Annotated in this window: 56 protein-coding genes and 2 pseudogenes (2 of these 58 running past the window's edge); 24 read left to right on the top strand and 34 right to left on the bottom strand. The window is 64.7% G+C overall.

What is annotated here, in order from left to right; all coding sequences use genetic code 11:
- Positions 1 to 749: the 5' portion of a site-specific integrase gene (locus E5P3_RS34840; RefSeq protein ID WP_162590563.1), read on the bottom strand. It extends 349 nt beyond the left edge of the window; 749 of the gene's 1,098 nt are visible here — the first part of the coding sequence; its start codon is at positions 747 to 749; its stop codon lies off the left edge, out of view.
- Between the two features lie 222 nt (positions 750 to 971).
- Here E5P3_RS34840 and E5P3_RS34835 point away from each other — a divergent pair, with 222 nt between their 5' ends.
- Positions 972 to 1,343 (top strand): helicase SNF2, encoded by a 372-nt coding sequence (locus E5P3_RS34835; RefSeq protein WP_162590562.1) that lies wholly within the window; start codon positions 972 to 974, stop codon positions 1,341 to 1,343.
- Between the two features lie 66 nt (positions 1,344 to 1,409).
- On the opposite strand, the gene E5P3_RS34830 is transcribed toward E5P3_RS34835, so the two are convergent.
- The 10 genes from E5P3_RS34830 to E5P3_RS34785 all read right to left on the bottom strand — a co-directional run bounded on the left by E5P3_RS34830 (position 1,410) and on the right by E5P3_RS34785 (position 7,707).
- Positions 1,410 to 2,264 carry a hypothetical protein gene (locus tag E5P3_RS34830; protein ID WP_162590561.1) on the bottom strand — a complete coding sequence of 285 codons (855 nt, stop codon included), beginning with the start codon at positions 2,262 to 2,264 and terminating at the stop codon, positions 1,410 to 1,412.
- A 49-nt stretch (positions 2,265 to 2,313) separates the two neighbouring features.
- Positions 2,314 to 3,135: a 5' nucleotidase, NT5C type gene (locus E5P3_RS34825; RefSeq protein ID WP_162590560.1), complete on the bottom strand. Its 822-nt coding sequence runs from the start codon at positions 3,133 to 3,135 to the stop codon at positions 2,314 to 2,316.
- Between the two features lies 1 nt (position 3,136).
- The gene (locus tag E5P3_RS34820; protein WP_162590559.1) at positions 3,137 to 3,652 is read right to left on the bottom strand and encodes a hypothetical protein; all 516 of its coding nucleotides are present in this window, start codon (positions 3,650 to 3,652) and stop codon (positions 3,137 to 3,139) included.
- Positions 3,653 to 3,672: 20 nt separating this feature from the next.
- Entirely contained in the window at positions 3,673 to 3,954 is a 282-nt protein-coding gene (locus E5P3_RS34815) for a helix-turn-helix domain-containing protein (RefSeq protein ID WP_162590558.1), read from the bottom strand.
- A gap of 17 nt (positions 3,955 to 3,971) precedes the next feature.
- Positions 3,972 to 4,571, bottom strand: coding sequence for a hypothetical protein (locus E5P3_RS34810; protein ID WP_162590557.1), 600 nt, complete (start codon positions 4,569 to 4,571; stop codon positions 3,972 to 3,974).
- On the bottom strand, positions 4,568 to 4,828 hold the full coding sequence (locus E5P3_RS34805) for a hypothetical protein (RefSeq protein ID WP_162590556.1): 261 nt from the start codon (positions 4,826 to 4,828) through the stop codon (positions 4,568 to 4,570). The genes E5P3_RS34810 and E5P3_RS34805 overlap by 4 nt, the downstream gene beginning before the upstream one ends.
- On the bottom strand, positions 4,825 to 5,343 hold the full coding sequence (locus tag E5P3_RS34800) for a hypothetical protein (RefSeq protein ID WP_162590555.1): 519 nt from the start codon (positions 5,341 to 5,343) through the stop codon (positions 4,825 to 4,827). The genes E5P3_RS34805 and E5P3_RS34800 overlap by 4 nt, the downstream gene beginning before the upstream one ends.
- Positions 5,340 to 5,636: a hypothetical protein gene (locus E5P3_RS34795; RefSeq protein WP_162590554.1), complete on the bottom strand. Its 297-nt coding sequence runs from the start codon at positions 5,634 to 5,636 to the stop codon at positions 5,340 to 5,342. Before E5P3_RS34795 ends, E5P3_RS34800 begins: the two co-directional genes overlap by 4 nt.
- A gap of 601 nt (positions 5,637 to 6,237) precedes the next feature.
- On the bottom strand, positions 6,238 to 6,531 hold the full coding sequence (locus tag E5P3_RS34790) for a hypothetical protein (RefSeq protein ID WP_162590553.1): 294 nt from the start codon (positions 6,529 to 6,531) through the stop codon (positions 6,238 to 6,240).
- A gap of 222 nt (positions 6,532 to 6,753) precedes the next feature.
- The gene (locus E5P3_RS34785) at positions 6,754 to 7,707 is read right to left on the bottom strand and encodes an ATP-grasp domain-containing protein (RefSeq protein WP_162590552.1); all 954 of its coding nucleotides are present in this window, start codon (positions 7,705 to 7,707) and stop codon (positions 6,754 to 6,756) included.
- Positions 7,708 to 7,875: 168 nt separating this feature from the next.
- Here E5P3_RS34785 and E5P3_RS34780 point away from each other — a divergent pair, with 168 nt between their 5' ends.
- Genes E5P3_RS34780 through E5P3_RS34750 form a run of 7 tightly spaced genes read left to right on the top strand, consistent with a single transcriptional unit; the run spans position 7,876 to position 12,779 of the window.
- Positions 7,876 to 8,229, top strand: coding sequence for a hypothetical protein (locus E5P3_RS34780; RefSeq protein WP_162590551.1), 354 nt, complete (start codon positions 7,876 to 7,878; stop codon positions 8,227 to 8,229).
- Entirely contained in the window at positions 8,226 to 9,707 is a 1,482-nt protein-coding gene (tmk, locus tag E5P3_RS36395) for a dTMP kinase (protein ID WP_162590550.1), read from the top strand. Before E5P3_RS34780 ends, tmk begins: the two co-directional genes overlap by 4 nt.
- A 16-nt stretch (positions 9,708 to 9,723) precedes the next feature.
- On the top strand, positions 9,724 to 10,410 hold the full coding sequence (locus E5P3_RS34770; protein WP_162590549.1) for a DUF3850 domain-containing protein: 687 nt from the start codon (positions 9,724 to 9,726) through the stop codon (positions 10,408 to 10,410).
- Positions 10,407 to 10,949 carry a hypothetical protein gene (locus E5P3_RS36085; protein WP_232073656.1) on the top strand — a complete coding sequence of 181 codons (543 nt, stop codon included), beginning with the start codon at positions 10,407 to 10,409 and terminating at the stop codon, positions 10,947 to 10,949. The genes E5P3_RS34770 and E5P3_RS36085 overlap by 4 nt, the downstream gene beginning before the upstream one ends.
- Positions 10,946 to 11,674 carry a hypothetical protein gene (locus tag E5P3_RS34760; protein ID WP_162590548.1) on the top strand — a complete coding sequence of 243 codons (729 nt, stop codon included), beginning with the start codon at positions 10,946 to 10,948 and terminating at the stop codon, positions 11,672 to 11,674. The genes E5P3_RS36085 and E5P3_RS34760 overlap by 4 nt, the downstream gene beginning before the upstream one ends.
- Positions 11,671 to 11,973 (top strand): hypothetical protein, encoded by a 303-nt coding sequence (locus E5P3_RS34755; protein WP_162590547.1) that lies wholly within the window; start codon positions 11,671 to 11,673, stop codon positions 11,971 to 11,973. Before E5P3_RS34760 ends, E5P3_RS34755 begins: the two co-directional genes overlap by 4 nt.
- Complete coding sequence (locus E5P3_RS34750) at positions 11,970 to 12,779, top strand: radical SAM protein (protein ID WP_162590546.1); 810 nt, start codon at positions 11,970 to 11,972, stop codon at positions 12,777 to 12,779. The genes E5P3_RS34755 and E5P3_RS34750 overlap by 4 nt, the downstream gene beginning before the upstream one ends.
- Positions 12,780 to 12,809: 30 nt before the next feature.
- Here E5P3_RS34750 and E5P3_RS34745 read toward each other — a convergent pair whose 3' ends face one another.
- From E5P3_RS34745 to E5P3_RS34725, 5 genes are all read right to left on the bottom strand, one after another.
- Positions 12,810 to 12,995 (bottom strand): oxidoreductase-like domain-containing protein, encoded by a 186-nt coding sequence (locus E5P3_RS34745; protein ID WP_232073654.1) that lies wholly within the window; start codon positions 12,993 to 12,995, stop codon positions 12,810 to 12,812.
- A 347-nt stretch (positions 12,996 to 13,342) separates the two neighbouring features.
- Positions 13,343 to 13,960, bottom strand: coding sequence for an RES domain-containing protein (locus E5P3_RS34740; RefSeq protein ID WP_162590545.1), 618 nt, complete (start codon positions 13,958 to 13,960; stop codon positions 13,343 to 13,345).
- Positions 13,957 to 14,745: a hypothetical protein gene (locus tag E5P3_RS34735; protein WP_162590544.1), complete on the bottom strand. Its 789-nt coding sequence runs from the start codon at positions 14,743 to 14,745 to the stop codon at positions 13,957 to 13,959. Before E5P3_RS34735 ends, E5P3_RS34740 begins: the two co-directional genes overlap by 4 nt.
- Positions 14,746 to 15,167: 422 nt before the next feature.
- Complete coding sequence (locus tag E5P3_RS34730; protein ID WP_162590543.1) at positions 15,168 to 15,758, bottom strand: hypothetical protein; 591 nt, start codon at positions 15,756 to 15,758, stop codon at positions 15,168 to 15,170.
- Between the two features lie 71 nt (positions 15,759 to 15,829).
- Positions 15,830 to 16,276, bottom strand: coding sequence for a hypothetical protein (locus E5P3_RS34725; RefSeq protein ID WP_197894041.1), 447 nt, complete (start codon positions 16,274 to 16,276; stop codon positions 15,830 to 15,832).
- 336 nt (positions 16,277 to 16,612) lie between these two features.
- Here E5P3_RS34725 and E5P3_RS34720 point away from each other — a divergent pair, with 336 nt between their 5' ends.
- From E5P3_RS34720 to E5P3_RS34705, 4 genes are all read left to right on the top strand, one after another.
- Positions 16,613 to 18,598, top strand: a complete 1,986-nt coding sequence (locus tag E5P3_RS34720) for a DNA gyrase/topoisomerase IV subunit B (protein WP_162590542.1) — start codon at positions 16,613 to 16,615, stop codon at positions 18,596 to 18,598.
- Between the two features lie 62 nt (positions 18,599 to 18,660).
- Complete coding sequence (gene gyrA / locus E5P3_RS34715; RefSeq protein WP_162590541.1) at positions 18,661 to 21,132, top strand: DNA gyrase subunit A; 2,472 nt, start codon at positions 18,661 to 18,663, stop codon at positions 21,130 to 21,132.
- Positions 21,133 to 21,187: 55 nt separating this feature from the next.
- Positions 21,188 to 21,835 carry a hypothetical protein gene (locus E5P3_RS34710; protein ID WP_197894040.1) on the top strand — a complete coding sequence of 216 codons (648 nt, stop codon included), beginning with the start codon at positions 21,188 to 21,190 and terminating at the stop codon, positions 21,833 to 21,835.
- Positions 21,836 to 22,057: 222 nt separating this feature from the next.
- Positions 22,058 to 24,973: a Tn3-like element IS1071 family transposase gene (locus E5P3_RS34705; RefSeq protein ID WP_003158660.1), complete on the top strand. Its 2,916-nt coding sequence runs from the start codon at positions 22,058 to 22,060 to the stop codon at positions 24,971 to 24,973.
- Positions 24,974 to 25,184: 211 nt separating this feature from the next.
- Here E5P3_RS34705 and E5P3_RS34700 read toward each other — a convergent pair whose 3' ends face one another.
- Positions 25,185 to 25,613: an antirestriction protein gene (locus E5P3_RS34700; protein ID WP_011114069.1), complete on the bottom strand. Its 429-nt coding sequence runs from the start codon at positions 25,611 to 25,613 to the stop codon at positions 25,185 to 25,187.
- Positions 25,614 to 25,785: 172 nt separating this feature from the next.
- Between E5P3_RS34700 and E5P3_RS34695 the strand changes: the two genes are divergently transcribed.
- The 6 genes and pseudogenes from E5P3_RS34695 (at position 25,786) to E5P3_RS34670 (ending at position 31,771) form a co-directional block, all read left to right on the top strand.
- On the top strand, positions 25,786 to 26,049 hold the full coding sequence (locus tag E5P3_RS34695) for a type II toxin-antitoxin system RelB/DinJ family antitoxin (protein ID WP_011114070.1): 264 nt from the start codon (positions 25,786 to 25,788) through the stop codon (positions 26,047 to 26,049).
- Positions 26,036 to 26,317, top strand: a complete 282-nt coding sequence (locus E5P3_RS34690; protein WP_011114071.1) for a type II toxin-antitoxin system YafQ family toxin — start codon at positions 26,036 to 26,038, stop codon at positions 26,315 to 26,317. The genes E5P3_RS34695 and E5P3_RS34690 overlap by 14 nt, the downstream gene beginning before the upstream one ends.
- Positions 26,318 to 27,033: 716 nt before the next feature.
- Complete coding sequence (locus tag E5P3_RS34685; protein WP_003158660.1) at positions 27,034 to 29,949, top strand: Tn3-like element IS1071 family transposase; 2,916 nt, start codon at positions 27,034 to 27,036, stop codon at positions 29,947 to 29,949.
- A 130-nt stretch (positions 29,950 to 30,079) separates the two neighbouring features.
- Positions 30,080 to 30,328, top strand: a pseudogene (locus E5P3_RS34680) (GreA/GreB family elongation factor); the annotation flags it as partial.
- Between the two features lie 88 nt (positions 30,329 to 30,416).
- On the top strand, positions 30,417 to 31,337 hold the full coding sequence (locus E5P3_RS34675) for a universal stress protein (RefSeq protein ID WP_162590540.1): 921 nt from the start codon (positions 30,417 to 30,419) through the stop codon (positions 31,335 to 31,337).
- Positions 31,334 to 31,771, top strand: a complete 438-nt coding sequence (locus E5P3_RS34670) for a GreA/GreB family elongation factor (protein WP_162590539.1) — start codon at positions 31,334 to 31,336, stop codon at positions 31,769 to 31,771. Before E5P3_RS34675 ends, E5P3_RS34670 begins: the two co-directional genes overlap by 4 nt.
- Before the next feature lie 267 nt (positions 31,772 to 32,038).
- Here E5P3_RS34670 and E5P3_RS34665 read toward each other — a convergent pair whose 3' ends face one another.
- The 12 genes and pseudogenes from E5P3_RS34665 to E5P3_RS34610 form a co-directional block, all read right to left on the bottom strand.
- Positions 32,039 to 34,753 carry an HAD-IC family P-type ATPase gene (locus E5P3_RS34665; RefSeq protein WP_162590678.1) on the bottom strand — a complete coding sequence of 905 codons (2,715 nt, stop codon included), beginning with the start codon at positions 34,751 to 34,753 and terminating at the stop codon, positions 32,039 to 32,041.
- Positions 34,754 to 34,928: 175 nt separating this feature from the next.
- Entirely contained in the window at positions 34,929 to 35,834 is a 906-nt protein-coding gene (gene gnd / locus E5P3_RS34660; protein WP_162590538.1) for a phosphogluconate dehydrogenase (NAD(+)-dependent, decarboxylating), read from the bottom strand.
- Between the two features lie 40 nt (positions 35,835 to 35,874).
- A complete protein-coding gene (locus E5P3_RS34655; RefSeq protein ID WP_162590537.1) occupies positions 35,875 to 36,423 on the bottom strand; it encodes a DUF488 domain-containing protein in 549 nt (182 codons plus the stop codon).
- 31 nt (positions 36,424 to 36,454) lie between these two features.
- Positions 36,455 to 36,664 (bottom strand): DUF2945 domain-containing protein, encoded by a 210-nt coding sequence (locus E5P3_RS34650; RefSeq protein WP_162590536.1) that lies wholly within the window; start codon positions 36,662 to 36,664, stop codon positions 36,455 to 36,457.
- A 4-nt stretch (positions 36,665 to 36,668) separates the two neighbouring features.
- Complete coding sequence (tkt, locus tag E5P3_RS34645; RefSeq protein ID WP_162590535.1) at positions 36,669 to 38,753, bottom strand: transketolase; 2,085 nt, start codon at positions 38,751 to 38,753, stop codon at positions 36,669 to 36,671.
- A 60-nt stretch (positions 38,754 to 38,813) separates the two neighbouring features.
- Positions 38,814 to 40,466, bottom strand: coding sequence for a phosphoglucomutase (alpha-D-glucose-1,6-bisphosphate-dependent) (gene pgm / locus E5P3_RS34640; protein WP_162590534.1), 1,653 nt, complete (start codon positions 40,464 to 40,466; stop codon positions 38,814 to 38,816).
- A gap of 70 nt (positions 40,467 to 40,536) precedes the next feature.
- Positions 40,537 to 41,642: pseudogene (gene tal / locus E5P3_RS34635) on the bottom strand (transaldolase).
- A gap of 179 nt (positions 41,643 to 41,821) precedes the next feature.
- A complete protein-coding gene (locus E5P3_RS34630) occupies positions 41,822 to 42,445 on the bottom strand; it encodes a uracil-DNA glycosylase family protein (RefSeq protein ID WP_162590533.1) in 624 nt (207 codons plus the stop codon).
- A 127-nt stretch (positions 42,446 to 42,572) separates the two neighbouring features.
- Positions 42,573 to 42,968, bottom strand: a complete 396-nt coding sequence (locus tag E5P3_RS34625) for a c-type cytochrome (protein WP_162590677.1) — start codon at positions 42,966 to 42,968, stop codon at positions 42,573 to 42,575.
- A gap of 2 nt (positions 42,969 to 42,970) precedes the next feature.
- Positions 42,971 to 43,540, bottom strand: coding sequence for a ferritin-like domain-containing protein (locus tag E5P3_RS34620; protein ID WP_162590532.1), 570 nt, complete (start codon positions 43,538 to 43,540; stop codon positions 42,971 to 42,973).
- A 17-nt stretch (positions 43,541 to 43,557) separates the two neighbouring features.
- Positions 43,558 to 44,289: an RNA polymerase sigma factor gene (locus tag E5P3_RS34615; protein WP_162590531.1), complete on the bottom strand. Its 732-nt coding sequence runs from the start codon at positions 44,287 to 44,289 to the stop codon at positions 43,558 to 43,560.
- A gap of 50 nt (positions 44,290 to 44,339) precedes the next feature.
- Positions 44,340 to 45,062, bottom strand: a complete 723-nt coding sequence (locus tag E5P3_RS34610; RefSeq protein ID WP_162590676.1) for a ferredoxin--NADP reductase — start codon at positions 45,060 to 45,062, stop codon at positions 44,340 to 44,342.
- Between the two features lie 204 nt (positions 45,063 to 45,266).
- On the opposite strand from E5P3_RS34610, the gene E5P3_RS34605 reads away from it, so the two are divergent.
- From E5P3_RS34605 to E5P3_RS34590, 4 genes are read left to right on the top strand one after another with little or no spacing between them, the layout of a single operon-like run.
- Positions 45,267 to 45,683 carry a MarR family winged helix-turn-helix transcriptional regulator gene (locus E5P3_RS34605; RefSeq protein WP_174263173.1) on the top strand — a complete coding sequence of 139 codons (417 nt, stop codon included), beginning with the start codon at positions 45,267 to 45,269 and terminating at the stop codon, positions 45,681 to 45,683.
- 22 nt (positions 45,684 to 45,705) lie between these two features.
- Positions 45,706 to 46,149 (top strand): PAS domain S-box protein, encoded by a 444-nt coding sequence (locus E5P3_RS34600; protein WP_232073651.1) that lies wholly within the window; start codon positions 45,706 to 45,708, stop codon positions 46,147 to 46,149.
- Positions 46,146 to 46,697: a hemerythrin domain-containing protein gene (locus tag E5P3_RS34595; RefSeq protein WP_162590529.1), complete on the top strand. Its 552-nt coding sequence runs from the start codon at positions 46,146 to 46,148 to the stop codon at positions 46,695 to 46,697. The genes E5P3_RS34600 and E5P3_RS34595 overlap by 4 nt, the downstream gene beginning before the upstream one ends.
- Positions 46,698 to 46,715: 18 nt before the next feature.
- A complete protein-coding gene (locus E5P3_RS34590; RefSeq protein ID WP_162590528.1) occupies positions 46,716 to 47,051 on the top strand; it encodes a hypothetical protein in 336 nt (111 codons plus the stop codon).
- A gap of 31 nt (positions 47,052 to 47,082) precedes the next feature.
- Here the strand turns inward: E5P3_RS34590 and E5P3_RS34585 are convergent, their stop codons facing one another.
- Genes E5P3_RS34585 through E5P3_RS34565 form a run of 5 tightly spaced genes read right to left on the bottom strand, consistent with a single transcriptional unit; the run spans position 47,083 to position 52,347 of the window.
- Complete coding sequence (locus E5P3_RS34585; RefSeq protein WP_162590527.1) at positions 47,083 to 48,216, bottom strand: formate dehydrogenase subunit gamma; 1,134 nt, start codon at positions 48,214 to 48,216, stop codon at positions 47,083 to 47,085.
- 34 nt (positions 48,217 to 48,250) lie between these two features.
- Entirely contained in the window at positions 48,251 to 48,484 is a 234-nt protein-coding gene (locus tag E5P3_RS34580; RefSeq protein ID WP_162590526.1) for a hypothetical protein, read from the bottom strand.
- Positions 48,481 to 49,119: a formate dehydrogenase FDH3 subunit beta gene (fdh3B, locus tag E5P3_RS34575; protein ID WP_162590525.1), complete on the bottom strand. Its 639-nt coding sequence runs from the start codon at positions 49,117 to 49,119 to the stop codon at positions 48,481 to 48,483. Before fdh3B ends, E5P3_RS34580 begins: the two co-directional genes overlap by 4 nt.
- Before the next feature lie 12 nt (positions 49,120 to 49,131).
- Positions 49,132 to 52,107: a formate dehydrogenase subunit alpha gene (locus E5P3_RS34570; RefSeq protein WP_162590524.1), complete on the bottom strand. Its 2,976-nt coding sequence runs from the start codon at positions 52,105 to 52,107 to the stop codon at positions 49,132 to 49,134.
- Between the two features lie 21 nt (positions 52,108 to 52,128).
- Positions 52,129 to 52,347 carry a formate dehydrogenase gene (locus E5P3_RS34565; protein WP_232073650.1) on the bottom strand — a complete coding sequence of 73 codons (219 nt, stop codon included), beginning with the start codon at positions 52,345 to 52,347 and terminating at the stop codon, positions 52,129 to 52,131.
- Positions 52,348 to 52,505: 158 nt separating this feature from the next.
- Between E5P3_RS34565 and E5P3_RS34560 the strand changes: the two genes are divergently transcribed.
- Positions 52,506 to 53,888 carry a sigma-54-dependent transcriptional regulator gene (locus E5P3_RS34560; protein ID WP_162590523.1) on the top strand — a complete coding sequence of 461 codons (1,383 nt, stop codon included), beginning with the start codon at positions 52,506 to 52,508 and terminating at the stop codon, positions 53,886 to 53,888.
- Positions 53,889 to 53,901: 13 nt separating this feature from the next.
- Positions 53,902 to 53,980, top strand: partial view of a sensor histidine kinase gene (locus E5P3_RS34555; RefSeq protein ID WP_162590522.1) — the 5' portion only. Its footprint extends 1,913 nt past the window's final position; only the first 79 of its 1,992 coding nucleotides appear in the window; its start codon is at positions 53,902 to 53,904; the stop codon falls past the right edge of the window.

Genomic DNA, 53,980 nt, shown 5'->3' with positions numbered 1-53,980 from the left:
ACGACGCGCAGCTGGGATCGCATCTCCATCCAGCGCGCGAGGGAGGCGGCGAGCCGGCGCTTTCCGACCAGCGTGCGGGCGGCGACCTGGCGGTGCCCGGGTGAGCGGATCACCACCGTGCCGTCGTCCATGAAGGAGATGTTGCGCGGGATGAGCTTGCAGACCTCGGACAGCTTCAAGCCGCACTCGGCCACCAGCAGCCGCAGCGCCAGGTTGCGCGCGGGCGTCCATCCCTGGCGCAGTTCGTCGCTCTCCTCGATGAACATCCGGGCGGCCATCTTCTCGTAGGCAGCGAGGAACGTCGGGCCAGGAGGCAGCGGAGGGTCCGTCTCGAGGCGGCTCTCGGCCTTCCTGCGCTTGCCTTCGAGCACGACCGCGGCGGGGTTGGTGCGCAGGATCTCGGATGCCTCCAGGTGCGTGAACACGCGGTGGATCTCGGCCAGGTAGGTGCGCATGGTGCGCACGCTGGCCGGCGAATTCTTGCGGCCGCGCAGCGATGCGAGGAAGTCCTCTATGTGGGCCTGCTTGACCTGGTCGAGCTTGAGCGACCTGGCGGCGAGCCAGCGGCAGAACTTGCCCCAGAAGGACTGATAGAGGTTGTTGCTGTGCTCCGTGTAGAGTGCGTCGCCGTTGCTCTCGTCCCCGGCGTGGCTCCAGCTCAGCGTGGCGCGCCACTCCTTGTGTGCTTGGAGCGGGTTCTGCAACCACGGGAGGCTACGAGCGGAGGAATTCGTGATGGTGCGGGCCATTTGCTCCGAGGATACGGGCCACTCGCCGCAGTGATGCTCGAAGCAGGCGTTTCTGCGTTGCGATCAAGCATCAGCGTGGGTCGACGCCGCGAGGGTCGAGGGGCAGTGGTCCCCGGCATTGTTTCCGCGACATGAATGCGGAGGTGCGAAAACGCACATCCGAAAGGCCCTTGCCGGGCGCAAACTTCCTCCCACATCACCCAATCACCGAAGGAACCCATCATGAACACCGCTTCCAAGATCCTCTCCGGCTTTGCGCTCGCCATCGTCGCCGCCGCCGGCGTCCACGCCGAGACCTATCACGGCGTGCTCAAGTTCGAGTCGGTGAAGGCTCGCGCCGAGGTGCGCGCCGACGGCGCCGCTGCCGCCCGCGCCGACCAGTTCAGCGACGCGGCGGGCCAGGGAGTGACCCAGATCGCCAGCACCGTCGACCGCGCCTCGGTGCGCTCGCAAGGCGTCGTTGCCGCCCACAGCGCCAACCCGTATGCGGAAGGCTACGGGCAGGGCGTGACGCGCGTGCAGTCCTCGGCGGACCGCGCCAGTGTCCGCATGCAGGCACGCGCCGCGGCGCGCGGTGATCAGCCTGCTATCTGAAACACCCGCACCCCAAGCAAAGGCCGGGCTCCAGGTCCGGCTTTCTCGTGGCGCTTGCGCGTCCACTCACTGTTCCTGGCTGGCGGGTTGGGCGAAGGCTGCAGTCCTGGTCGCGAGCGTTTCCTTCAAGAGCTTCAGCAGCACGACCCGGGCCGCAGCCGCCTTGGCACGGTGAGACGGCGAGGACGGGTGGTGGATCCGATAGCACTGGATGCGTTCATCCAGCTTGAAGCCGTACAGGTGCCCGGCTTCGATCCCGTGTGTCGCCTTCCAGCTCACGCCGTTGGTGCAACGAACAACCTCCCCGCCCTTGCTCCGCTTCTTCGGCGTGTGGGGGAAGAAGAGCTTGCGTTGGGGGGCCGAGTCGATGCCATTGGCGAAGACGATAACGTCCGGCTTCAGAACGTCGATCTGGATGTCGAGCAGCGCCTTCGATAGGTCCCGGATGTGTGGCCATGCCTCGGTCTTGCGCGGATCGCCCCCTTTGAATGCGACTGCGAACAGGTTTGCGTACACGACGCCTGCACCAAGGGGCGATTCCTCGGTCTTGATGGCCTTGGCGACGCTCACCAGCAAACCGAGCAGGTCGGAGTCGTGCGCGTCTTTGACGAAGATCTCCGTGCGCACCTCTTCATGTCGCCGCATCCCGTGTTCGACATACTCGCGGATCGATAGAGCCGGTCGGGCGTTTGCGGCAGGGGCTTCTGCCCGGGGCGCCCTGTAGCGATAGTGGCGCTCCCGACCGATGACCATCACCTTGAGCGGCGCCTCGCCATAGCCGTCCGATACGCCGGGAAGGAAGATGTCGTCCAGTCCGATCACACCGTCGGCGCGGAACGTGTGCACTGCGCCCATGAGCTCCGGATTCGCTGCCTCGAGCAGCGCGGTATAGAAACGTTTCAGCAGTGCGTTGTAGTCCATGTACGGCGAAGGCGTCGTGTTGTCGGTTGAGCGCGAATTGTCGCGGCTGCTAAGCGCGGAGACGGTCCACCGGCTCCACCAGATCGTGCAGGAATGCGAATCTCGTCGCTGGAAGCGCGGGCTTCTCGATCTGCGCCCAGCCGTCCGGGTGGCAGTTCGGCTCGAAGCCGCGCGGGCCGCCCATTGGGGGAGTTACGCGCCCGATCTGGCGCCCGTCGGGCGCGAACAGCACGATGTCCAGGCTGCCGTCCGGGTGCACGTAGCGCACGCGCCCGAGCTGGTCCTCCCTCGCGATCCACATCCCTGAGCGGAAGGGCGAGGCGGGCACCGGCCCAGGCGGAGTTGTTGCAGCTGGCGCTGGTACCGAGGCGGTAGGCGAGGGCGAGGCGCTGAGCGCGCTGGCCATGGACTGGGGGATGCGCAGCCCGATGCGGATCTGCTCGACCACCGAGGGCCAGTCGCCCGTGAATGTGATGATCGTGCCGGGGAACTGGCGGGCGTTCGCCCACTCCGGGTGGTCGTCGATCAGGAAGTCGCGCTGCTTGCCCACGCATCCCTTGTCGGAGGTGATGATCACTCGGTCGTGCAGCTCGGGGAAGTGCGATTCGATCCAGAGTAGCTTCTCAGTGGCGGCGTAGGCGTTGCAGCTCGGAATCTTCGTGAGGACGAAGAGGTCGACGTCCATTCCCGCGAGGTCCTGCAGCGCCTCTTTGGCGCCCGCGATGACCTGCAGCGCCAGGTATGCGCCGCGCTGGAGCTTCAGTTGCGCCGGCGCGATCCCTTGCGCGCGCGCCGCGGCTTCGAAGTCCGCGATGACGCCGTCCATGTCGACGTAGACGCGGTGGAGGTCGGGGTAAGTGCGCTCTCCCATGTCAGGCCAGGGCGTTCGAGTGCGCCGTAGCGCGGGGTGGCGTGCTCGAGCTGGTGAGATCCCGCATCTCGAACCGGCGGCCCAGCGTCTCCCGGGCCGCGAGCATTGCCACCTGGCCCAAGTGGCCGCTGGCGGCCTGGCGCTCCTCCAGCTTGTAGGCCCAATCGCGATGGCCGCCCAGGCGAGCCTGCTGCTCGAACCTGATCGTGTCATGGAGCTTGGCGATCGCGCTGCGCGCAGCATGCGCCTCCGATGCGTAGCCGTCCGCATCCTTGGTGGCGCGCTCGACCGCCCAGGCGAGGCCGCGCTGCTCCTTGACCGACATCAGATCAGCCTCGGCGCGCGGGGCGCACATGTGCTGCTTGAGCTTTCTGATCGCGCTGAGCGCGTTCTCGGGCCTGGTGCCGTAGGCATCGCTGTCGCGACGAGCGCGGCTCACGGCCCATTCGAGCCCCCGGAACTCGCCCGTGGTGAGGGCTTCGGCGAGGGCGAGGGTACGCAGGGGATCTCGGACCATGGGGGTCTTTCTCTAAGGGTTCACTTCGCGGCGCGGGCCGCATCGGCGTGCTGCTCGGCTTCGAGCATCACGCGGGACAGGCGCACGCCGAGCGCTTGGCACACGCCGGCGGCTTTCGGAAAGGTGGGCTTCTGGCCGTTCTCCATCTCGGAGATCGAGGACACCGAGAAGCCGGTCAGGGCGGCCAGCTCCTGCAGCGTGAGCGACTTGTTCAGGCGGCGCTGCTTGAGGCATGCCCCGAACCAGGCGGCGTCGAAGCCGATGAAGCCGGTAAGGCCTGCGGCAGAGGATCTGCGCTTCATGAGATCTGCACCTCTGCTCAGATCTGGCTGCGCAAGGCCCGCGCGATCTCGGGCCAGGATGCGCCCATGAAATCGTGCACGTCCACGGCGAAAGAGCGCCACTGGCGGGTCAGCTTGGACTTGATGGCGATCTCGGGCCCCTGGCTCGCGAAGAGGTCCAGGCCTGCCCAGGCGAGCACAACGCGCGGCAGAAGTGCGCTCTCCCCGAGGTAGCTGGCGCCCTCGGTCTGCAGGCCGCGCATGTCCGGGTGCAGCGAGCGGTGCACCTCGCACAGGACGCCGACGGCAGAGTGGCGGCCGAGCCGGTCTTTCAGGCGGCGAGCCCCGCGCTTGTACTTGCCCGATTCGAGCGCGTCGGCCCAGAGGGCGGCGATCTCGGCCTTCATCTGGGTGCCGGGCTCGGGCACGCCCGCGCCGCGCACGCTCGGGCAGTTCAGAGACCGCATCGCCGGCGTGATGTCGGTGGCCGGATGGCGGTGCAGGCCGGGGCGCTGCCGGCGCAAGGGCGGCAGGCCGTCCATGCTGCGGATCGTGCAGGCGGCGTCTGCCGGCGTGGTCGGCGCTACGGGGATGCACCCGAAGAGGTGGCGCGAGAGGAGGTCGGCTGCGGAGGTCAATTCAGCTGTCCGAGTTGGGTCGTTTGGAATGCGGGGCGGTCGGGGTGGCTCTCGTCGTCGTAGCCTTTCGCGCGGCGCTCGCCCCGCTGGAGGCCTTCGCCGTAGGCGCGCAGGGCGGCGACCACGACCAGGATGGGGGTGCCGACCCACAGGCTGGAGCTGACGAACTGCCATGCGGCGTCCTCGCCGGCCAGCAAGCCCAGCAGGTGGTAGGCGATCCAGGGGCTCAGGGCGACGGTGGCGATGAATGTCTTCATGTGATTCCAGGGGCTTGGGGGCTTGGTTCCTCGCGGGCTATCCCCGAGGGTGGTGCGGCGCGAGTTCGGCCGGGTGCTGGCGCTGCTTGCGCGCTGGCGGGACTGGGGGCTTGGGCTCCTCGATGCTGGCGATGGGGGATCGAGTAGAGGCACTGGCCCGCGTGCGACCAGAGATCGAACGTGTACTGCAGCCACTTCGTGCGGTGCTCGAGCACGACGCCCGGCAGCTGCTCGCGGCAGGCCGCTTCCAGCTCCTCGAAGGTGACGGCCGAGGCCTTGCCGCTCACGCGGAAGTCCACCGAACCTTGGTTGATCTCGGCCTTGATCGAGAAGCCCAGGGCGCCCGGCGAGGCCGGGGACGGCTGCAGGGCATCCAGTTCCTGCTCGGGCCACAGCGGCATGGGCCTTGCGGGCTTGACGTCGTCCATCCGGTGGGTCAGGGAGACGGGCGCGTCGAGGATGGACGGCGCGGGCTTGCGCGCGGGGGCCTCCCTCATGCCTCTCATGGCACTCATGGCGCGGCCTTCCGGACTGTCGCCTGCCTGGCGGCCGCGGCCCGGGCGCCCCGGACGAGCGCGGCGCCCATGCGCACCGCCACCACCAGCGTGGCCACGGCGATCACGGGAGCGAGAAGGACGGCGCCCAGGACGAGCGCGGCGCAGCCGGCTAGGCACATGAAGAGGACGCACGCTGCGTCCCCCACTTGATCGACGCCCCGGCCGAGCAGCTCGGCCCAGCCGCACTCGGCGGCACGTGCGCGCAGCGAGGCGGCCGCGCGGCAGGCCACCCAGGGAAAGCCGTCCGGCAAGCATCTTTTCTCGGTCTCGTGTGTGAATTCTTTGGCGCAAGCGACGAACGCCTCTCAAGTTCGCAAGAATACTAGCGCACAAACAAAAGATTGCGCAAGGTTTGCGGAATCCGAGCGATACTCACCCCAACGAAAAACCGCCAGGTGCGCTCCGAAAGGCGCACGCACACAACCTCCGGGGCAGGAAAGATGCAGCCCCCAACCGAGCCCCAGAGCGAGGAGCGCGGTATATCATGAGTGTGCGCAACTGCCAGGCCCTCCCTCCTTCCTGGCCCAGCCCCGTGGGCTACGCCCCCACCGGTCCAGATCCCCGCACGAACAAGACTCCCGCGGGACCAACTCCACACGCACCACGTCCTGCTCGATTCCGGTTCGGAAAGGTTTCCTGCCTGGCCGAGCAGCCCCACGCGGGCAGCTCCCGCCAAGCCACACTTGCCTTTCCTATGGAGCGGGTACCGGACGTGAGCATTCCAGACCAAAGCCACACTTGGCGGACACCCCCAACGGTCCGGTACCGATGGAGCTGGTAATGACGGAGCCGGTACCGCTGGCTCAGCCCGCACCCACCAGGCGGATGAATCCCTGCCCTGATGGAACAGGTTCAGATGGAGCGTGGTTCCGATCGAGCATTTCCCGATGGAGCATTCCCCGAACGGACGAGGTTCTCCCAGGGCTCGGTCGCTTCGGTCGTGCTCCCGTTGCAGCTGCGGCAGCGCACCGCACCCGACCACGCGTAGATCGTGACGGGCGAAGTGCCCGCGCGGTACACGTTCGAGCACCTGGTGCACGTGTAGACGTGGCGCAGCCTGGGCGGCCGCTCGCGCTGAAACCGCCGCCGCTCCAGCTCGGCGACCAGGTCGGCTTCGCTCACGTCGGACAGATCGACAGGGGGCATGTTGCGCGAGGGATGTGTTCGAAGGGGATCGACCCCAAGCAGGATCGAGCCGGCGGGGATCAGGTGCCTTGGGGAACTTATGCCGGCGCGGAACCGAGGCCTTGCGGGATCGGGTTCCGGTGGGAGCGATGGTCGACGGGGGTGAGGCCGGGACGAGGGGGCGCGGGCACTGAGGGTCTTACTCATGATATACCGCAGAAAACCTGATCCCGGTGAGATTTTTCAGGTCCCTGCTGCTACTACTGCTGCCTGCGCGGTAGCCTGGAGGGAGACCTTCCGCGGGCGGCCGCGACGCGCAGGAACCTTCGGCGGCGGGGGCTCGACCTTCTCGGCCTTGGCCAGACGGTCGGCAGCCTCCCGGGCCGCACGAAGCTGCCCGTAAGCGACGATCGAGCGCCAGCGCTGCAGCAGAAAGTCGACGTAGTCATCGGCCTTCCAGTCCGTGCCGGCCGGCGTGCAGGAGTGGGCGTAGAGGCCAAGAGCCCAGGCGTCCGATAGCTCCACGACGGCGGTGCGCCTGTTCGTGAGCACGCCCACGTCGATCGCAAAGGGATGGGCGTTGCCCCGGGCTTCAAGGTAGGTCACCGTGCTGTCGATCGCGCTTTGCACGACCTCAGCGGTGGGCTCGGGCGCGTCATCGTCGCCGTCGGCGTCGTAGCGGGCCTTGGCCAGGATGCGGCCCGTGGCGTCCACGTAGTAGCGCCATTCGCAGGCGAACTCGACCACCTCGGACAGCCAAACGCGCGTGGCCGTCTTGAGCGAGGCGATCGCCTTGAGCTGCTCGAGCTGGTATTCGGTGTGCTTGGCGCCCGGGCGCGGGTCGTAGACGAAGCCGGAAAAGGTCTTGGTGGCTACGGGCTTCACGAAGACCGGCCCTTCGGCGGCCTTCAGCTCATAGAGCACGCCCTCGCGGATCTCCCGGCGCAGGAAGTCGCCGACCGGTCCGTAGCCCATGCCCTCCGGCTCGGGGACGCCCCGAATCCCCATCACGGTGCGCACGAACTCCACGGTGCCCACCGGGAGGATCTCGCCCAGGTACGCGGCCAGGCTTGCGCGCACATCGAGGTTGGACTGGAGTTCCTTCAGGGACACCCGGCGAACGGGCATTCCCCGCATGGTGGCCACCAGCAGGGCGGTGCGCACTTCGGCAGACGTTTCCGCCTGCAGCACCAGCATCGCGGGGGGCGCCTGCAGCGGCCGGGGCTGCTGCCTGGCGCACGCCTGAAACGAAGCGTTGGACAGTATTCACTTTATTGCCTTGCGCAATCCTTGGTTCGTAAGAGAAGATTGACGCGGATAATAAAACGCATTGCCGCGTATCGCCTCAAACTTTCGATCCTCCGCATGAACTCTGCCGCTCAGACGCCACACACCCGTGAATCCGCCCTCCAGGGGTCGCCAGCCCCCGCGCCCACGATTGCGGGCTCATATGAGGCCTTTCAGGTACTTTGCGCGGAGTTCCTTCGCGCCGCCGACACCGCCGACGGGGACGCGCTGGCTGCCGGCGTGAAGTGCGTGGGCCTGGCATTCCTGGGCATCCAGTGGGATGACAGCAGCCCCTTCCACAAGATCCACCGCGCAGCTGGCGCGCCCGCCTTGATGCGCCTGGTCACGAAGAAGACCATCGAGCGGGAGACGGCGCTGGCCATGGCGGAGGCGGAGGCGGCGGACGTCCCGGGCGAGAGGTGCGCGCCATGAGCGCGGAGCGGGGTCTCTTCCTGTCGCTGGAGGGCGTCGACGGGGCTGGCAAGAGCGGCCATATCGAGGCGATCGCGAAGATCTTCGAGGACGCAGGCCGCACCGTGGTGCTCACCCGCGAGCCGGGCGGCACGCCGCTGGCCGAGCAGCTGCGCGCCATGATCTTGAGCGAATCCATGGACCCGCTGACGGAGGCGCTGCTGTGCTTTGCGGCGCGGCGAGACCACATCCAGACGAAGATCGCGCCGGCGCTGGCCGCCGGGAAGGTCGTGATCTGCGACCGGTTCACCGACAGCACCTTCGCCTACCAGGGCGGTGGCCGGGGCTTTGATCTGGCAACCCTGGGCACCCTCGAAGCCATGGTCCAAAGCCGCGACATGCTCACTGCTTCCGGTCGCGCGCCCGGGCCGAACGCCGGCGGTGCGCTTCTGCAGCCCGATCTGACGCTGCTCTTCTACCTCGATCCCGCGATCGCGGCCCAACGCCTCGCCGGTGCGCGCGCGCCGGACAAGTTCGAAAGCCAGCCGGTCGACTTCTTCCATGCCGTCAACAACGGATATTTGGCCCGCGTGCACAGCGATTCGAAACGATTCGTCCTGATCAACGCCACTCTTTCAAGGGAACAAGTCTGGGCGGATGTTCGGGCGAACCTGGTGGCGCGCGGAGTGCTGGACGCCGCCGCTCCACCCGAGCAGGCACGGAGCGCGACCAACCCTGAGGAGGCCGCCACCGGCTCCAGAACGGAGAGCGCGGGGGGACTGGCACCACGGGGCAGCACGCAGCCGGCGCGAACCATCCAGGCCCGCCTGGCCGAGCTTCAGGCCGACAACGAGCGTTCGGCGAACGTGCTCGCGCCGCAAGGGTTCCAGATGCAGGCCGCAGCGGCCCGCGCCATGGCGCGCCTGTGCAAGCAGATCCTCGGCTGGGTCGACGCCGGCGTGCCGCTCACGCTCGCGGACAGCGCGAAGGACCCTGCATTCACCGAGGCCGAGAAGCACGCTGAGCCGCGCATCTACGCGCACCCGCAGGACTACGAGCGCCGAGAGGACGGCAGGGTGGTGCGCAAGGACCGCTGGGAATGGGGCTTGCGCAACATCGTCACCGTCCTGCACGGCCCGAGGCACTCATTCGAGATCGACGAGATCGTGGAGAGCGTCCGCGCCCTCGCCGAGCGCGCGAAGGACCCCGCGGAGGAAGCCGGCGCCGTCATCAGCGCCTACGCCCTCGACATATCGCCCACGACCAGCATCAAGATCGAGCGCGTGCTGAATCGAGAGGGGCCTGCGAAGTGGGCTGTGCGCCTGGACGGCGACTGCCTGAGCCGGCAGGGCGAGTGGGAGTGGGAGCCGATGCCCAGCGGGCGCGATGACGACTTCCTAGCTGCCGCTTTGATACCGCCCAGGAAGCGATCGTCGCGTCCGCGCAAGCGGTGGCCACCATGCTCGAGGAGGGCCTCGACACGCCTCGCCTTGCAATAGCACCGGAACAATCTAAATGAACTCGACCCCACCCGCAGCGGTTCCGGCTCAAGCCCCGCCCGCCAGACGCATCCACGAACTGAAGACCGACCCTGAAGTCTTCCAGGCCTCCTGGGATGGTCTCAAGACGTTCGAGATTCGCGTGAACGACCGCGACTTCCAGGTCGGCGACTCGCTCTACCTGCTGGAGACCGAGCACACCGGCGAGGAAATGCGCGCCGGCGCCCCGCTGGTCTACACGGGCCGCACGCTGAGGAAGGTGGTCAGCCACGTGCTGACCGGCTACGGCTTGGCGCCGGGCTGGTGCTGCCTGTCGCACACAACCCAGCAGGCACCCGCCCATCCGGTGGACACCACGCGCGACGCGCTGGGGCTCCTGATCGATGTCTACGACGCCATGGGGGCGCCGAGAGGCCCTGCCCGCATCCTGGCCGAGGAAGCGCTTCGAGCCGCACCCGCGGCGGGCGCACCTTCGACGGGGACCCTCAACGGCCCGCCCGTCGATGAATTCGAGGGGCCCGCGCGCGCCCTGCACGACGCGCTCTGCCGGGCCAGCATGATCCAGTGCAAGCACGGCTGGAGCTTCAGCGGCTGGACGGCCGACGGCCGCGCCGTGCGCCACCGCATCAGGATCGAGGGCTACGAGCGCACCGGCCCAGGTGTCGAGAAGGAGCGTGCCGCTCGGACGGGAGTGCAGGCATGACCGCCACCGCCCGCGAGGCCGCCCTCGAAAAGCAGGTCGCGGATCTTCGCCTCGCCCTCCAGCTGGCGCGCGAGGCCTCGAAGGATCTGCGCCGCGCCGGCCGCGCCGAGGCGCTCGCCATCCTGCTGCAGCACGGCGCCGAGAACATCGGCGACTTCATCGGATCGCACCCCATCGGCGACACGGGCGACTACGGAGAGCACTGGGACGAGCCGAAGCTGCGCGAGCTGCTCGATGTGACCGGCGACGACCCCACGCTCTCGCTGATCGATCGGCTGGAGGGCATTTACTGGGACCACGTCGCCGAGATCGACGCCCTGAGCGAGCGAGCGCCTGCTCCTGGCGTTCGGTGCCGGCACAGGAAGACCGGCGGAATCTACGAGCGCATCGGGGAAGCGCGGCTTCAAAGCTCTACCCCCATCACCGACATGGCCACCCTGGTGCTCTACCGCGGCCAGGACGGCGCGCTCTGGGTGCGTCCTCCGGCCGAATTCAACGAACGCTTCGAACCGCTCGCCAAGGACGAGCAAAAATCATGACGATCGCCACCGCCACACCAGCCACCCTCACGCCCACCCGCACACCCGCCGCAGCCCCTGCGCCCGAGCGGGCCCAGCTCATCGACGCTGCCGTCAAGCTCATCTTCGACCTGCTCGGGATGAAGCCGCCGCCGGCCGAGCTCATCACGCCGGACACCTTCGGCCCGATGCACGCTTTCGTTGATGAGGTCCAGGCGATCGTGAGCAGATCTCGCGGTCCGCTTCCTGAAGCTGCGCCTGCGGCGCCCGCAAGCTCTGCGTCCCTGCCGATCGAGCCGCTCTGGAACCGCAAAGGCAACGTCATCCACGCGGCGGTCGATCGCTTGGGGGCTGCTCAGCGCGCGGCTGCGGAGTTGGCGGACATTCCCGCGGTCATGCCACCCGGCATGGCCGAGCCCGGCACATGGGTCTGCGACGGCGCCCGAGTCGCAAAAGTGCGCGAGGTGCACGCGCCCACGAAGCACGAGCCCGAGGGCGCCTATGACCTTGTCATCTACGCCCGTGACGGCACGAGGATCGGCCGCGAGTCGCCCGCCATGGGCGGTCCGCGCGGGTTCGAGCCATTCTGCTCCGCCGAAAACTGGCAAAAGATCGAGGAGCCGAGGTTTCCGCTGGACCGCTACGATTACCTCAAGAACCTCGTGAAGTTCAAGCCCCCGGCAGGCAGCTCGCTGGAGGAGACCGGAGCAGTGGAGGGGGCGCTCCACGAGGCCCCGCGCCCGTGAGCGATCGCGCCGTGGACGAGCAGCTCCTGCTGGAGTTGACCCGGCGCTACGAGCCCACCGTGGTCCCGGCCTGCCGCCGGTGCGGTGCACCCTTGGAGATCGTGGCTTGCGGTGGCGGTAGCCCCACGCGCTACGCCTGCTCGACGCAGACGAACACCTTGCTCCCGGCCGATTGGAAGCACTACGAGGCCAGCCGATGGGAGGACAGGCGCCAGGGCGGGGATGAGGGCGTGATGCTGCTGATCGCGGCGTATCGCGCGCTCCGGACGCCTCCTGCGGCGCCAGCGGCAAGCGAATGACACCGGCCAGCCCCGCGCCGGCGCCGAGTGTCCACTGGCGGGCGGCCGAGTTCTCCGGGTACCGGACCGGCGCGCTCGACATTAGCCTGACCGCGCGCCGGATCATCAGCGTCCCGACGCAGCTGGGCTGCCGGATCGGCTGCACCTTCTGCGTGTCCGGCGAGGGCCCGCTCGTACGCAACCTGACCTCCGCCGAGATCCTCCACCTGGCGGAAGAGGCGCTGCGCGCCGCGCCGCCCGACGGCCGGCCGCTTGAGCTGTCGTTCACCGGCGAGGGCGAGCCCGCGATGAACTGGCGCCAGGCGGCCGCGGTGTGCGAGGCGCTCCTCTGCATCAGCCCGGACTTCGACTCGGTGCGCTACTGCTTTTCCGGCCTCGGCGCGGATCGCCTCCTGGCCAAGCTCGACGGCGGGCCGTTCCCGACCAGGCTGCAGCTGTCCCTGCATGCGGCGCGCCAGCACGTGCGCGATGGCCTGGTCGGGAACAGCGCGCCGCTGCCCTCGATCTTTGCTGCGCTCGAGCTCCACGAGGATCGGTTCACGAGCATCGAGCTCAACGTGGTGCTGCAGGACGGCGTGAACGACTCCGATGAGGATCTCGCTGCGCTCGCGCGCTGGGGCTCGCCGGCCTGGCCGATCCTGCTGAACCCGCTGCTGCGCGATGGTGCCGAGGTGCCCGGCAGCCGGGCCGAGCACATCGAGCGCGGGCTGCGCGCAGCCGGGCGCATGGTGCTCCGGTACCGGGAGATCGGCGCGCGGATCAGCCGCGGCGGCATCTACCCGCTGATGGCGGCGCGCCGCCGATAGGCGGCAGGGCCGGGCGGGGCAGGCGCGGCGTCAGCCGGCCGCCTCGGGGTGCCTGGCCTTCCACTCCCGCAGCGCCTGGCGATAGCGGTCCATGGCCATGTCGTGCAAGTCGAAGATGCAAGGCTCACAGCCGTTGCCGCAGCAGGCGTCCAGGTCGGGGGCCTCCGGGGCGTCCGGCATAGGGTCGGCGGCTGGATCGGGAGCAGGGGAGGCCATGGTTTTGCAGACAGGGCCCCGCATCTTGCCGCGAAGCGGCGGAAGTTCATTGAATAAGTCCGAGGTGGGGTCCCCCGGCCGCAGACCGCAGGGGCGGACGGCCCCCCGTCCGGGCAAGCTGTCCACGGGCGAAGCCGGTGGGCACCGCGTCAGGCCGAGGGCAAGCGCGCGGGGAGCGGTGGGCAGACCTGGCAGCCCGAAGGGCCTGTCCACACGCAGCGTGGACAGCAGGTTGTCCACGGCGGGCGGGATCAACCCCAGACCGTCGCGCCTGCTGGCTGCTAGGCCCGCACGCGCGTCGGTGTGAAAGCGGTCGGGGCAGTGCTCGTGACAGTGCGTTCCTGAGATCAGGCCCCGGTGATCGGCTCGAACTCAGGGTTCGCCGCCAACAGGTCGATCCATTCGGGATCGTCGGCCAGCTTCGGGTAGGGCGTCGGGGGGATGACGGCTAACCCTACCGTGTCCTTGTGGTGGTGCCAGAGAGCGTAGACGCGCCCGGGCTGGTTGCGGTGGTAGGACTCCCAGGACAGGCCGTGCACCACCGAGCCGTAGCGCTCAAAGAGATGGTGCGCTACAGCGCGATGCTTGGCATACGCCGGATCTGGAAAGCGCAGGCCCAGCGTGCGCTTGTTCTCCCCGTCGATGGGGATGAAGATTGCCGGGGCACGGAGCTGGTAGCGCACCACGGAATACTCCGTCGTGCGCTGCACGTCATAGGTGTAGCGGTCCGAACTGTCGCAGTTCAGAACGCGGCATTCGATTGCCACCGCCGCCAGGCTGTCGGCGGTGTAGAGCACCGCGTAGTCGCCAGCGCGGCCCGCCGGCGGGTCAACGCGCTGGTTGCGCCGGTCCAACGGCGGCTCCTGCCAATCGCCGCCCGGATGGCGAAAGAGTCGCACGAGGGGCGGGCCACCCGGGTCCATCAGTTCCAGGTCGAGCTGCGCGCCCTCGAACGTGGCGCTCATGCAGCCAGGCTGGAGGCGTAGGTTTGCGCGGACTCCAGAACCGCCGCCCGGCGATCGCCCGCATCAGAACTGAGGAACTCCTGCGCCTCCGGCGCGACCTCGCGGCCAGTCACGCCCACCAGGGCCTCCAATGGAGTGAGGCCCGCGAGCGTGTCCTGCGGGGAGGTCAAGAAGCCGTAGGCAGCGGGGCCGCTCGGCCGGCCCAGCGCTTCGAGGACCTGCTTGAGCGGCTCGCCGGCAACCCCTTCCCAGGCCTGGAAAACGGGATACTCCCGCCCGCGCTTGCGGCCCGGGCGGAGGATGGAGAAGAGTTCACCCGCCTGCTCGCGGTTCCGCACCGTCTCGTCAGTCACGCCCAGCAGGCGGCCAAGTTCCACGGCGCTGAGCGACTCTGCCGAGTCTCGGTGGGCGGCGAACACGCGTTCGGCGTCCGCCAGGACCTCTGCAACCGCCTTCTCGGTGGTGATCTGGAGGTCGACGTAGCCAACCAAGACGTTGGCTATCTCTGCGCTCAGGCCTCCTTTGCCGAGCAAGCCGACGACGCTGGTACGTATTTCCGCGAGCGTCTCGTCGATCTTGCGCAGTTCCTTTTTGAGCAGATGGCCCTCCGCGCTGTGTGTCATCAAGACGCTGACGGCACCCGAGGGCAAGGTGGCGATGGCCAGCTTGCGGTTGGTCAGCCGGCCGGGGCCAGCCGAGAACCGCTTCAGCGACTGGCTGATGTCATCTAGCCTGCGGCTCACCTCCTCAGCGGGGGTCCGGAAATCGTGGCGAAAATCAATCATGGCGAAACCTCGACCCAAAGTATGAGCGTCTAGCCTCATTTTGGCAAATTAAGACAAGCAAGCCAAAGGCCCAACCGCAACGCCGCTGCGGATCTCTCTGGACAAGGCACGTTCAAGGCGCGGAGAAAAATGTCTGGTTGCACCCGACGGCCGCGGACGGCATACGGCGTTCTGCTCCGCCTTTTTGATCCGGCGCAACACTTGCGAAGAGAGACGTCGCAAGTGCGCGCCGGGCGCCTCCACAGGGATCTCAATTTGGGGCAAAGTACGCCCCCGCCATGACATCAGCCATCTTCACTCTCGGCGCCCTCGCCGTACTTGTCGCAGTAGGCTGGGTGGTGGAACTCATCGTCCACCCGGACACACCGCGGCGACGATCAGCGCATCGTCGAGACGGCCACCAGGCCTGACTCGGGCCTGGCCTACCTAGCCTTGAATGGCGCGGGCATCGGGCCCAACGAAGCGGGCGCCGGGCTGCTGGCGCTGCGCACCGGTTCCGCGCGCGCCGGCGGCACGAACGGGCTCGGCATGGCCTGCATGTTCGGCCCCACAAATACCGGCTGCGCGGCAGTCGTGGCCACTGACGCCGGCGGTGCGGCGGGCGCCTCGGGTGCCGGGGCCTTGATCGGCGCGGTCGGGATCGCCACCACCTGTGGCTCATCTCGCAGCGGCCCGACCAGCATCATCCCGGCGCCGGCGGCAGCCGCGGCGTCGTTGCTCACCGTCCAAACGCCGGTATTGGCCACTCGGGTGAGGCTGATGCGCTCGCCGTTCTCCCAGGTGCAGTTGAAGACCACCGGCGGCGGCGCGGCATCCGCCGGAGCGAATGGGTCCGCGTCGGGCTCGCGCCGCTCGTCGCAACCACGCAAGGGTTGGCGGTGGGCGAACTCGTTGATCTCTGCGACCTTGCCGCCGCCGAGCGTCGCCGACCCAGTGGAGTACAGCCGGCCGACGAAAGCCGTGGCGAAGCGCGCGTAGGCCGCCTGGGCTTCCTCGCTCGTGGGAGGGCTCACCTCGGCGCTCGTCGCATGCATTGCGCACATGGCGCCAGAGAGGGCGACGGCGGCCATGCCGACAGCTCGGATCAGGCACATACCCATTCCCTCGGACCATCCGCTTCCTCTCGGAGGGCGTCCAGGCACTCATCTGGCACCTCGGCCGGCTGGGTCCAGTGCGCCAGGGCGGGAAAGACCGGAAGCGGCGCAACGCCGTCGCGAACTGCGCAGAAGCCGGCGTGCGCAAGCCCGTTGATGCCCGGATAGCTGCGCAACGACAGCGCCAGTCGAATGCCGGCACCATCGTTTCCGTACTCGCTGTCCAGAATGATCTCATCCTCGGGGATCCCGAGATGCTTTCCAGCGGCCCACGCCCAGGCGGTTGCCTCCGGGTCCGAGCACTGGAGCGCAGCGCGCACCAATGGCCCGTCAGGGTCCAGCAGTTCCATCCGCTCGAGGTCCGCGAACATGGCCCGATGACCGACCGCCACGTCGTCGCTCAGCAGGTGCCTCCACGCGACGGGAACCGTGGCCACGTGCCCAGCTTCGTGCAGAAGGTTCGACACCAGGCAGGCGGGGTCATAGAGCAGGCCGCCGTCCCTGACCCGAACACCTTCCAGGAAGCCTCTCGTACCCGGGGCCTCTTCGCATGGAATACCGATTGCGCGCAGGAAGCTGGTCGCACGGGATAGAGAGTCCGTCGTTGCGTTCGGGGCCACCGGCCAATTTGCGGCTGGAGATTTCGTCATTGTCGACATTTTTCGCGATCTGCCTTGCGATATTTTAAACCGCGTCTGTACTATGTTGTGAACCGTAACATAGCATTTGGCACCGCTATGTTCAATGCTGTCGCCCACCAACGAAAGGTTTAGATGTCGAGCACCCCCGCCGCCTACGACGGCAATCAGATCAAGGTCCTCCGGGGCTTGGAAGCAGTGCGCAAGCGCCCCGGCATGTACATCGGCGACACGCAGAGGAAGGGCTTCCACCACATGGTGTGGGAAATCCTCGACAACTCGATCGACGAACACATGGGCGGCCACTGCAACCGCATCGAGATGCGCGTGCACGCGGACGGCTCCGTCTCAGTGAAGGACAACGGTCGTGGCATCCCCGTCGATCTGCACCCCGAGGAGAAAGTTGCTGCAGCGACCGTGGTGGTCACCGTTCTGCACGCCGGCGGCAAGTTCGGCGGTGAAGACGGCGAGAGCGCATACAAGACCAGCGGCGGCCTGCACGGCGTCGGTGCGTCAGTCGTGAACGCCCTGTCTTCGCGCTTCGAGATGACCATCGAGCGCGACGGCGGCCAGTTCTTCCAGGCCTTCGAGAACGGCGGCACCCCCGTCGACAAGCTCAAGCGCATCGGCGCGTCGAGCAACCACGGCACCACGATCCGCTTCTGGCCTGACCTCACCATCTTCAAGGCAGAGGAGGGCGAGCCCGAGCTGACGTTCGACCACGCCCTGATCGCCCACTCCTTGTCGACTCGCGCTCATCTGAACCCAGGCCTGCAGATCGTCTACCTCGACGAGCGCACGGGCGTTTCGTCCGAGTGGAAGGCCGAATCGTTCGTCGAGATCCTCGACGTCGTGACCGACAACCGCAACGCTCCGGTCCTCCAGCCCCTCTCCGCGCACCAGAAGGTCGCCACGAAGGAAGGCGAAGTGGAGGTGATGGTCGCATTCCGCGTGCATGCCGAGCGTCCGAGCACCATCGTCTCGTTCGCCAACGGCGTGACCACGCCGAATGGCGGTAGTCACGACGCGGGCTTTCGCTCAGCCCTACTTCGGGCGTATAACAAATACGCCGACGACAACAAGCTCACAAAAGAGCCGTTCGTAGCAGACGACGTTCGCGAAGGTCTTGCTGCGGCGATTTCCGTTCGACTCAGTGAGCCGCGTTTCTCGGGTCAGACGAAGGATAAGCTGGCCAATACCGAGTGCAATGGGGCCGTGTCCACGGTTACCTACCAACTCCTCATGAAATTCTTCGAGGAGAACCCCAAGGAAGCCAAGGCCGCCATCATGCGCGCCGACCGTGCGGCACGCGCCCGCGCCGCGGCCGATAAGGCCCGCGACCAGGTCGAGCGCAAGAGCCCGCTCGCCATCGGGACGCTCCCGGGCAAGCTGGCGGACTGCCAGGAAACCGACCCGGCACTGTGCGAACTCTACATGGTCGAGGGCGATTCCGCCGGCGGCTCCGCCAAGCAGGGCCGCGATCGCAGGACTCAGGCGATCCTGCCCCTCAAGGGCAAGCCCCTGAACGTGCTGCGCCTGGATGACGTGGCCAAGGGCCTGAGATCCGAAGAGATCGACAACATCGTGCAAGCCTTCGGCTGCGGCGCGGCCAGCGCCTTCGACATCACGAAGCTGCGCTATCACAAGCTGATCCTGATGACCGACGCGGACGTGGACGGCGCGCACATCGTCACGCTGCTGCTCACGCTCATCCACAAGTACATGCCGGAACTGATCGCGCAGGGCCACGTCTACCTCGCGCAGCCGCCTCTGTACCGCGTGCGCAAGGGCAAGGGCGATCCGCACTGGATTCGAGACGACGCTGCTCTGGAGGCCTTTTTCGCTTCGCACGGCGGCCGCGACGGCTACGAGGTCCAGCGCTTCAAAGGGCTTGGTGAGATGAACGCCGAGCAACTCTGGTCCACGACCATGGACCCTGAGACCCGCACGCTGCTGCAGGTGCAGTACGCGCCGGCGTCCGAGAACACGGACCTGGATCCCGAGCCCATGCCGGTCGGCGCCGCGGAAGACGCCGTGTTCGAGCTGCTCATGGGCAACGATGTGCCCCCGCGCCGCGCCTTCATCGAAGAGCGCGCGACCTACGCCCAGATCGACGTTTGAGCCCGGGAGAGGCGGTGAGGCCTCTCCCAACCCCAACCCATTCACGGAAAAGCGTTTCTCCCATGTCCCAAGTTCAGCCCCTGCTCGTCCAACCCTTGATGGAGCAGAGCTTCATCGACTACGCCATGAGCGTCATCACGGACCGTGCGTTGCCCGACGTTCGCGACGGCCTGAAGCCGGTGCATCGCCGAATTCTGTTCGCCATGCACGACGCCGGCAACACCCACAACAAGGCCTACCGCAAGTCGGCCCGCACTGTCGGCGACGTGATCGGTAAGTACCACCCCCATGGAGACGCCTCCGTCTACTTCGCAGCCGTCCGCATGGCCCAGCCGTTCTCGATGTCGCAGATGCTGATCGACGGGCAGGGGAACTTCGGCTCGGTGGACGGGGACTATCCGGCGGCGATGCGGTACACAGAGATGCGCCTGACCCGCCTCACCGGCGAGTTCTTCGACGACCTGCACAAGGAAACGATCGAGTGGGCGCCGAACTACGACGGCACCGAGAAAGAGCCCACGGTTCTGACGACGCCCTATCCGAACCTGCTGGTGAACGGGGTCGAAGGGATCGCGGTGGGCATGGCTTCTCGCATCCCGCCGCACAGCCTGCGCGCCGTCTGCGCCACCACGCTGATGCTCCTGGATCGCCCGGAGGCATCCACTGCCGAGGTGGTCGCTGTCCTGCAAGCCCCGGACTTTCCGACCGCGGCAATCGTGCACGGGCTGGACGGCTTCGCCCAGGCGGTCGAGACCGGCTCGGGCCGCATCAAGATCCGCTCCCGCTGGCACGAAGAGGACCGAGGCCGCGGCACCAAGGCCATCATCATCGACGAGCTGCCCTACCAGGTGAACAAGGCCGTTCTGGTCGGAAAGATCGCCGACCTGGTGCGCGAGAAGAAGGTCGAGGGGATCGTCGACATGCGCGACGAGTCGAACAAGGATGGAACCCGCATCTGGATCGCCCTGCGCAAGGACGAATCGACCGAAGCCGTGTTCGCGGACCTGGCCTCGAAGACCGACCTCGAGGTCGCCATGTCGTACAACTGCGTGGTCCTCGACGGCGGCCGACCGAAGCTGCTCGGCCTGAAGGACATCATCCTGCGCTGGATCGCCTTCCGAGAGGAGGTGGTGCTCGCGCGCCACGTCTACGAGCGCAAGCAGGCACTGGCCCGACTCCACATCCTGGAAGGCTACATGGCCGCACTGGGCATGCTCGACCAAGTCATCGCCCTGATCCGCGCCGCCGAGGGGCCGGCAGCGGCCAAGACCGGCCTCATGGCGCTGCTGTCCGTCGACGAGCTGCAGGCCCAGGCCATTCTGGACATGCGCCTGCAGAAGCTCACCGGCATGGAACTGGAAGGCATCCGCGCCGAGCATGCCGAAGTCGTGGCCAAGATCGCCGGCCTCACCGATACCATCGAGAGCCCCGAGCGCATCCGCAACGTGATCCGCGAGGAGCTGACGGACATCTCGAACCGCTACGGCGCAGACCGCCGCACCGAGATCGGCGTGGGCATCTCGGACATCACTCGCGAGGACCTGATCCCCCGCGAGGACGTGCTGATCACCATGACGCAAGGCGGCTACGTGACGCGGCTGCCGGCGAACGCGCTGCGCAGCCAGAACCGCGGCACGCGCGGCAAGACGGCCATGGCCCTGGGCGACGACGACAGCATCAGCTTCATGCGCCAGAGCCACAGCCACGACTCGCTGATGGTGTTTGCCAAGAGCGGCCAGGTCTACGGCATCAAGGCCTACCGGATTCCCGAGGGCACGCTGACCACCAAGGGCCGCCATATCCGCAACGTGATCGAGGGCCTGGACGAAGAGATCAGCGCTGTCCTGGCGCTGCCGGAGAAGGACCCGGAGACCACCGTGCTGACCGTGACGCGAAACGGCCAGGTCAAGCGCACGTCCATCGAGGAGTACGACGGCGCCACCCGCCGCGGCGGCGTCCGGGGTGTTGGCCTGGACGAGGGCGACGTGCTTGTCGGCGCCTTCGCGGTCAAGGACCAGGACGAAGTGATGCTGGTCGCGGACTCCGGGAAGGCGATCCGGTTCGAGGCCTCCGACGTCCGCGTCATGGGCCGCACCGCCGGCGGGGTGCGCGGCATCAAGCTCGACGCCGGCGAATCGATCGTTGGCGCAGCCATCATCCCTGCGAATGGCTCGAAGGACCTGCATCTGCTGTGCGTCGGCGAGCATGGCGTGGGAAAGCGCACCCCGGTGGACGAGTTTCCCACCCAGGGCCGGGCCGGCGCCGGCGTCATTGCCTTCAAGGCGAATGGCAAGACCGGCAAGCTGGTGACCGCGATGGCCGTCACCGAGGAGCAGGACCTGATCATGCTGTCGTCGAATGGCGTCAGCAACCGAGTGGCTGTGAAAGAGATCCGCGTGACTGGCCGCGCCGCCTCGGGCGTGATCCTGATGAACTTGGACGCAGGCCAGCGCCTGGTGAGCGCGACGACCTCGGTGCGCGACGCGAGTGCCGATGCGGAAGGCGATTTCGCACAGACGACGGAGGCTGCATGAACCCCCATGTCTGTGCGCAATGTGGCACGTCCCTCTACTACGCCAAGGGATGAGCATGCCCGCCTACACCGGCGTGGGCTCGCGCTCGACGCCTACCGACCAGATGCAACGCCTGCGCGATCTCGCAGACATCCTGGCGCGCGAGGGCTACGAGCTGCGCTCGGGTGGCGCAGATGGCGCTGACACGGCCTGCGAGGAGGGATGCGAGCTCGCCTGCGGCGCAAAGTCGATCTGGTTGCCCTGGCCCGGATTTCAGAACCGGTGGCCAAATCCGGCGCAGCGGACGTTCCTCCCCGCGCCCGGCGCTTTCGAGATCGCGGCCCGAATCCACCCCAGGTGGCCCATGCTGACTCGCGGGCCGCGGGCACTGCATGCGCGCAACGCCCATCAGGTCCTGGGCCACGGCCTCGAGGACCCGTCTGCGTTCGCCCTATGCTGGACAGCCGACGGCGCGCAGACCGAGGCGGACGTGAACTCGAAGACTGGCGGCACGGGAACGGCGATCCGACTCGCCGCGCAACGCGGGGTGCCAGTCTTCAACCTGGCGCGCGAGGGCGCCGAGGATGCGCTCTTTGCATTCCTGGCAAAGCTCCGCGCGCAACGCCTGGCCGGTGCCAATGCTGGCGCGCCTGCGCACGAGGAGGGCGACGACGGCGAGGAAGCGGAGCCGCCGCGGAACATCTTGAGGTTCCCGACCCGATGACAACCGAAGCTGCCGTCTACCTCACTGATGACCGGGATCTGCCCGAGAACGATCTGCGCACACTCGTGATCTTCCAAGGGGTCTCCTCGTTTTCAGTGCAATAAGTGACGGTACGCAAAGCTAGCACTGGCGCGGGGGTGGTCTGGGTAGACCGTTGATTTCATTGACTTTCCTGTTCGCTTTGTAAACGGGTATGGTGGCCTCCCACTTTTGAGGTTCACGATGCAGGGTTGGCACACAACGTTTTTGGGGATGCGTGGGCTCCCCCGCGATATCAGCGACTTCGAGATGAAGGCATTTTTCACCTTCGATGGTGCCGAGCGCGACGCAATCAATGCACGCCGAGGTGATTCCCACAAGCTTGGTCTGGCGCTCCATATTGGTTTCCTGCGCATGAGTGGGCGTTTGCTCGGTGCCTTTCGGGTAATTCCAGTAGCCTTGTGGCGCCACCTTGGCAACGAGCTTGGCATTGCAGCACCAGAAGTCGCCTCGCTGAGAGCCATGTATGAACGCGGGCGCACGCTATTCGATCACCAACAAGTAGCCTGCACGGTCCTTGGATTCCAGTGGATGAGCGAGCACCAGCGCCGCTCACTGGTACGTGAACTGCGCGACGAAGTGGCGCGCTGCGCCGACCGCGATCAGCTACTCGTGCGGGCGCGTCAATGGCTGTACAAGAACAAGCTGGTGATCGTGCACGAGCGGGCAATTCGGACACTGATTGCGGCGGCACTTGCCCAGCTTGAAGTTGAAACAGGCACCGCCATCGCCGCCAGCGTTGATCCAGCAACACTTGATCGCTGGCGAGCCTCAGTTTCAGAGCTGCGCCCAGATGGACAAACCCAGCAGAGTTGGCTATGGGCTGCACCGGCGAAACACTCAACCCGCCAAATCAGCGAGGTACTGGAGCGCATCGACCTGCTTTACACGCTGGACGTTCATAAGCACCTGGCAGACATCCCCGATCTCATCTTGCGCCGCTACGCGCGCCGACTTGTCTCCAGGCCGCCCTCAGCCGGAGCCAAGATCAAAGAGCCAGCGCGCACCGTGGAGGTCGCATGCTTTCTTCGGTATTGCCTGTTCACCACCACAGACCAGTTGATCCTTATGGTGCAGCGCCGGATCGCCGATCTGTGGCGTCAGGCTGCCGCCGATGTCCCCGCTACCGTCAATTGGGCCGCAATGTACAAAACGCTGCTCGGCGAACTTGTTGCCTTGAGCGCGCAAGGTGCGGTGCCAGATGCTGAGTTGCGTGCCCGTCTTGAAGCCTTGATCACCGAAACCCAGAAACGCAAACCACCGAGCAGGGCCTCCCTGGTCCGCGAGGGATTGATTGATGGAATTCGCCCCGTGCGGTCGTTGCTCGTCGCCATTGCAAAGCTGCCCTGGCAGGCCACCGGCGAGCATCCTGCCATCGAGTACCTTGCCAAGCTGCAAGCTTTATATCTCAAAGGATCCAGAAAGCTGCCAGTTGAAGTGGTGGCACCAAGTCTGGGAATGATCTGGCAGGTTTCGATCTCCAGCCCAGACCGGGAACGGGCGTTTCAGGCGTTGGAGGTGGCCACCCTGTTTGCCCTGCGCCGCGCGGTGCGCAATGGCTCGGTCTGGATTGAGCACAGCCTGAGCTTTCGGGGTCGTGCGCGCTTGTTCTTCACGGACGAGCGTTGGCAGGCAGAGTCCAAGAAACACTATGCCCGTCTATCGTTACCCAGCAAGGCTGCCACTTTCTTGAAGCCTTTGCTGGCCAGAGTAACTGCCGGTGTCGATGCGGTGGCCGCTGCAGCCCGCAGTGGCGTACTGCGCGTGGATGATGAACTCCATTTGTCGCCATTGCCCGCAGAGGACGAAGACCCAGAAGTGACCAAGCTGCGCGCGGCTTTGGATCACCGCATCGGTGAGGTTCAATTGCCGGAAGTGATTCTGGCCGTTGACGCCCAGGTGCGCTTTAGCTGGATCATGCTCGGACGTGAGCCGCGCTCTACCGACGAGCTGCTGATGGTCTATGCCGGCATCATGGCCCACGGCACCAGTCTGACTGCGGTCGAATGCGCGCGCATGATTCCGCAATTGTCTGCCACCAGCATTCGCCAGGCCATGCGCTGGGCGCGGGACGAACGGCGTCTGAGCCAGGCCTGCCAGGCTGTGCTGGAATTCATGCAGCGACACCCGATTGCCGCCACCTGGGGGCGGTCCGATTTGGCATCTTCTGACATGATGACCATGGAGACCACCAAACGGGTGTGGCAAGCCCGGCTTGATCCTCGGCGCAACACACCTTCCATTGGAATCTACTCCCATGTAAAAGACCGGTGGGGCATCTTCCATGCGCAGCCCTTTGTGCTCAATGAGCGCCAGGCGGGCGTGGCCATTGAAGGTGTCATCCGCCAAGAAAAGCTGGAGACCAGCCAGCTTGCTGTGGATACCCATGGCTACACCGACTTTGCCATGTCACATGCCCGTTTGCTTGGTTTTGATCTTTGCCCGCGGTTGAAGGAACTCAAACAGCGCCACCTCTTTGTGCCACGCGGCACCAAAGTGCCCGCAGAAATCGCTGCGGTGTGCGAAGCCAATGTCGACGTCGCTTTGATCGAAAAGCATTGGGATAGTCTGGTGCACCTGGCAGCCTCGGTCATGAGCGGACATGCCAGTGCGGTGGCAGCTCTTGCGCGGTTCGGTTCTGCCGCCCAGGGCGATCCAATCTATGAGGCTGGCGTGCAATTGGGGCGGTTGCTGCGTACGGCGTTTTTGGCTGACTACTTTGTCAAGGACGCTTTCAGGAACGAGTTGCGCCGGGTGCTCAATCGGGGCGAGGCTGTTAACGCCCTCAAGCGCGCCATTTATACCGGCCGGATCAGCCCGGCGCAGGCCAAACGTGTCGATGAAATGCAGGCTGTGGCCGATGCGTTGAGCCTGATGGCCAACATCGTGATGGCGTGGAATACCTCACAGATGCAGGCGGTCCTGGATCGCTGGTCGAACCGCCGCCAGGTCATTCCACCGGAACTGATCGGGAAGATTGCGCCCACCAGGCTGGAGAGCATCAACTTGCGGGGTGTGTTTCGCTTCCCGGTTGACCGCTATGCTGACCAAATCCTGCCTTCGCGGCCAAATGCATCGATAACTGGCACCAATGGATGAAACCGACCACGGTTTGACGCCACGAATCGCAGATTTGAAAGTGAACAGGAAAGTCAATGAAATCAACGATCTACCAACACCACCTCCGCGCCAGTGCTAGCTTTTCGTACCGTCACTTATTGCACTGAAAACGAGGAGACCCCCTGGGGAGCGTTGTTCCTGGTCATGGTCGCCTCCTGGAAGCCCCGGCCGAAGCCGGGGCCGCCCCTCATCAGTCAATAGCCCGGTAGATCGCGGCCGCCTCGGCGTGGCTGGCTGCGAAGCCGCGCAGGAAGTGATAGCGGTCGATCAGGGCATCGCCGGCGTCCGTGTCGGCGGCCTCGGCCGCGAGCTGACCCAGCGCGAACAGGGTTGCGACAATGCCGGCGGCGTCGGCCGACAACTCGCCTCGGAAGCCGTTGCCGTCCACCTCGATCTCCAGGCGGTCGGCCAGGTCGGGGGCCATGTAAAAACCGCCGTCCGACAAGGTGTAGTAGTGCCAATACGCGCCGCTGTAGCGTTCGCAGAGCCGGCGAAGCCAGGCATACACCAGGGCCTCGCCGCGCATCATCAGACGCGGGCCGAAGTAGGCGGGCAGGAAGTCGAGGCGCTGGGCCTCGGCGACCAGGGAAGCGGTAACGGGTTGCTCTTGGGTGTTCATCGGACTTTCTCCGGTAGTTGACCTGGGCGAAATGCCCGGCCTTCAAGTGCTATATTAGGGCAAAATGTCCTAATCGTCAAGCACTTTAGCTAAACGTTTTAGCCGCTAAACCTTGCCCTTTCCCTTGGCGTGCATTACAATGTAATTCACGAACCCAACCGGAGAACCAATCATGGCTGCAAACCAGCTCGTACAAACGCGCATCGACGGCGCGATCAAGGAAGAAGCGGCGGCCGTCCTGGCCGCGATGGGCCTTACCGTGTCCGACGCGGTGCGGCTGCTGCTCACGAAGGTGGCCCAGGACAAGGCGCTGCCCTTCGAGCCGCTGATTCCGAACGCCACCACCATCGAGGCGATGAAGGAAGCCCGCAAGGGCAAGCTGCCGCGCTTCGCCACCGTCAACGATCTGATGGCCGATCTGCATGCGGCAGATTGAGCGCACCGGCCAGTTCAAGCGCGACTACAAGCGCGAGGCGAAAGGGCAGCACCGGGCCACGCTCGACGCCGACCTGGTGCCCGTCCTGGTCGCGCTCGCCGACGACCAGCCGCTGGAACCTCGGCACCGCGACCACGCGCTGACCGGGGACTGGAAGGATCACCGGGATTGCCACGTCAAGCCCGACCTGGTGCTGATCTACCAGAAGCCCGACGCCGACACGCTGCGCCTGGTGCGCCTCGGCTCTCACTCCGAACTCGGCTTGTGATCGGCGCGGGCCTGGCCCCGCGTCTCACGTTTCATTGACACTTGAGGGGCGCTTTCCGCGCCACCGGCCGAGCTGGCCGACCCCCTTCCTTGGCGTAAAACCTGCGGCGGTGGAGCTGCTGCGATGCTTGAGGATCGCGCGGCCGGTCGAACCGCGGCGACCTGGTTGGGGAGTGTGAGGGGGCTTTGCCCCCTCGCAAGCTCTCGAACTTACTGCCTTCCGCCAGGCGCTTGCGCCTGGCTCTCCTAAGCCGTAGCGCCGAAGGCGCTCCATTGTGGGGTGAGGCCGCAAGGCGGCCGAGGGGCGTAGCCCCTGGGGGGATGGGAGGCCGCTTGCGGCCGGGTGGGATCGAGAAGGGGGGTTTCCCCCCTTCGGCGGCCGGTCATGCTGCGCGGTAGCTTGGGCCGTGTTGCCGTTTTTTTCGCCAGCCTCTGGTTAAAACTACCTGGTTATATAAAAAGGTTATAAAGACGGTTAAAAACCTGGTTAGCATGACCGAAAAACGCGCGTAAACCGTTGTCACGCCAAGGAAAAGCGCGAAGAGGCCGCCCCTCAAGTGTCAATGGATAAGGGGGTCTCCTCGTTTTCAGTGCAATAAGTGACGGTACGCAAAGCTAGCACTGGCGCGGGGGTGGTCTGGGTAGACCGTTGATTTCATTGACTTTCCTGTTCGCTTTGTAAACGGGTATGGTGGCCTCCCACTTTTGAGGTTCACGATGCAGGGTTGGCACACAACGTTTTTGGGGATGCGTGGGCTCCCCCGCGATATCAGCGACTTCGAGATGAAGGCATTTTTCACCTTCGATGGTGCCGAGCGCGACGCAATCAATGCACGCCGAGGTGATTCCCACAAGCTTGGTCTGGCGCTCCATATTGGTTTCCTGCGCATGAGTGGGCGTTTGCTCGGTGCCTTTCGGGTAATTCCAGTAGCCTTGTGGCGCCACCTTGGCAACGAGCTTGGCATTGCAGCACCAGAAGTCGCCTCGCTGAGAGCCATGTATGAACGCGGGCGCACGCTATTCGATCACCAACAAGTAGCCTGCACGGTCCTTGGATTCCAGTGGATGAGCGAGCACCAGCGCCGCTCACTGGTACGTGAACTGCGCGACGAAGTGGCGCGCTGCGCCGACCGCGATCAGCTACTCGTGCGGGCGCGTCAATGGCTGTACAAGAACAAGCTGGTGATCGTGCACGAGCGGGCAATTCGGACACTGATTGCGGCGGCACTTGCCCAGCTTGAAGTTGAAACAGGCACCGCCATCGCCGCCAGCGTTGATCCAGCAACACTTGATCGCTGGCGAGCCTCAGTTTCAGAGCTGCGCCCAGATGGACAAACCCAGCAGAGTTGGCTATGGGCTGCACCGGCGAAACACTCAACCCGCCAAATCAGCGAGGTACTGGAGCGCATCGACCTGCTTTACACGCTGGACGTTCATAAGCACCTGGCAGACATCCCCGATCTCATCTTGCGCCGCTACGCGCGCCGACTTGTCTCCAGGCCGCCCTCAGCCGGAGCCAAGATCAAAGAGCCAGCGCGCACCGTGGAGGTCGCATGCTTTCTTCGGTATTGCCTGTTCACCACCACAGACCAGTTGATCCTTATGGTGCAGCGCCGGATCGCCGATCTGTGGCGTCAGGCTGCCGCCGATGTCCCCGCTACCGTCAATTGGGCCGCAATGTACAAAACGCTGCTCGGCGAACTTGTTGCCTTGAGCGCGCAAGGTGCGGTGCCAGATGCTGAGTTGCGTGCCCGTCTTGAAGCCTTGATCACCGAAACCCAGAAACGCAAACCACCGAGCAGGGCCTCCCTGGTCCGCGAGGGATTGATTGATGGAATTCGCCCCGTGCGGTCGTTGCTCGTCGCCATTGCAAAGCTGCCCTGGCAGGCCACCGGCGAGCATCCTGCCATCGAGTACCTTGCCAAGCTGCAAGCTTTATATCTCAAAGGATCCAGAAAGCTGCCAGTTGAAGTGGTGGCACCAAGTCTGGGAATGATCTGGCAGGTTTCGATCTCCAGCCCAGACCGGGAACGGGCGTTTCAGGCGTTGGAGGTGGCCACCCTGTTTGCCCTGCGCCGCGCGGTGCGCAATGGCTCGGTCTGGATTGAGCACAGCCTGAGCTTTCGGGGTCGTGCGCGCTTGTTCTTCACGGACGAGCGTTGGCAGGCAGAGTCCAAGAAACACTATGCCCGTCTATCGTTACCCAGCAAGGCTGCCACTTTCTTGAAGCCTTTGCTGGCCAGAGTAACTGCCGGTGTCGATGCGGTGGCCGCTGCAGCCCGCAGTGGCGTACTGCGCGTGGATGATGAACTCCATTTGTCGCCATTGCCCGCAGAGGACGAAGACCCAGAAGTGACCAAGCTGCGCGCGGCTTTGGATCACCGCATCGGTGAGGTTCAATTGCCGGAAGTGATTCTGGCCGTTGACGCCCAGGTGCGCTTTAGCTGGATCATGCTCGGACGTGAGCCGCGCTCTACCGACGAGCTGCTGATGGTCTATGCCGGCATCATGGCCCACGGCACCAGTCTGACTGCGGTCGAATGCGCGCGCATGATTCCGCAATTGTCTGCCACCAGCATTCGCCAGGCCATGCGCTGGGCGCGGGACGAACGGCGTCTGAGCCAGGCCTGCCAGGCTGTGCTGGAATTCATGCAGCGACACCCGATTGCCGCCACCTGGGGGCGGTCCGATTTGGCATCTTCTGACATGATGACCATGGAGACCACCAAACGGGTGTGGCAAGCCCGGCTTGATCCTCGGCGCAACACACCTTCCATTGGAATCTACTCCCATGTAAAAGACCGGTGGGGCATCTTCCATGCGCAGCCCTTTGTGCTCAATGAGCGCCAGGCGGGCGTGGCCATTGAAGGTGTCATCCGCCAAGAAAAGCTGGAGACCAGCCAGCTTGCTGTGGATACCCATGGCTACACCGACTTTGCCATGTCACATGCCCGTTTGCTTGGTTTTGATCTTTGCCCGCGGTTGAAGGAACTCAAACAGCGCCACCTCTTTGTGCCACGCGGCACCAAAGTGCCCGCAGAAATCGCTGCGGTGTGCGAAGCCAATGTCGACGTCGCTTTGATCGAAAAGCATTGGGATAGTCTGGTGCACCTGGCAGCCTCGGTCATGAGCGGACATGCCAGTGCGGTGGCAGCTCTTGCGCGGTTCGGTTCTGCCGCCCAGGGCGATCCAATCTATGAGGCTGGCGTGCAATTGGGGCGGTTGCTGCGTACGGCGTTTTTGGCTGACTACTTTGTCAAGGACGCTTTCAGGAACGAGTTGCGCCGGGTGCTCAATCGGGGCGAGGCTGTTAACGCCCTCAAGCGCGCCATTTATACCGGCCGGATCAGCCCGGCGCAGGCCAAACGTGTCGATGAAATGCAGGCTGTGGCCGATGCGTTGAGCCTGATGGCCAACATCGTGATGGCGTGGAATACCTCACAGATGCAGGCGGTCCTGGATCGCTGGTCGAACCGCCGCCAGGTCATTCCACCGGAACTGATCGGGAAGATTGCGCCCACCAGGCTGGAGAGCATCAACTTGCGGGGTGTGTTTCGCTTCCCGGTTGACCGCTATGCTGACCAAATCCTGCCTTCGCGGCCAAATGCATCGATAACTGGCACCAATGGATGAAACCGACCACGGTTTGACGCCACGAATCGCAGATTTGAAAGTGAACAGGAAAGTCAATGAAATCAACGATCTACCAACACCACCTCCGCGCCAGTGCTAGCTTTTCGTACCGTCACTTATTGCACTGAAAACGAGGAGACCCCAAGTAGAGCTTGTCGACGTGCACACGCGGCGGCGTCAGAAGCTCACGGTTTGCTATCCAGGCGATGCGGAACCTGCAGCAGGTTTTATCTCGGTTCTCTCGCCAGTCGGCATGAGCTTGCTCGGCTTGCGAGCTGGGGCTGTGGCCAAGTGGCGGGCGCCGAGCGGAGAGGAGTGCGCAGCCGAGGTGTCTGCCGTTCTATTTCAACCTGAAGCCAGCGGCGACTACTCGATCTAGCCGCTCAACCCGCGCGCTCGTTGTCGCGCCCACGTTTCATCGCCCGATGAGGTGGCGGGTCCCCCACTTCAGGATCAAGGAGTGAACAATGAATATCAATTCAATCCTCGCTGTGAGCGATCTGTCGCCGGCGGGCAATCATGCGATAGACCGCGCCGCCATTCTGGCGGTAGAACATGATGCGGTGCTGCGCCTGATGTATGCCGCAGCGCCGGATCACAGCCAAGTCGATGCTGCTGCTCGCCTGAGGCAAATGGCCGAACAGACGTCACAGCGCTCCGGTGTCACGGTTCAGGCCGTGAGCCGCACCGCAGAGGCCATTGAACAGCTCGCCGAGGAGGCCCGTTTCGATGATCTGCTCGTCATCAGCCACAGGCGGGAGCCTTTGCTCTCGGCATTTTTTCGCGGTGTGAGGACCGAGCGGCTCACGCGCCTATGCCGCTGTCCTGTCCTCGTGACCAAGCTTGAGGCGAAGAAGAGGTACGGGCGAATTCTCGTCGCAGTCGACTTCACTGACACATCCAAGGCGCTAGCCAATCTTGCGTTCGGCTTGGATTCGGATGCCGAAGTTGAACTGTTTCACGCAATCAGCACACGCGACGAGGCCAAGCTACGCTCCGCTGAAGCGACTGAACACGCTATCAAAGCGTACCGAGATAGAACCCGGTTCCAGGCGCACGAACGAATGTTGTGGCTCACGGACTCGTCTGATGCTCGAAGGAATAGGGTCATGTCGGCCGTTGGACGTGGCGACCCTGCGCGCCAAGCTGCTGTTCAACAGGAGTATGGGGGTGCCGATCTGATCGTGGTTGGCAAACGCCGCCGATCGGCGGTCGCTGATTTCTTCTGTGGAAGCGTGGCGCAACGCCTCTTGCCATGGGCGACCAGCGATGTGTTGGTCGTGCCTCATGACCATCGTTCGTCAACCCGCGTCGCCGCGAAGAGGACCAAAGTTGAGCATGGTGCTGCTCAAGGAGCCTTCCTGTCGACCAAGGGGAACGCACTGTGAACGGCGCACGCTATCTCACCGTGGAAGAGTCGAGGCTGCTGAGCCGGACCGCTGAACGCTTGCTGCGCCTGGCCGACGTCGAACTCAACCTGGGAGAGCACGTCCTCAAGGTACTGACGCAAGCGACGCTTCGCCAGGCGGGCTGCAGGCGAGAGGACATCGCCAGCATCAACTCAACCGTGAAGATCCAGATGCTGGGTTGTAGCGATCAGCTCGAGTTCACGCTGGTTTGCCCAAGGGACGCGGATCCTGCTTCGCGCCGCGTGTCGATTCTGACGCCGCTTGGGCTGAGCTTCCTTGGTCGCGCTGTCGGTGCGGTAGTCCGTGTCCCTTTGGCGAGCGGGCATTCCAGGTTTGCGTCGCTTCTTGCGGTATGGGAATGCGCGAGGCTCCCTTTGCATTCGGATTCTGAGGAGGCCTGCGACATGTGCTGACGATCGAATCTGTCTGTGTCCACCCAGGACACTCGCTCTGCCCGCTGCGGAGAGTGTGGCAGTGGTCTCTGGCCGTTGACCACCGCGTGGCTGCCGAGGCCGGAGCGCAGCCCGGTTCTTTGCGGGGGAGGGCGGCAGCACGGATTTGTGCGGCGGACGCTTGTCGTCGAAGGAGGCGCAGGGGCTGGGGGAACCAAATCTGGATCATCCGTTTGCTGCAGGCGGTGCTCTCGGCATGAGGATGCCTCTTCTCTGAAGCCACGTGAATCACCCGATCATGCGCGGCCGTACAGACCGCCGTGGCGTGATCCATCGTACCCACGCCTTGCGCGCTTCTTCGACCCACAGAACGACGCTCGCCACTGCAATGATCGGCAGCAGCTGCGCCCACGCGATCGGCTGCGTGTGAAACATCGAGTTGAGGAACGGTATGTACAGCACCGCTGCCTGCAACACGACGCCGAGCAGCAGTCCGCCGATCAGCCACGGATTGGGTAGGACGCCCAGTGCAGAACGCGTGGCCGAGCGGCAGTTGAGCACGTTGAACCACTGGCACAGCACCACCAGCGTGAACGTTTCAGTGCGTGCGACGTCAACTGCGGCGCCGTTCGTGAGGCGCCACGCGAACCAGCCGAATCCGACTGCCGCGGCGGCGCCTGCCATTACCGCCACGCGGACCAGCATTTCGCGGTCGAGCAGGTGATCGTCGCGCGGCACCGGCGCGCGCTGCATCTCATCGCCATCGGGTGGCTCCATCACCAGGTTCACTGTCAGCACGCCCTCGGTGACGATGTTGATCCACAGAATCTGCACGGCCGCGAGCGGCAGTGGATAGCCGCCGAGCAGCGCCAGCAGCAACACTGCCACCTCGTCGACCGAGGTCGCGAACAAGAACAGGATCACCTTCTTCAGATTGCTGTACACCACGCGGCCTTGCTCGACGGCGTTGACGATGGTTGCGAAGTTGTCGTCGGTGATCACGATCTTGGCCGCGTTCTTCGCTACCTCGGTGCCCGCTATGCCCATTGCCACGCCGACATCGGCGCGTGCCAGTGCGGGCGCATCGTTGATGCCGTCGCCTGTCATCGCCACCGTTTCGCCGCGCGCTTGCAGCGCCTCGACGATGCGCAGCTTCTGTGCCGGCTGCACGCGCGCGAACACCGCGATCTCGTCGAGCCCGGCGCTCAGCTCGGTCTCGCCCATGCGTTCGAGTTCCGCGCCGTCGATGGCACTGCGGTCGTCGTCGCGCCCGGCGATGCCGAGTTCGCGCGCGATCGCCAGCCCGGTGAGCTTGTGGTCGCCGGTGACCATGATCGGCCGGATTCCAGCGGCGCGACAATGCGCCACCGCCGTCTTCGCCTCCTCGCGCGGCGGGTCGATCTGGCCGACCAGGCCGAGTAGCCGCGCGCGGCCGGCGAGCGCGTCGATGCCGGTCGAAGGGTCGAGCGATTCGCCGTCGACCTCGGCGAAGGCGAGCACTCGCAAGGCGCCCGCCGCCATCGCGTCGGCAGCGGCGCGCGCGGCCGCCTGGGCTGGTCCGCCGCACAGCCTTAGCACCGCTTCCGGAGCGCCTTTGACGAAGACGCGGTGCGGCTCATGATCGGCGTCGAAGCGATGTCGCGTTGCCATCATCTTGGTGTTGGCATCAAACGGCCACTCGGCCTCGCGCGGCGCCGCGCTGCGCAGGGCATCGAGGTCGATGCCGGCTTTCGCTGCCAGCACCAGCAGTGCACCTTCGGTCGGGTCGCCGAGCACCGACCACGCGGGCCGCTCCTCGTTAGGTGGCAGCAGTTTGGCGTCGTTGCATAGCACGGCGGCATGCAGCAACTCGCGCAGCGCTGCATCAGCGGTGCCGATCGCCACGCCATCGCGGACGCGCAACTCGCCGCGCGGCGCGTATCCGATGCCGCTCACGTCGACTACGCGTGCGGCGGGCAGCCACAACGTGCTGACGGTCATCTCGTTGCGCGTCAATGTGCCGGTCTTGTCGGTGCAGATCACCGTTGTCGAGCCAAGCGTCTCGACCGCCGACAGCCGGCGGATGATCGCGCCGCGCTCGGCCAAGCGCCGCATGCCGACTGCGAGGGCGATCGTCATCGCCACTGGCAGCCCTTCGGGCACCATCGACACCATCTGGCTGATCGCGACCATCAGTATCTCGGACAGCGGCAGTTCGCGCAGCATGCCGAGCGCGACGACGGCGACGAACAGCACCAGCGCGGCGCCGACCAACCAGCGGCCGAAGCGGCGCACGCGCTGCTCGAGCGGCGTGGGCGGATCGACGGCGCCTTCGGTGAGGCCGGCGATGCGGCCGACCTCGGTCGACGCGCCGATCGCGACGACCAGCGATCGCGCCCGACCAGCGGTGACATGGGTGCCCGAATAGACCATGCAATTGCGATCGGGGAGCGCGGTCGCCTCCGGCAACACCGACGTTGATTTCGCGACCGGCACCGACTCCCCGGTCAGCGCGGCTTCGGCGACCTGGAACTGAGCGGCCTCGAGCAGCCGCGCGTCGGCAGCGACCGCGTCGCCGGCGGCGAGCAGCACCACGTCACCCGGCACCAGATCGCGCGCGGCCAAGATGCTCTCGGCGCCGTCGCGCAGCACCCGCACCCGCAGCTCGGCGAGCTTGCGCAGCGCTGCCATTGAGCGCTCGGCCCGGCCTTCCTGCAAGGTACCTATCACTGCGTTGACGACGACCACCGCGATGATCACAGAGGCATCGCCGAACTCTCCGAGCGCTACCGCCAGCACCGCGGCGGCGAAAAGGATGCCAATCAAGGGGCTGCGGAACTGACGCACGAATGAGCGCCACTCCGCAGGCCGCGGCGGTTCGATCAGCGCGTTGGGGCCCAAACGCGCTGTGCGTTGCGCCGCTTCGCCGCTATCGAGGCCGCGTTCGGGTGAAACACCGAGACGGCTGGCCGCGACCGCGGCGTCAAGCGAGTGCCAAGCCGTTGCATCAGGATTGGGGGTCATTGACAGCCGGGTGCAGGTCAAGGAGGAGGGGGTATTCGCCGAGCGGGCGACCGAGCTGTGTCCGACCACTGGCGCGCAGACGGGCGGGCGAGGGCCAAGCGCGTGGCGCGGCATGGCTGGCCTCAGCGGTCGTTGGTTTAGAAGCAGGCGAAAGCATCGATTTCCTGCTCGAGCGTTACTCGTACCTGACGTCGTGGCCGCCGAACTGCTGTCGCATGGCCGCCAACAACTTGTCGGAGAACGAATCTGCATCGCGCGAACGCAGTCGTTGCAACAGGGCCAGCGTGATGACCGGCGCCGCGACGTCGAGATCAATGGCTTCCATCACGGTCCATCGGCCTTCGCCTGAATCCGCGACGTACGGCGCGATCCCTTCGAGCTGCGGATTTTTCGCGAGCGCGGCGGCCGTCAGATCAAGCAGCCACGATCTCACCACACTGCCGTGGCGCCAGATCTGCGCGATCTGATGGAGGTCGAGTGCGAACTCCTTCTTGTGTCTCATCAGCGCAAAGCCCTCGCCATAGGCCTGCATCAGCCCATACTCGATGCCGTTGTGAATCATCTTGGCGAAATGACCAGCACCAATAGGGCCGACTCTTCCCCACCCTTTGTCGGGGGAGGGAGCCAACGCGGCGAAGAGCGGGCGCAGCCGGTTCGTCGCCTTTACGTCGCCGCCGATCATCAGGCTGTAGCCCTGCTCGAGCCCCCATACGCCTCCGCTGGTGCCGCAGTCGATGTAGTCAATCTCTTTCTCCGAGAGCAACTTCCCGCGACGCTGCGTGTCCTTGTAGTTGGAGTTGCCACCGTCGATGATCGTGTCACCTTGCGACAGGAGGGAAGACAGTACGGCGAGGGTCTGATCCACCACATCGCCGGCCGGCACCATCATCCATAGCGCACGCGGCCGCCGCAACACATGGGCCAGCGCCTCGATGGAGTCAACGGGCTCGATGCCTTGCTCCTGCGCCCGCGCGCGCGTGCCCGCACTGCGAGCGAAACCCACTACGCGATGGCCGTCGCGCTGAAGCCGCTGCGCCATGCCCATGCCCATCTTGCCCAGACCAATCATGCCGATTTCCATAGAGTGCCTCCTGAGGTGGTTAGGTGCTGGATTTGGCGCATCAGTGCGACGGTATGATGCTGTCCGTCGCAACGTAGGTCAGCCGGCCGTTCACGATGCGGGCGGGTTCGGTCCAAGGGTGCACTGTGCTGTGCTCAGCGTCCAGAATGTGCACCACCGTGATACCGCGGGCGCGCAGAGCGTCGGCGATCATCGATCGGTGACAGCGCCACCACATGGACTCCGCGCACATCAGGGTTGTGCGCATGCGCCGCGAGAGCCCCAGTAACTGGTCAAGGCCCGCGGCGAATTCGGGCGTCTGCATATAGTCTGCGTAGCCGCGGAAACTGGCATTGCGCCAGGCGATGTTGGCTGAATCCGGGGCGGGCCGCCGCCGCCCGCCGAGCGCGGGCAACCAGCGATACCCAAGGTGGTGGTGCGCGAGACTGGCCTGCAATTCGACCCTGCCATACTGCGGACAGCGTCTCGACCCCGGAAATCTGCGCACGTCAGCCACCGCCTCGATCCGGTGCAGGCCAAGCATCGCGAGGAACTCGTCCAACGGGCGCGTCGAATGACCGATCGTCCAGATCGTGAGTTCACAGCTCACAGGCGCCTCCGATCATCATCGCGCTCGTCCGTCAGATCCTGCGCAGCGCCGCGCCCTTGTGCATGGCGATGTGCTCGGTCTTGTCGCTTTTGATTTCGTACTGCGGATCGGCTTCGGTGCAGTGACGCGGATGCCCCTTGTACTCGGTATCGCGGGTATGAACCTTGATGATGCGGCCGCTGACATGTCCCGCTTCGGAGTTCCAGCGGACATGGTCGCCAATCTTGAACTTCGTTGTCATGGATTCAACTCCTTGTTGAGATCTCTGGTTCGTCGGGAGAGCACCGGGCCAGCAGCGCCTGGGCGCGGGCGCAGATGTTGTCCACAGAGAAGCCGTATTCTTGAAGCAACACCTCGGATGGCGCGGAAGCGCCGAAACGTTCTACGCCGAGCATGTCCCCCTGTGCGCCGACATAACGATCCCAGCCTTGCCGCGCACCCAATTCGACCGCGAGCCGCGCACCGACTGAGGGCGGCAGTACCGCATCGCGTTCGGCTTGCGGCAGTACATCGAACAACTCCCAACTCGGGATGGAGACGCAGCGCACTCCGATGCCTTGCGCTTGCAGGCGTTCCGCCGCAGCCACGATCAGGCCGACTTCGGAGCCGCTGGCGAGCAGGATCAGTTCGGGCTTGCCGTTCGGCGCATCGCTCAACACATAGGCCCCACGGCGCAACCCGTCCGCCGCCGCGTAGCGGCTGCGATCGAGCGTTGGCACCTCCTGTCGTGTCAGAACCAACACGACCGGGCGATCGCGAGTTTCCAGGGCGACGCGCCAGGCGACCGCGGTTTCATTGGCGTCGGCAGGGCGGATCACTGTGAGGTTCGGAATCGCCCGCAGGTTCGCCAGTTGCTCCACCGGCTGATGGGTGGGGCCATCCTCGCCAAGCGCAAGGCTGTCGTGGGTGAATACATACACGACGTGCAAGCACATCAGCGCGGCCAACCGGATCGGCGGGCGCATGTAGTCGGAAAAGATCAGAAAGGTCGAGCCAAATGGGATGAAGCCGCCATGCGCGGCCAGGCCGTTGACGATGGCGCCCATCGCATGTTCGCGCACACCGAAGTGCAGGTTGCGCCCGGCATAGTCTCGGTTGCCGCCATCGGAGGCCTGTTCGCCCTCGTTTTTCGAGAACGGCGGATTGAACTCGCCCAAGTTTTTCAATGCCGTTCTCGTCGAAGGGTCGAGGTCGGCCGAGCCGCCGGTCAGCGCGGGCAGTTTCGGCGCAATGGCGTTCATTACCTTGCCCGATGCCTCGCGCGTGGCAAGACCCTTGGAGTGGGCGTGGAACTCGGGGATGTCCGCATCCCAGCCCGGCGGCAGTTCGCCACGCAGGCGGCGCTGAAACTCCTCGTCAAGTTCCGGAAACGCTTTGGCGTAGTCGTTCATGCGCTCGTTCCACACCGCTTCGTCATGCGCGCCGCGTTCCACCGCTTTTCGAAAGTGCGCCGGCGCCTCGCCCGGTATCAGGAAGGTCGGCTCGATTGGCCAACCCAGTTTCTGCTTGGTCTTGCGCACGCCATCCCTGCCGAGCGGGGAGCCGTGCGCCTGGAAGGTGTCCTGCTCAGGCGAGCCGTAGCCGATATGCGTACGCACCAGGATCAACGACGGTCGTGCCGTTTCCGCGCACGCAGCCTGCAGCGCGCCGCCGATCGCGGTGAGGTCGTTGCCGTCCGCCACCGGCACCGTATGCCAGCCATAGGCCGCGAAGCGACGCGCGCGATTCTCGGAGAACGTGATGTCGGTGCCGGCGGCCAGGGTGACTGCGTTGTCGTCGTACAGGCAGATGAGTTTGCCCAGTTTGAGATGGCCGGCAAGCGAGGCAGCCTCGGAGGCTACACCTTCCAACAGGTCGCCATCGCTGACGATCGCAAACGTATGGTGGTCGATGACCGGGTGATCGGAACGGTTGTAGCGTGCCGCGAGTTGCGCCTCAGCGATCGCCATGCCAACGGCATTGCCGAAGCCCTGGCCCAGTGGCCCGGTGGTGGTTTCCACGCCAGGCGTGCGGCCGCGCTCGGGATGACCCGGCGCTTTGCTGCCCCATTGGCGGAACTGCTTGATGTCGTCCAGCGATAGGTCGTAACCAGTCAGGTGCAGCAAGCTGTAGAGCAGCGCCGAACCGTGACCCGCCGAGAGAACGAAGCGGTCGCGATTGAACCAATGCGGGTTGCGCGGATTGTGCTTGAGCCAGCGCGTCCACAGGATGTAGGCCATCGGCGCGGCGCCGAGCGGCATGCCCGGATGTCCGCTGTTGGCCTTCTGCACCATGTCCACCGACAGGAAGCGGATGGTATCGATACATTGCTGGTCGAGTTTGTCGGACATGGCTGCCTCCTGATTGAATGCAACGTGCATGTATCGTGTGCGTGCGTGCCTGCATGTTTGTCACGGTGCCGCGAGCGCGGCATCGACGATGGTTTGCGCTTCCCGCAGGATCGATTGCAGATGCGCCTGGTCCTTGAAACTCTCCGCGTAGATCTTGTAGATGTCTTCGGTGCCAGATGGGCGTGCAGCGAACCAACCGTTGGCAGAAGTCACCTTGATACCGCCGATCGGTGCGTTGTTGGCGGGTGCGTGATCGATCACGCTTTCGATTGCCTCGCCGGCCAGTTCAGTGCTCAGCACCTGCTTCGGCGAAAGCTTTGCCAGCCTGGCCTTTTGCTCGGCGGTGGCCGGCGCTTCGACGCGATCGGCCACCGGTTCGCCCAGGTCGCGAACCAGGTCGCGATACAACTCGCCGGGATCGCGGCCACTGCGCGCAGTGATTTCCGCCGACAGCAATGCCGACACGATGCCATCCTTGTCGGTGGTCCACACGTCCCCGTCTTTGCGCAAGAACGACGCGCCGGCGCTTTCCTCGCCGCCAAAACCGAGTGAGCCGTCGAACAGGCCGTCAACGAACCACTTGAAGCCGACCGGCACCTCGTAGAGCCCACGTCCCAGACGCGCTGCCACGCGGTCGATCAGCACGGTGCTGACCAAGGTCTTGCCGATCCCGGCTGTTTTGCCCCACTGGGGCCGATGCTGAAAAAGATAGTCGATCAGCACCGAGAGGTAGTGATTCGGTGCCAGCAAACCGCTGCTACGGGTGACGATGCCGTGACGGTCATGGTCAGGGTCGCACGCGAACGCCACGTCGTAGCATTCCTTCAGACCGATCAGCCGCTGCATTGCATGAGGCGAGGATGGGTCCATGCGGATCTTGCCGTCCCAGTCCATAGTCATGAAGCGGAAGGTCGGATCGACTTCCTGGTTGACGACGCTCAGGTCGAGTTTGTAGCGCTCCGCGATGGACGCCCAGTAGAGCACCCCGGCGCCGCCGAGCGGATCGACGCCCATGTGGATGTCGGCGCTACGGATCGCATCGAAGTCGACCATGTGACCGAGGTCGCTCACGTAGGCGTCGAGGAAATCGTGCGCGTGTGTGCTTGCGGCGCGACGCGCCTGCGCGAAGGGTGTGCGCCGTACTTCCTTGAGACCACCTTCGAGCAGTGCATTGGCGCGGTGCTGGATCCAGTCGGTGATGTCGATATCGGCCGGACCACCGTTTGGTGGGTTGTATTTGAAGCCACCGTTGTCGGGCGGGTTGTGCGAAGGCGTGATGACGATCCCGTCGGCCAGCCTCGAAGTGCGACCGCGGTTGTAGTCCAGGATCGCATGCGAGATCGCCGGCGTCGGCGTGAACTCTCCGTCCTTGGCGATCATCGTTTCCACGCCGTTGGCGGCCAACACGGAAAGCGCGCTCTCGAACGCCGGCTGGGACAGCGCATGCGTGTCAATGCCAATGTACAGCGGGCCATCGATGTCTTTGCGCTTGCGGTACTCGCATATCGCTTGGCTGATCGCCAGCACATGCCATTCGTTGAAGCTGCGCTCGAGCGAGCTGCCGCGGTGACCGGAGGTGCCGAATGTGACGCGCTGCGTCGGCACCGTGGGGTCGGGGCGCAGGTCGACATAAGCGGCGAGCAACTTCGGCAGGTCGATCAGCAGCGACTTCGGTGCCGGCTTGCCTGCAAGCGGACTGATCGTGGTGCTCATGTGCGTGCCTCCCCCAGCCGACGATACGACGGTGCCGGTTCGGCGTCGGCGCGTTGCGACAAGTTGACGCTCACGTGGTCCCCTCGCTAGCACCGGAACTGGCGAGCGACGTGGTCTTGTCAGCGATGCACGCCAGCAATTCTTGCCATGACTTCACGAAGGCTTCCGCGCCGTCACGCTGCAATTGGAGCGCGAGGGCCTCGATGTCGATCCCGGTCTGTGTGAAGCGCCCCAGCATCGCATCTGCATCGCCGCCGTCGGCCGCCATCGCGCCCCGAAGGACGCCGTGCTCCGCATAGGCTCGCAGCGTCTTCTCGGGCATGGTGTTGATGGTGTCCGGCGCGCGGCCAGGGCTTCGACGTACAAGGTGTCGGAGGCCTGCGGATCCTTCGCTCCGGTGCTGGCCCAGAGCAGCCGCTGAGGCCGCGCGCCGAAGCGTGCAATGCGTTGCCAGCGCGGCGCGGTCAGCAGTTCGCAATAGGCTCGATAGGTGCGCTGGGCGACAGAGATACCAAGGCGATTTCGCAACGCGGCCGGCACCTTGTCGAACACTGCCTTGTCCCAGCGGCTGACGAAGATCGACGCCACCGAAGCCACTTTCGGGTCGAGGTCGGCCAAGATTCGACGTTCGATGCCGCGCATATAGGCCTCCGCCGCGGCGATGTACTGCTCACGCGAGAACAGCAAGGTGACGTTGATGGGCACGCCGGCGAAGGTCGACTCCTCGATCGCTGCCACGCCATCGGGAGTTCCCGGGATCTTGATGAATATGTTGGGCCGCTGTGCAAGTGCATGCAAGCGCGCTGCCTCGTTCACGCTGGCGGTGGTGTCGTTAGCCAGCAAGGGCGAAATCTCCAGCGAAACCCAACCGTCAACACCCACCGTGGCGTCGTACACCGGTCGAAAGAGGTCTGCGGCCTGTCTCAGATCTTCCAGCGCGAGTTCGAGGAACAAAGCCTCCCCTGATTTGCCCTCTCGCACCTTCTGGCGGATGGCCGTGTCGTAGGCATGACCATTTCTGATGGCAAGCCCGAAGATGGTGGGGTTTGAGGTTAGCCCGGTGATCGAGAATTCGCTGATGTAGCGTCTCAATGTTTCGTTCTCGATGAGATCGCGGGTGATGTTGTCGAGCCAGAGGCTCTGGCCGAGGTCGTGCAGTCGCTGTGTCGGTTTCATAGCTTCTCCTTGCCCGCGGGAGCGCCTTGAGCGACGCGCTCACGGCGGGAACGTTGATGAGCCGCGTCATCATCGACACGCTCGACGTCCGCGAGCGGGTGGACAGAATAAGCAGGGGAGTGAGCGCGCCACATCGTGCGCAAGGCGCGAATTCCGGTGCCCCCGCCGGAAACAAGCTTTCATGGCCGCGTCTTCCTTCGCAAGGCTTTCACCCGGGCCCTCAGCGGCGGAAGAACTTCTTGTTCGAACCACGGGTTGCGGCGAAACCAGAAGTTATTGCGTGGGCTCGGGTGAGGGAGGGGCAGCACATATGGCCAATAGTCGCGCCAGGCACGGACCGTTTCGGTCAGCGTTGCCTGCGCTCGTTGCTGCTTTAGGTGCCAAGTCTGCGCGTACTGCCCAATCGCCAGCGTGAGTTGAAGATTGGGCAGTTGATCCAGCAGGCGGGCGCGCCATGTCGCTGCACACTCTGGCCGCGGTGGCAGATCGCCTCCTCCGCCCCAACCCGGATAGCAGAACCCCATGGGCAGGATGGCAATGATGCTCGGGTCGTAGAAAGCATCCTTGTCCAAGTCCATCCAAAGCCGAAGACGGTCGCCGCTTGGATCGTCGAATGGAACTCCGCTTTGGTCCACTCTTCTTCCGGGAGCCTGCCCGGCTATCAGGATGCGCGCCTTCGAATTCACTTGCAAGACCGGTCTCGGGTTCTGCGGGAGATGCGCAGAACAGATCGTGCATGCCCGCACGTCGGCTAACAGGCGCTCAAAGCCAACAACCGGGTGCGGTGAGGTTGGCGACTTCACGTCGAGCCTCCGCAAGGCGGCGCACTTGCCGTAGGTGGTGCCCCACCAATCCGCGTAGCGGGCGTGTCAGCACGGAGCATCCAATGGCCATGCGGTGCATCCCACCCTGCGCGCGCGCCTTGGGGTGTCATCGAATCAATGACGCTTGCTTGCTGCATTCGGGCGCCTTGTTGACGTGCTTGAGGTAGGCAATCAGATTGGCGCGGTCCGCTGGGTTCGCAATCCCGTCGTAAGTCATTGTGCTGCCGGGTACCAGCTTCAATGGCTTGGTCAGGAAAAGGTCCAGTGTCTTCTCATCCCAGCGGATCCTGGAGTTCTTCATTGCCGTTGAGTAGTTGAACCCGGGCACGCTACCCGCCAGCCGGCCGAACAGACCGCAATGGCGCGGTCCGACACGATCGTACGCAAGGGCGTGGCAGGCAAGGCAACGGGCGTAGACCAACTCGCCACGCACCACGTCCGGTGCAGCCCCGACGGGGGCGCTGGCGCAGATCGCGAACACCCCCGCAAGCCCCCAGCGCATCGTCACGACACGTAGGCCGAGGGAACCGGCACTTGACCCAATGCTTGCCGCAGGATGGCCCAGTGCATTGCCTCGTCGCCGAGGATGCTGGCGGCAGCTTTGGACAAGTCGCGGTTGCCGAACAGAGGCACAGCACCGAGGTACGCGCTCACGGCGCCTTGCTCTAGCGTGGCAGCAAACTGCAGCACGTCGGCCTGCGACTGCAGTTTCTCAGCGGGGAAGTTGTACTTCGCCTTGGCCGCGACGGGCTTGCCACCGAGCTTCTCGACCGTCTTGGCCAACAGATCGGCATGTTCCTTGTGGTGGCCTTGGAAGGTAAGCGCGAGGTCGAGCGTAGGCTTTTGCAAGAGCTTGCTCTCGGCCCCGAGCTGGTAAGCTGCGATTGCCTCGAGTTCCGCAGCGAGGGCGGTGTTGAGAATCTGCGTATCCTTGGCCGCACCATCATCCGACTTGGCGGCAAGTGCATGTTTGCCCGCGAGCAACGCCACCGCCGCTCCGGAAAGCACCAGGCCCGATTGCCCGAGGAAGAGCCGACGGGCGGCGAGGGGGTTGGACATCTGCAGGAATGACATGGCAATCTCCAGGCGGGTTAGAAACTCGACCGGGAGATGTCCCGGTGCTCCGCGAAACTCGCCAGCACGCCCGCCACGATGCGATCACAGCGCGCACCAGCGAATGAGAATGCGTCGCCGGTCGCGAGATCGACATCGCGCGACAAGCCTTCACGCAGGAGGCCGCGTGCTCGGAAGAATCGAGTGCGGACAGTGGCTTCAGGCACGTCCAAGGCTGCTGAAACCTCCTCAACGCTCATCTCCTCCACAGCACGCAGCACGAAGACAGTGCGAAAGGCTTCGGGGAGCATGCCGATACGGACTTCCATCAGTCGCCGTACTTGCGAGCGCATCGCGACGCGCTCCGGTTGGAGGTCCTGATCGTCCACCAGCGATTCTTCCGCCTGAAGTTCGTCCGACTCCATTGCGGTATCAAGCGGAATCACCTGCGCGCCGCACCGGCGCAGGCGCCCGAGCGCTTCGTTGATGACGATGCGCATCAGCCAGGTCGAGAGCTTCGCCTCGGAGCGAAAGGTTGGCAGTGCTCGCCAAGCCCGCAAATAGGATTCCTGCAACGCATCCTCGGTCTCTGCGTCGCTCTTCAGAACACTTCGGGCTGTACGAAACAAGAGCCGGTTGTGACGCCGCATGATGCATTCGAAGGCGATCTGGTCTCCATCGGCGGCGCGCTCGACGAGGTCGAGGTCCGTCGATGCTGCCGAGATGGCTGTTTGCGGGGGGAACTGTCGGGAAGACTGGGTGACTCGCATATCTGCTTTCAACTGTTAGATGGAGTGAAGCCTCGCCACGTTCCCGGTAATCAGTAGCCGTAGAACTCTTCGCTGCGAATGTCGTCGTCATCGACGCCTGAGTCACTCAAGGTTTGTCGCATTCCCTCGACCAGGCCCGGCGGGCCGGCGACGTAGTAGATGGGATTCGACAGACCCTCCAAGGCAGTTTTCAGCAGCGCTTCATTGACCATGCCGGTCTGTCCATCCCACGGTTGGATGGAGGCGCTCATCAGTGTCATCGTCGCGATCAGTTGGAAACTGGGATTGCGCTCTTCAAAGCTTTGCAGCTCGGCAAGAAATGCGGTGTCCTCGGGTCGGCGGTTTGAGTAGACCAGTACCAAGCGCTGCTTCAGCTGGTCATGGGTCGCCTGCCGCAGAATGCTCATGAATGGAGTGATGCCGATGCCCCCCGCAATCAAGACAGCCGCGCGCGCAAGATCGTTGTGCAGTGTGAGTGAACCGGAAGGGCCTTCGATCTCAATGAGCGACCCGATGGGCAACGTTCCGAGCGCGCGCTTGAAGGTGCTGTCACGCATGCGCGTGGCAATGGTGAGCTCCTTCTCGAACGGTGCGCTGACGATTGAGAAGGTATGGCGCATGCTCTGGGCGTCAGCCGTCGGGGCATCGGCGAGCACGACGTCCATGGCCTGACCCGGCTTGAAGCCGAAACCGAAGGGCTTTTCGAGATGAAACGCCATCGTGCCGTGCGCGATCTGTTCGCGTCCTTGGAGCCTTGATTTATAGATGGTCATGCTGATCTCCCGTTGATGATCGCCGCGGTGAGGTAAACCGCCGAAGATGCCGCCCATCGTCTCCGTGCAGAAACGATCCTTCAGATGCGAGGGGCTTCGTGCCTTGCTCGTCCATACCAGTGCTCATGAAGGGGTGAGATCACCGTGGGTCCATGCAAACATATCACGGTGTGATATGTTTGGTTTTCAAAAGGGCAATTGCTCATGACCACACGTAAGATGTCGAAGGTCGATTTCGAGACGCTGGCTCGGTTTCGCTATCAACTGCGACGCTTTCTTAGATTCAGTGAAGAGGTGACACGCCGGAACGGGGTCACCCCGCTGCAGTACCAACTGATGCTCCAGATCAAAGGGTTTCCCGGCAGAGAGTGGGCGACTGTGGCGGAGCTCGCCGAGCGACTGCAGGCCAAACACCACGGCGTCGTAGCACTGATCTCAAGGTGCGAGGAGGCTGGATGGGTGAGGCGCAACGTCGGCCGGGGCGACCAGCGGCGGGTTGAGGTCCAGTTGACGGGTGAAGGCGAGGAGCGTCTGGAGCATCTGGCACGACTTCATCATGACGAGCTTCAGTCGGTGAAGAACGGATTCTCCGTGCCCGGTATCGACGACGCAGCGGGATAAGGGGTAAATCAGGAGAACATGGATGCATCCCAATCACCTCATGGGCCATGCCCTGTTCGAAGCAATCGTCGAGAAGATTCCGGACGCGGTGATCTTCGCGGACCGCGATGGTGTCGTGCGGGTCTGGAATCCCGGCGCTGAGGCCGTTTTCGGGTTTGCCGCAAGTGAGATCCTTGGACGGAGTCTTGACGTCATCATTCCGGAGCGATTGCGACCCGGCCACTGGGAGGGCTTCCGTCGGGCCATCGACGACGGCAAGACGCGGTATGGGAACCAGGTACGTACGACCCGATCGATCCACAAGGATGGTCGCAAGTTGTACGTCGATCTCAGCTTCGGTCTCGTTGCCGATGCGAACGGGGCGGTCGTCGGTGCGGTGGCCGTGGGCCGTGATTGCAGCGACCGGTACGAGTCGGAGAGGGCGCTTCGAGAGCAGATCGCGGCGTTGGGGAGACGGGCGCCATGAGCATCGACATTCCGGGTCACCCTCCACCGGTTGGCGGATTCGAGGTTCCGCTGGAAATGCTTACCGCATGCCACGCCCGCATCGAGCGTCAGTGCGCGACGTTGCGGCGGCTTGTGCCGCACTTGGCCAGCCACGGCGCGGACGAGGACGCTCGTACTGCGGCGGCCAACGTGATGCGCTATTTCGATACCGCGGCAAGGCATCATCATGAAGATGAAGAGGAAGATCTCTTCCCCGCGCTCATCGAGTCGATGGCCGGCTCGGACCCCGTGTGCCTACGCGAGATGACGCAAGGCCTCGCAGCCGAGCACCGGGAGCTCGAAGCTCGCTGGCAACAGGTGCGCGTCGTGCTCGAACAGATTGCCGCGGGGCACACCGTCCCGCTGCGATCCGAAGATGTGGAGGCACTGGTCGGCTTGTACGAGCGGCACATGGAGTGTGAAGAGCGCGAACTTCTGCCGATGGCCGCGCGACTGTTGAATGACGATGATCTGGAGCGAATCGGCCGCGCGATGCGCAAGCGCCGCGAGATCGAGCTTCCGGAATGAGGTCGCGGCCTCCGCAGAATGCTGGCGTTGTTTTGGGCACGCAAGGTCGCCATTACGATTTTCTCAGCTCGCGGAGCGTGCGTTGGTCAGACGCAGGGCCGATGCGGGGTTCAAGATTACCTGCCGAGCGCCGAAACGGCCGCCGTCGGCAATGGGGGTGCAGCCAAGCCGCCAGGGTCGACGCAGGACTTCGCGGCGGCATCGGCGGGGACGATGACGCTTCCGGTGGTCTTCATCGTCGCGCGGTATTCCATGATCGCCTTGTGGCGCCGGCAGTCGCGCGAAAGCATGCGCAGCGAACAGGGTTGCGGCGAGAAGCGACATGCGAACCGTGTGCATGGTGGTGTTTCCTGAGACGATGGCGAGAACTCGGCGGATGCAGCGCTCAGCCCCGAACGACGGCTTCCCGGGGCTGCTGCTCGCTGCGCTGTGCCGCGATCTTGCCTGCCTCGATGTCTTCGTACCAAAGCGCGTGGTGCTCCCTGGCCCAGCCTTCGTCCACGTCGCCGTCACGCATCGCACGGTAGGCGCCTCGCATGCCTATGGTGCCGATGTAAATATGGCCGGCGAACATCGCCATCATCAGCACAGCCGCACCAGCATGGATCATGTGGGCAACCTGCACGTCGCTGCGCAGCAGCGTCACGTTCGGGATGAGCCGATCGAGTACAAGGCCGCTGCCGACGACAATGCTGCCGAGCAGCAGCACGCCGCCCCAGAACACCACCTTCTCACCGGCGTTGAAACGATGTGAAGGCACTTCTTTTCCGCCAAACAAGCCACCGGCCTTGCGCAGCCAGGTGATGTCCTCGCGACGCGGCCAGTTCGATCGAAGAAAAGTGAAGAACACGATCAACAGCGATACCGCGAACAGCGGCCCCACAATGTTGTGCGCAGTCTTCAGCGCATAGCTGAGCCAGCCGAACGCGACGCCACCGACAAGCGGCAGGAGGAAGAACTTGCCGAACGCCATCACGATGCCGGAGATGGCGAGAACGCAGAAGGCAAGGGCGTTGGCCCAATGCGCTGCGCGTTCGAAGTAGGTGAAGCGCTCGATGGCGCGCCCGCTGTTTTCTGCCTGCCCGATCGGGCCCTTACGCCAGTGGAAAAGCGCGATCGCAAGCGCGACGATGCCGAGCAACGCACTACCGTACGGGATGATCCACTGGTTGCGCACCTGCCGCCATGCTTCGCCAGCGGTTGTGAAGCGCGAGCCCGGGTACTGCACGAACGGTTGGATCAGCACGGTGCTCTCGATGCCCGACACGGCGCTCGTAGTGTCCGGTTGCGGGCTCCAGTTGCGCACGGCCCGCCAGAACGGGGCGTTGTTGCCGGGCTGGGTCTTGGCGCGCTCGGCATTGCTTTCGATCGGTACCGCCTGTTCCGCAGCCGGCGCGGACTGGTTCACAGCCGGTGAAGCCTGGTCCACAGCCGGCGCAGCCCGCTCGGCCAGCGCAGCGCCCGCCAGCGCGAGCGCCGCAGAAACGGACAACAATGCATTGCGGATCGAGCGTTGCATGGGAATTCCTTCAGTTCAATGTCGACGATGCAGCTCAGTGGCTGATCCTGACGTGCTCGTTCTGTGACTGGGTGCGCCTTCGCAGCTGCGTTTCCCAGCTGACGCGGTCGCCTTCCTTCCAGCCTGGCACCACGTAGCGGTTCTCTGCGCCTTGCCAGGACGCAGCGTCGGACGTCATCGGCCCTTCGCCGGAGGTCTGAGCCTTCTCACCGCAGGCGGTGAGAATCGCGGCGGCGCACAACACGATCGACAGGCAGGTTCTTGTCATCTCGTTGACCCCGCCTTCGGTTGTTGTGGCGCGTTGGCGGAGCCGTTCGACGGGCTGCCGTAGGCGGTACCCCATCCCCAGATCTCGCTGCCCTTGCCGCGCGCCAGCACACGCGTGCGGAAAATGTCGGCGACGACGTCGCCGTCACCACCGAGCAGCGCCTTGGTCGAGCACATCTCGGCGCAAGCGGGGAGCTTGCCCTCGGCCAGGCGATTCCGACCGTATTTCTCGTATTCGGCCTCAGAGCCGTTGGTTTCGGGGCCGCCTGCGCAGAAGGTGCACTTGTCCATCTTGCCGCGTGCACCGAAGGTGCCCTGAGACGGGAACTGCGGTGCACCGAAGGGGCAGGCGTAGGAACAGTAGCCGCAGCCAATGCAGACATCCTTGTCGTGCAGCACCACACCGTCGTCGGTCCGGTAGAAGCAATCGACGGGGCACACCGCCATGCAGGGTGCATCGGAGCAGTGCATGCAGGCGACCGAGATGGACTTCTCTCCCGGGATGCCATCGTTGAGCGTGACCACGCGGCGTCGATTCACGCCCCACGGCACGTCATGCTCCGCCTTGCAGGCCGTGACGCAACCGTTGCATTCGATGCAGCGTTCGGCGTCACAGATGAATTTCATTCTGGCCATGTCTGAAGCTCCTTAAACTGCCCGCTCGATCTGGCAGACCGTCGTCTTGGTCTCTTGCATCATGGTCACGCTGTCGTAGCCGTAGGTGGTGGCCGTGTTGGCTGCTTCGCCGCGGATGACCGGCTTTGCGCCCTCGGGGTAGTACTGCGCCAGATCGACGCCGCCCCACCGACCCGAGAAGTGGAATGGCAGGAATACGGTTTCGGCATCCACCCTTTCGGTGACCTGTGCCTTGACTCGCAAGCCCTGGAATCCCGGCACCGCGGCCATGACCGGGGTTTTGACCCAAACGTCATCTCCATCGCGGATGCCGCGGTCATTCGCCGCCCGTGGATTGATCTCGACGAACATGTCTTGCTGCAGTTCGGCCAACCACGGGTTCGAGCGCGTCTCTTCGCCCCCGCCTTCGTACTCGACGAGGCGGCCGCTGGTCATGATCAACGGGTAGCTCTTGCCGATGTCGCGATTCTTCTGTTGCAGGCTCTTGTACAGCGTTGGAAGGCGCCAGAACGTTCGCTTGTCCTCGTGCGTCGGATACTTGTCGATCAGGTCGGGTCGGGTCGAGTAGAGCGGCTCGCGATGCTGAGGAATCGCGTCGGGGAAGTTCCACACCACTGCACGCGCCTTGGCATTTCCCCACGGGTGGCAGCCATGCGCCATGGCGACGCGTTGGATGCCGCCGGAGACATCGGTCTTCCAGTTCTTGCCTTCGGCGGCCGTTCTTTCGACCGCGGTCAGGTCGTTCCACCAGCCAAGCTTCTTCAGCAACAGGTGGTCGAACTCCGGGTATCCGGTCGCGATCTCGGCACCCTTCGAATGCGAGCCGTCTTCCGCGAGCAGACTGACGCCTTCGCGCTCGACGCCGAAGTTGGCGCGGAAGTTGCCGCCGCCTTCCATCAGCGATTTGGAGGTGTCGTAGAGATTTGGCGACCCCGGATGCTTGAGTTCGGGCGTGCCGTAGCAAGGCCATGGCAAGCCAAAATAGTCGCCGTCGAGCTTGTAACCTGTTGCCTTGTCAATGCCGCCGCGCGCCTGCAGCGTCTTGACGTCGAAGACGTGCATGTTGCGCATGTGCGCCTTCAGCCGCTCGGGACTCTGACCGGTGTAGCCGACGGTCCAGCACGACTTGTTGATCTCGCGCAGGATCGACTCGATCTCGGGCTCCGGCAGTCCCGCCTTGCCAAGCACCATCTTGTAGTTCTTGTTCAGTTCGCTGGCGAAGCCAAGCTTCTCGGCGAGTTGGTGCATGATCATCTGGTCGCTGCGGCTTTCCCACAACGGCTCGATCACCTTGTCGCGCCACTGCAGCGATCGGTTCGACGCGGTCACGGATCCGCTGGTCTCGAACTGCGTGCACGCCGGCAGAAGGTAGACCGCACGGTTGGGATTGAGGTCCTCGGGGTTGCCGGGCATGGCTGCCATGGCCGCCGTGGCCGAAGGGTATGGGTCGACCACGACCAGCAGGTCGAGCTTGTCCATCGCCTTCTTCATCTCGACGCCGCGCGACTGTGAGTTGGGCGAGTGGCCCCAGAAGAAGAGGCCGCGCAGGTTGGAGTCCTGGTCGATCAGCTCGTTGTTCTCGAGCACACCGTCGATCCAACGCGACACGGTCATGCCGGGCTTGGTCATCATGCCGGGGGCGTACTGCCTTCTTATCCATTCGAGATCGACGCCCCAGACTCCGGCGAAGTGCTTCCATGCGCCTTCGGAGAGACCGTAGTAGCCGGGTAGAGAATCCGGGTTGGGGCCGATATCGGTCGCGCCTTGGACGTTGTCGTGCCCTCGAAATATGTTGGCGCCACCGCCGGACACACCGATGTTGCCCAGCGCGAGCTGCACGATGCACGACGCGCGCACCATGGCGTTGCCAATCGAGTGCTGCGTTTGGCCCATGCACCAGACCAAGGTGCTCGGCCGATTCTCGGCCATGGTTTTGGCCGCTAGGTAACAGGTGGCCTCGTCAACGCCGCTGGCCTCGAGTACCTTGTCGGGGGTCCATTTGGCGAGTACGTCCTCGCGGACCCTGTCCATGCCATAGACGCGTTCGCGGATGAACTTCTTGTCTTCCCAGCCATTCTTGAAGATGTGGTGCAGTACGCCGAACAGAAACGGTATGTCGGAACCCGAGCGGATGCGGATGTACTGGTCCGCCTTGGCCGCCGTGCGCGTGAAGCGGGGGTCGACCACGATCATCTTGGCGCCGTTCTCCTTGGCATGCAGCATGTGGAGCATCGACACAGGGTGCGCCTCAGCCGCGTTCGAGCCGATGTACAGCGCGGCCTTCGAGTTCTGCATGTCGTTGAAGGAATTGGTCATCGCACCGTAGCCCCAGGTGTTGGCGACACCCGCGACCGTGGTCGAGTGGCAGATGCGCGCCTGGTGGTCGGTGTTGTTGCTGCCCCAGAAGCTCATCCACTTGCGCAGCAGGTAGGACTGCTCGTTGTTGTGCTTCGACGAGCCGATGACGAAGACCGAATCCGGCCCGCTCTGCTTCTTGAGCTCGAGCATCCGGGCGCTGATCTCCTCCAGCGCCTGATCCCAGGTAATGCGCTGGTACTTGCCATCAACCAGCTTCATGGGATACCGCAGGCGGTACTCGCCATGGCCGTGCTCGCGCAACGACGCGCCCTTGGCGCAGTGTGCGCCAAGGTTGATTGGCGAATCAAACACTGGCTCCTGACGGACCCAGACGCCGTTCTCGACTACCGCATCCACCGCGCACCCGACAGCGCAGTGGCCACAGACGGTGCGCTTGACTTCGATCTTGCTGCCGCCTGGGGCCACCGCGGTCGCGTCGGCGGCTTTCGCCTTCCGGACCAGCGACAGCTGTGAGGTCGCAAGACCGACGCCGATGCCGAGGCCGGAGCGGCGCAGGAACGCGCGCCGGTCCATCGTGGGGAGGGATCGCGAGATTCCGCGCGCCAGGCTGGAAACCAGGGCCGACGATGGCGCGCCGTCGACGGAATGATTCTTGCGGGTCAGGAGCATGTTGCGCCTCGGGGTTGTGGACTAGATGCGTGTGGTTTGGTAGTACCGCAGCACGTGCTGGGTGGCTTCGTAGCCGCTACGCTTTTCCGACGCGGGCTGCTGGCCCGTCGGTACCGGCGCGGCATCGCGAATCATCGGCAACGCAGCCACGGCTGCCGCCGCCGCTCCGATTGCGCCCCCCGCGGCGAGCCAGTGGCGGCGCCGGAGTCGAGGCGGGGCAGGTTCGCTGGATTCGCTCATCGGGGATCTCCTGTCGAGGTGTCCCTTCATTACCAGTCAGAGCCAAGCCGTCAGCAATCGGGTGCAAGACCCATGCGATCACGACAAGTTGTCGCAGTAGGCGCGACAAGTTGTCGCCGAGCCGGATCTTTGGGAATGGGGTACAACGACAGGCATTCATGATCGACCTGCCCGACCCCTCTGCCTCGCACGATGGACGCTGGCCTCTCGCGGCCGTGCTCGTCGTGGACGACGAACCGGGGATGCGCAACTTCCTCGAAAAGACGTTGCGGTCGCGAGTCGGTCACGTTCAAGGGGCCGCCACGGCCGAGCAGGCCGATGAACAGGTTCGGCGTCACCGATTCGACCTCGTGATCCTGGACATCAATCTGCCAGGTAAAAGCGGCATCACTTGGCTGCGCGAACTGCGCGAGCAAGGCTATGCAGGTGAGGTGGTGCTGATCACGGCGTTCGCCGATCTTGACACTGCGATCGAGGCGCTGCGCGCCGGTGCCAGCGATTTCATCCTCAAGCCGTTTCGCGTGGCACAGATCCTCAATGCAGTCCGGCAGGGCCTGGAGCGCGCGTCCCTCGAGCGCGAGAACTGGGTGCTGAGACGCAGCATCTCCCAACGCACGCCCCAGGCCGATGGCCTCGTGGGTCGCTCGCTGCAGATCAAAGGCCTCCAGGCGGCGCTGCACCGGGTGGCAGGTGTCGGAAGTACTGTCCTGTTGACCGGTGAATCGGGCACGGGCAAGGAACTCGCTGCACTCGCGCTCCATCGCCACAGCGCGCGCGCCGAAGGCCCGTTCGTTCCGGTGAGCTGTGCGACGATGTCGCCCGAACTGATCGAGAGCGAACTGTTTGGCCATGCGCAGGGCGCCTTCGCGGGCGCTGGCTCGAGCCGCGACGGCCTGTTTGTCTATGCCCAAGGTGGTACCTTGTTCCTCGACGAGATCGGCGAGCTGCCGTTGGCGCTGCAGTCCACTTTGCTGCGCGCGCTTGAGGACCGGCGCATCCGTCCCGTCGGAAGTGAGCAGGAGATCCCGGTCGATGTGCGCATCGTCGCCGCCACCAATCGGCCGCTTGCGCCAGAGGTGGACGCTGGGCGCTTCCGCAAGGATCTGTACTACCGGCTGCAGGTGGTCGAAATCACCCTGCCGCCGCTGCGCGCGCACAAGGAAGATATCGCCGAGCTGGTCGAGCATTTCATCGCAACACTTGCGCCGCAACTTGGCTTGGCACCATTCAAGGTGACCGCTGAAGAACTGGCCTATTTGCGTCAGTACGACTGGCCGGGCAACGTGCGCGAACTACGCAACCTGATCGAGCGCTCGCTGATCCTGGGGGCACTCAACGTCTCCGCCCTCTACCAGCGAATCGACGAGGCGCGGGGCGCACCCCCGCCGGTGGAACGGCCCACCGACCTGCAGACTTTGGAGAAGCAACACATCCTCGCCGTGCTCGAGTCGGTTGGAGGCGACAAGTCGCGAGCAGCGCAACTCCTCGGCATCTCACGCCGCACACTCGAGCGCCGCCTCGCCGAGTGGGGCTCGAACTGATCTGTGCTGCGTCATGCGATTGAAGCGCTTCCAGCAATTCTCGATCCGCAACAAGCTGCTGGCTATGACGCTCCTGCCGCTGCTGGTGGTGC

The sequence above is a fragment of the Variovorax sp. RA8 genome (genome assembly GCF_901827175.1).
Lineage (GTDB): Bacteria > Pseudomonadota > Gammaproteobacteria > Burkholderiales > Burkholderiaceae_C > Variovorax.
This window is presented reverse-complemented; position numbering and strand designations above follow the sequence as displayed.

What these genes read in the sequence shown, in the direction of transcription:
- E5P3_RS34835 (WP_162590562.1), top strand. Translation starts at nt 972, where the DNA reads ATGAACACCGCTTCCAAGATCCTCTCCGGCTTTGCGCTCGCCATCGTC.
- E5P3_RS34560 (WP_162590523.1), top strand. Translation starts at nt 52,506, where the DNA reads ATGATCGACCTGCCCGACCCCTCTGCCTCGCACGATGGACGCTGGCCT.
- fdh3B (WP_162590525.1), bottom strand. Translation starts at nt 49,119, where the DNA reads ATGGCCAGAATGAAATTCATCTGTGACGCCGAACGCTGCATCGAATGC.
- E5P3_RS34720 (WP_162590542.1), top strand. Translation starts at nt 16,613, where the DNA reads ATGTCGAGCACCCCCGCCGCCTACGACGGCAATCAGATCAAGGTCCTC.
- E5P3_RS34745 (WP_232073654.1), bottom strand. Translation starts at nt 12,995, where the DNA reads ATGGCCTCCCCTGCTCCCGATCCAGCCGCCGACCCTATGCCGGACGCC.
- E5P3_RS34785 (WP_162590552.1), bottom strand. Translation starts at nt 7,707, where the DNA reads ATGCTGGTGCTGCAGGCGGAAACGTCTGCCGAAGTGCGCACCGCCCTG.
- E5P3_RS34830 (WP_162590561.1), bottom strand. Translation starts at nt 2,264, where the DNA reads ATGGACTACAACGCACTGCTGAAACGTTTCTATACCGCGCTGCTCGAG.
- E5P3_RS34700 (WP_011114069.1), bottom strand. Translation starts at nt 25,613, where the DNA reads ATGAACACCCAAGAGCAACCCGTTACCGCTTCCCTGGTCGCCGAGGCC.
- gyrA (WP_162590541.1), top strand. Translation starts at nt 18,661, where the DNA reads ATGTCCCAAGTTCAGCCCCTGCTCGTCCAACCCTTGATGGAGCAGAGC.
- E5P3_RS34825 (WP_162590560.1), bottom strand. Translation starts at nt 3,135, where the DNA reads ATGGGAGAGCGCACTTACCCCGACCTCCACCGCGTCTACGTCGACATG.
- E5P3_RS34585 (WP_162590527.1), bottom strand. Translation starts at nt 48,216, where the DNA reads ATGCAACGCTCGATCCGCAATGCATTGTTGTCCGTTTCTGCGGCGCTC.
- E5P3_RS34690 (WP_011114071.1), top strand. Translation starts at nt 26,036, where the DNA reads ATGCGGCAGATTGAGCGCACCGGCCAGTTCAAGCGCGACTACAAGCGC.
- E5P3_RS34610 (WP_162590676.1), bottom strand. Translation starts at nt 45,062, where the DNA reads ATGACCATCTATAAATCAAGGCTCCAAGGACGCGAACAGATCGCGCAC.
- E5P3_RS34595 (WP_162590529.1), top strand. Translation starts at nt 46,146, where the DNA reads ATGAGCATCGACATTCCGGGTCACCCTCCACCGGTTGGCGGATTCGAG.
- E5P3_RS34770 (WP_162590549.1), top strand. Translation starts at nt 9,724, where the DNA reads ATGAACTCGACCCCACCCGCAGCGGTTCCGGCTCAAGCCCCGCCCGCC.
- pgm (WP_162590534.1), bottom strand. Translation starts at nt 40,466, where the DNA reads ATGAGCACCACGATCAGTCCGCTTGCAGGCAAGCCGGCACCGAAGTCG.
- E5P3_RS34600 (WP_232073651.1), top strand. Translation starts at nt 45,706, where the DNA reads ATGCATCCCAATCACCTCATGGGCCATGCCCTGTTCGAAGCAATCGTC.
- E5P3_RS34790 (WP_162590553.1), bottom strand. Translation starts at nt 6,531, where the DNA reads ATGCCCCCTGTCGATCTGTCCGACGTGAGCGAAGCCGACCTGGTCGCC.
- E5P3_RS34780 (WP_162590551.1), top strand. Translation starts at nt 7,876, where the DNA reads ATGAACTCTGCCGCTCAGACGCCACACACCCGTGAATCCGCCCTCCAG.
- E5P3_RS34615 (WP_162590531.1), bottom strand. Translation starts at nt 44,289, where the DNA reads ATGCGAGTCACCCAGTCTTCCCGACAGTTCCCCCCGCAAACAGCCATC.
- E5P3_RS34625 (WP_162590677.1), bottom strand. Translation starts at nt 42,968, where the DNA reads ATGCGCTGGGGGCTTGCGGGGGTGTTCGCGATCTGCGCCAGCGCCCCC.
- E5P3_RS34710 (WP_197894040.1), top strand. Translation starts at nt 21,188, where the DNA reads ATGCCCGCCTACACCGGCGTGGGCTCGCGCTCGACGCCTACCGACCAG.
- gnd (WP_162590538.1), bottom strand. Translation starts at nt 35,834, where the DNA reads ATGGAAATCGGCATGATTGGTCTGGGCAAGATGGGCATGGGCATGGCG.
- E5P3_RS34570 (WP_162590524.1), bottom strand. Translation starts at nt 52,107, where the DNA reads ATGCTCCTGACCCGCAAGAATCATTCCGTCGACGGCGCGCCATCGTCG.
- E5P3_RS34685 (WP_003158660.1), top strand. Translation starts at nt 27,034, where the DNA reads ATGCAGGGTTGGCACACAACGTTTTTGGGGATGCGTGGGCTCCCCCGC.
- E5P3_RS34590 (WP_162590528.1), top strand. Translation starts at nt 46,716, where the DNA reads ATGCTGGCGTTGTTTTGGGCACGCAAGGTCGCCATTACGATTTTCTCA.
- E5P3_RS34665 (WP_162590678.1), bottom strand. Translation starts at nt 34,753, where the DNA reads ATGACCCCCAATCCTGATGCAACGGCTTGGCACTCGCTTGACGCCGCG.
- E5P3_RS34675 (WP_162590540.1), top strand. Translation starts at nt 30,417, where the DNA reads ATGAATATCAATTCAATCCTCGCTGTGAGCGATCTGTCGCCGGCGGGC.
- E5P3_RS36085 (WP_232073656.1), top strand. Translation starts at nt 10,407, where the DNA reads ATGACCGCCACCGCCCGCGAGGCCGCCCTCGAAAAGCAGGTCGCGGAT.
- tmk (WP_162590550.1), top strand. Translation starts at nt 8,226, where the DNA reads ATGAGCGCGGAGCGGGGTCTCTTCCTGTCGCTGGAGGGCGTCGACGGG.
- E5P3_RS34805 (WP_162590556.1), bottom strand. Translation starts at nt 4,828, where the DNA reads ATGAAGACATTCATCGCCACCGTCGCCCTGAGCCCCTGGATCGCCTAC.
- E5P3_RS34620 (WP_162590532.1), bottom strand. Translation starts at nt 43,540, where the DNA reads ATGTCATTCCTGCAGATGTCCAACCCCCTCGCCGCCCGTCGGCTCTTC.
- E5P3_RS34760 (WP_162590548.1), top strand. Translation starts at nt 10,946, where the DNA reads ATGACGATCGCCACCGCCACACCAGCCACCCTCACGCCCACCCGCACA.
- E5P3_RS34605 (WP_174263173.1), top strand. Translation starts at nt 45,267, where the DNA reads ATGACCACACGTAAGATGTCGAAGGTCGATTTCGAGACGCTGGCTCGG.
- E5P3_RS34735 (WP_162590544.1), bottom strand. Translation starts at nt 14,745, where the DNA reads ATGATTGATTTTCGCCACGATTTCCGGACCCCCGCTGAGGAGGTGAGC.
- E5P3_RS34800 (WP_162590555.1), bottom strand. Translation starts at nt 5,343, where the DNA reads ATGAGTGCCATGAGAGGCATGAGGGAGGCCCCCGCGCGCAAGCCCGCG.
- E5P3_RS34740 (WP_162590545.1), bottom strand. Translation starts at nt 13,960, where the DNA reads ATGAGCGCCACGTTCGAGGGCGCGCAGCTCGACCTGGAACTGATGGAC.
- E5P3_RS34580 (WP_162590526.1), bottom strand. Translation starts at nt 48,484, where the DNA reads ATGACAAGAACCTGCCTGTCGATCGTGTTGTGCGCCGCCGCGATTCTC.
- E5P3_RS34695 (WP_011114070.1), top strand. Translation starts at nt 25,786, where the DNA reads ATGGCTGCAAACCAGCTCGTACAAACGCGCATCGACGGCGCGATCAAG.
- E5P3_RS34815 (WP_162590558.1), bottom strand. Translation starts at nt 3,954, where the DNA reads ATGAAGCGCAGATCCTCTGCCGCAGGCCTTACCGGCTTCATCGGCTTC.
- E5P3_RS34565 (WP_232073650.1), bottom strand. Translation starts at nt 52,347, where the DNA reads ATGAGCGAATCCAGCGAACCTGCCCCGCCTCGACTCCGGCGCCGCCAC.
- E5P3_RS34705 (WP_003158660.1), top strand. Translation starts at nt 22,058, where the DNA reads ATGCAGGGTTGGCACACAACGTTTTTGGGGATGCGTGGGCTCCCCCGC.
- E5P3_RS34820 (WP_162590559.1), bottom strand. Translation starts at nt 3,652, where the DNA reads ATGGTCCGAGATCCCCTGCGTACCCTCGCCCTCGCCGAAGCCCTCACC.
- E5P3_RS34750 (WP_162590546.1), top strand. Translation starts at nt 11,970, where the DNA reads ATGACACCGGCCAGCCCCGCGCCGGCGCCGAGTGTCCACTGGCGGGCG.
- tkt (WP_162590535.1), bottom strand. Translation starts at nt 38,753, where the DNA reads ATGTCCGACAAACTCGACCAGCAATGTATCGATACCATCCGCTTCCTG.
- E5P3_RS34650 (WP_162590536.1), bottom strand. Translation starts at nt 36,664, where the DNA reads ATGACAACGAAGTTCAAGATTGGCGACCATGTCCGCTGGAACTCCGAA.